The organism is Micromonospora sp. NBC_01405 (assembly GCF_045040155.1).
In the GTDB taxonomy this organism is placed as follows: Bacteria; Actinomycetota; Actinomycetes; order Mycobacteriales; family Micromonosporaceae; genus Micromonospora.
In genome coordinates this window covers 3,404,440-3,459,143 of record NZ_CP109532.1, presented here as the reverse complement: position 1 = coordinate 3,459,143, position 54,704 = coordinate 3,404,440, and the positions used below count along the sequence as shown (strand labels likewise).

Annotated in this window: 62 protein-coding genes and 3 pseudogenes (2 of these 65 only partly in view); 32 read left to right on the top strand and 33 right to left on the bottom strand. The window is 72.8% G+C overall.

Annotation, left to right across the window (positions count from 1 at the left end):
* Together OG559_RS14780 and OG559_RS14775 are read left to right on the top strand one after the other, a co-directional pair.
* A protein-coding gene (locus OG559_RS14780) for an MDR family MFS transporter (protein WP_405116036.1) crosses the window boundary here: on the top strand, nt 1-778 show its 3' portion. Its footprint begins 602 nt before the window's first position; 778 of the gene's 1,380 nt are visible here — the last part of the coding sequence; its start codon lies beyond the left edge, outside the window; it ends in the stop codon at nt 776-778.
* 81 nt (nt 779-859) lie between these two features.
* Nucleotides 860-2,170 carry an MFS transporter gene (locus OG559_RS14775; protein ID WP_405116034.1) on the top strand — a complete coding sequence of 437 codons (1,311 nt, stop codon included), beginning with the start codon at nt 860-862 and terminating at the stop codon, nt 2,168-2,170.
* Nucleotides 2,171-2,705: 535 nt separating this feature from the next.
* On the opposite strand, the gene OG559_RS14770 is transcribed toward OG559_RS14775, so the two are convergent.
* The 3 genes from OG559_RS14770 to mshA form a co-directional block, all read right to left on the bottom strand.
* Nucleotides 2,706-3,578, bottom strand: a complete 873-nt coding sequence (locus OG559_RS14770; protein WP_405116666.1) for a hypothetical protein — start codon at nt 3,576-3,578, stop codon at nt 2,706-2,708.
* A gap of 287 nt (nt 3,579-3,865) precedes the next feature.
* A complete protein-coding gene (locus OG559_RS14765; RefSeq protein ID WP_387014695.1) occupies nt 3,866-4,402 on the bottom strand; it encodes a YbjN domain-containing protein in 537 nt (178 codons plus the stop codon).
* Between the two features lie 97 nt (nt 4,403-4,499).
* Nucleotides 4,500-5,864 carry a D-inositol-3-phosphate glycosyltransferase gene (mshA, locus tag OG559_RS14760; protein ID WP_405116032.1) on the bottom strand — a complete coding sequence of 455 codons (1,365 nt, stop codon included), beginning with the start codon at nt 5,862-5,864 and terminating at the stop codon, nt 4,500-4,502.
* 192 nt (nt 5,865-6,056) lie between these two features.
* On the opposite strand from mshA, the gene OG559_RS14755 reads away from it, so the two are divergent.
* Both OG559_RS14755 and OG559_RS14750 read left to right on the top strand, forming a co-directional pair.
* Nucleotides 6,057-6,824: an SDR family oxidoreductase gene (locus OG559_RS14755; protein ID WP_405116030.1), complete on the top strand. Its 768-nt coding sequence runs from the start codon at nt 6,057-6,059 to the stop codon at nt 6,822-6,824.
* A gap of 42 nt (nt 6,825-6,866) precedes the next feature.
* Nucleotides 6,867-7,646, top strand: a complete 780-nt coding sequence (locus tag OG559_RS14750; protein WP_405116028.1) for a class I SAM-dependent methyltransferase — start codon at nt 6,867-6,869, stop codon at nt 7,644-7,646.
* Between the two features lie 137 nt (nt 7,647-7,783).
* On the opposite strand, the gene OG559_RS14745 is transcribed toward OG559_RS14750, so the two are convergent.
* Nucleotides 7,784-8,875 (bottom strand): UDP-N-acetylmuramate dehydrogenase, encoded by a 1,092-nt coding sequence (locus OG559_RS14745; RefSeq protein ID WP_405116026.1) that lies wholly within the window; start codon nt 8,873-8,875, stop codon nt 7,784-7,786.
* Between the two features lie 68 nt (nt 8,876-8,943).
* Between OG559_RS14745 and OG559_RS14740 the strand changes: the two genes are divergently transcribed.
* From OG559_RS14740 to OG559_RS14720, 5 genes are all read left to right on the top strand, one after another.
* Nucleotides 8,944-9,702, top strand: coding sequence for a maleylpyruvate isomerase family mycothiol-dependent enzyme (locus OG559_RS14740; RefSeq protein ID WP_405116024.1), 759 nt, complete (start codon nt 8,944-8,946; stop codon nt 9,700-9,702).
* 281 nt (nt 9,703-9,983) lie between these two features.
* Nucleotides 9,984-11,363: a GH1 family beta-glucosidase gene (locus OG559_RS14735; protein WP_405116022.1), complete on the top strand. Its 1,380-nt coding sequence runs from the start codon at nt 9,984-9,986 to the stop codon at nt 11,361-11,363.
* Between the two features lie 19 nt (nt 11,364-11,382).
* A complete protein-coding gene (locus OG559_RS14730) occupies nt 11,383-12,390 on the top strand; it encodes a LacI family DNA-binding transcriptional regulator (RefSeq protein ID WP_161686174.1) in 1,008 nt (335 codons plus the stop codon).
* A 58-nt stretch (nt 12,391-12,448) separates the two neighbouring features.
* Nucleotides 12,449-12,865 (top strand): RidA family protein, encoded by a 417-nt coding sequence (locus tag OG559_RS14725; protein WP_405116020.1) that lies wholly within the window; start codon nt 12,449-12,451, stop codon nt 12,863-12,865.
* Complete coding sequence (locus OG559_RS14720) at nt 12,862-13,758, top strand: GNAT family N-acetyltransferase (protein ID WP_405116018.1); 897 nt, start codon at nt 12,862-12,864, stop codon at nt 13,756-13,758. Before OG559_RS14725 ends, OG559_RS14720 begins: the two co-directional genes overlap by 4 nt.
* Before the next feature lie 52 nt (nt 13,759-13,810).
* On the opposite strand, the gene OG559_RS14715 is transcribed toward OG559_RS14720, so the two are convergent.
* The 3 genes from OG559_RS14715 to OG559_RS14705 form a co-directional block, all read right to left on the bottom strand.
* Nucleotides 13,811-14,335 (bottom strand): hypothetical protein, encoded by a 525-nt coding sequence (locus OG559_RS14715; protein WP_405116016.1) that lies wholly within the window; start codon nt 14,333-14,335, stop codon nt 13,811-13,813.
* A 103-nt stretch (nt 14,336-14,438) separates the two neighbouring features.
* Complete coding sequence (locus OG559_RS14710; protein ID WP_405116014.1) at nt 14,439-14,951, bottom strand: O-acetyl-ADP-ribose deacetylase; 513 nt, start codon at nt 14,949-14,951, stop codon at nt 14,439-14,441.
* A gap of 1 nt (nt 14,952) precedes the next feature.
* On the bottom strand, nt 14,953-15,777 hold the full coding sequence (locus tag OG559_RS14705) for an EI24 domain-containing protein (RefSeq protein WP_405116012.1): 825 nt from the start codon (nt 15,775-15,777) through the stop codon (nt 14,953-14,955).
* A gap of 34 nt (nt 15,778-15,811) precedes the next feature.
* Between OG559_RS14705 and OG559_RS14700 the strand changes: the two genes are divergently transcribed.
* Both OG559_RS14700 and OG559_RS14695 read left to right on the top strand, forming a co-directional pair.
* Nucleotides 15,812-16,810 carry a helix-turn-helix transcriptional regulator gene (locus OG559_RS14700; protein ID WP_405116010.1) on the top strand — a complete coding sequence of 333 codons (999 nt, stop codon included), beginning with the start codon at nt 15,812-15,814 and terminating at the stop codon, nt 16,808-16,810.
* A gap of 149 nt (nt 16,811-16,959) precedes the next feature.
* Complete coding sequence (locus tag OG559_RS14695; protein ID WP_405116664.1) at nt 16,960-17,652, top strand: DNA polymerase beta superfamily protein; 693 nt, start codon at nt 16,960-16,962, stop codon at nt 17,650-17,652.
* Nucleotides 17,653-17,659: 7 nt separating this feature from the next.
* Here the strand turns inward: OG559_RS14695 and OG559_RS14690 are convergent, their stop codons facing one another.
* The 4 genes from OG559_RS14690 to OG559_RS14675 all read right to left on the bottom strand — a co-directional run bounded on the left by OG559_RS14690 (nt 17,660) and on the right by OG559_RS14675 (nt 20,305).
* Complete coding sequence (locus tag OG559_RS14690) at nt 17,660-18,547, bottom strand: alpha/beta fold hydrolase (RefSeq protein WP_396670454.1); 888 nt, start codon at nt 18,545-18,547, stop codon at nt 17,660-17,662.
* On the bottom strand, nt 18,544-18,861 hold the full coding sequence (locus OG559_RS14685; RefSeq protein ID WP_396670455.1) for a DUF2516 family protein: 318 nt from the start codon (nt 18,859-18,861) through the stop codon (nt 18,544-18,546). The genes OG559_RS14690 and OG559_RS14685 overlap by 4 nt, the downstream gene beginning before the upstream one ends.
* Nucleotides 18,862-18,941: 80 nt before the next feature.
* Nucleotides 18,942-19,685 (bottom strand): hypothetical protein, encoded by a 744-nt coding sequence (locus OG559_RS14680; protein ID WP_405116008.1) that lies wholly within the window; start codon nt 19,683-19,685, stop codon nt 18,942-18,944.
* Nucleotides 19,682-20,305, bottom strand: coding sequence for a helix-turn-helix domain-containing protein (locus tag OG559_RS14675; protein WP_405116006.1), 624 nt, complete (start codon nt 20,303-20,305; stop codon nt 19,682-19,684). The genes OG559_RS14680 and OG559_RS14675 overlap by 4 nt, the downstream gene beginning before the upstream one ends.
* A gap of 112 nt (nt 20,306-20,417) precedes the next feature.
* On the opposite strand from OG559_RS14675, the gene OG559_RS14670 reads away from it, so the two are divergent.
* Nucleotides 20,418-21,215 (top strand): alpha/beta fold hydrolase, encoded by a 798-nt coding sequence (locus OG559_RS14670; RefSeq protein ID WP_405116004.1) that lies wholly within the window; start codon nt 20,418-20,420, stop codon nt 21,213-21,215.
* 52 nt (nt 21,216-21,267) lie between these two features.
* Here OG559_RS14670 and OG559_RS14665 read toward each other — a convergent pair whose 3' ends face one another.
* The 6 genes from OG559_RS14665 to mtfM form a co-directional block, all read right to left on the bottom strand.
* On the bottom strand, nt 21,268-22,227 hold the full coding sequence (locus OG559_RS14665) for an asparaginase (protein ID WP_405116002.1): 960 nt from the start codon (nt 22,225-22,227) through the stop codon (nt 21,268-21,270).
* A 199-nt stretch (nt 22,228-22,426) separates the two neighbouring features.
* Nucleotides 22,427-23,257 (bottom strand): 3-keto-5-aminohexanoate cleavage protein, encoded by an 831-nt coding sequence (locus tag OG559_RS14660; protein WP_405116000.1) that lies wholly within the window; start codon nt 23,255-23,257, stop codon nt 22,427-22,429.
* Between the two features lie 56 nt (nt 23,258-23,313).
* Entirely contained in the window at nt 23,314-24,426 is a 1,113-nt protein-coding gene (locus OG559_RS14655) for a YgfZ/GcvT domain-containing protein (protein ID WP_405115999.1), read from the bottom strand.
* Nucleotides 24,423-24,854 (bottom strand): Fur family transcriptional regulator, encoded by a 432-nt coding sequence (locus OG559_RS14650; RefSeq protein WP_405115998.1) that lies wholly within the window; start codon nt 24,852-24,854, stop codon nt 24,423-24,425. The genes OG559_RS14655 and OG559_RS14650 overlap by 4 nt, the downstream gene beginning before the upstream one ends.
* 148 nt (nt 24,855-25,002) lie before the next feature.
* Nucleotides 25,003-25,596, bottom strand: coding sequence for an FABP family protein (locus tag OG559_RS14645; RefSeq protein ID WP_396670463.1), 594 nt, complete (start codon nt 25,594-25,596; stop codon nt 25,003-25,005).
* Between the two features lie 129 nt (nt 25,597-25,725).
* On the bottom strand, nt 25,726-25,830 hold the full coding sequence (gene mtfM, locus OG559_RS14640; protein WP_036376929.1) for a small membrane protein MtfM: 105 nt from the start codon (nt 25,828-25,830) through the stop codon (nt 25,726-25,728).
* A gap of 23 nt (nt 25,831-25,853) precedes the next feature.
* Here mtfM and OG559_RS14635 point away from each other — a divergent pair, with 23 nt between their 5' ends.
* Nucleotides 25,854-26,216 (top strand): DsrE family protein, encoded by a 363-nt coding sequence (locus OG559_RS14635; RefSeq protein WP_405115997.1) that lies wholly within the window; start codon nt 25,854-25,856, stop codon nt 26,214-26,216.
* A 31-nt stretch (nt 26,217-26,247) separates the two neighbouring features.
* Here OG559_RS14635 and OG559_RS14630 read toward each other — a convergent pair whose 3' ends face one another.
* Entirely contained in the window at nt 26,248-26,637 is a 390-nt protein-coding gene (locus OG559_RS14630; protein ID WP_405117143.1) for a hypothetical protein, read from the bottom strand.
* 61 nt (nt 26,638-26,698) lie between these two features.
* A pseudogene (locus tag OG559_RS14625) lies at nt 26,699-26,869 on the bottom strand (sigma factor); the annotation flags it as partial.
* A gap of 260 nt (nt 26,870-27,129) precedes the next feature.
* Here OG559_RS14625 and OG559_RS14620 point away from each other — a divergent pair.
* The 3 genes from OG559_RS14620 to OG559_RS14610 are packed head-to-tail and all read left to right on the top strand — an operon-like array spanning nt 27,130 to nt 29,544.
* On the top strand, nt 27,130-28,254 hold the full coding sequence (locus tag OG559_RS14620) for an ABC transporter permease (RefSeq protein ID WP_405115996.1): 1,125 nt from the start codon (nt 27,130-27,132) through the stop codon (nt 28,252-28,254).
* Nucleotides 28,251-28,934 carry an ABC transporter ATP-binding protein gene (locus tag OG559_RS14615; protein WP_405115995.1) on the top strand — a complete coding sequence of 228 codons (684 nt, stop codon included), beginning with the start codon at nt 28,251-28,253 and terminating at the stop codon, nt 28,932-28,934. Before OG559_RS14620 ends, OG559_RS14615 begins: the two co-directional genes overlap by 4 nt.
* Before the next feature lie 22 nt (nt 28,935-28,956).
* Entirely contained in the window at nt 28,957-29,544 is a 588-nt protein-coding gene (locus OG559_RS14610) for a TetR/AcrR family transcriptional regulator (protein ID WP_405115994.1), read from the top strand.
* 31 nt (nt 29,545-29,575) lie between these two features.
* Here OG559_RS14610 and OG559_RS14605 read toward each other — a convergent pair whose 3' ends face one another.
* Nucleotides 29,576-30,427, bottom strand: coding sequence for a hypothetical protein (locus OG559_RS14605; RefSeq protein ID WP_405115993.1), 852 nt, complete (start codon nt 30,425-30,427; stop codon nt 29,576-29,578).
* Between the two features lie 142 nt (nt 30,428-30,569).
* On the opposite strand from OG559_RS14605, the gene OG559_RS14600 reads away from it, so the two are divergent.
* The 3 genes from OG559_RS14600 to OG559_RS14590 are packed head-to-tail and all read left to right on the top strand — an operon-like array spanning nt 30,570 to nt 31,638.
* On the top strand, nt 30,570-30,947 hold the full coding sequence (locus OG559_RS14600; protein ID WP_405115992.1) for a DUF2089 domain-containing protein: 378 nt from the start codon (nt 30,570-30,572) through the stop codon (nt 30,945-30,947).
* Nucleotides 30,947-31,204 carry a hypothetical protein gene (locus tag OG559_RS14595; protein WP_405115991.1) on the top strand — a complete coding sequence of 86 codons (258 nt, stop codon included), beginning with the start codon at nt 30,947-30,949 and terminating at the stop codon, nt 31,202-31,204. The genes OG559_RS14600 and OG559_RS14595 overlap by 1 nt, the downstream gene beginning before the upstream one ends.
* A gap of 11 nt (nt 31,205-31,215) precedes the next feature.
* Nucleotides 31,216-31,638, top strand: coding sequence for an SHOCT-like domain-containing protein (locus tag OG559_RS14590; RefSeq protein WP_405115989.1), 423 nt, complete (start codon nt 31,216-31,218; stop codon nt 31,636-31,638).
* 536 nt (nt 31,639-32,174) lie between these two features.
* Here OG559_RS14590 and OG559_RS14585 read toward each other — a convergent pair.
* Nucleotides 32,175-32,741 carry a hypothetical protein gene (locus tag OG559_RS14585; protein ID WP_405115987.1) on the bottom strand — a complete coding sequence of 189 codons (567 nt, stop codon included), beginning with the start codon at nt 32,739-32,741 and terminating at the stop codon, nt 32,175-32,177.
* 314 nt (nt 32,742-33,055) lie between these two features.
* Complete coding sequence (locus tag OG559_RS14580; protein WP_405115985.1) at nt 33,056-33,868, bottom strand: alpha/beta fold hydrolase; 813 nt, start codon at nt 33,866-33,868, stop codon at nt 33,056-33,058.
* 249 nt (nt 33,869-34,117) lie between these two features.
* Here OG559_RS14580 and OG559_RS14575 point away from each other — a divergent pair, with 249 nt between their 5' ends.
* Together OG559_RS14575 and OG559_RS14570 are read left to right on the top strand one after the other, a co-directional pair.
* On the top strand, nt 34,118-34,879 hold the full coding sequence (locus OG559_RS14575) for a DUF6928 family protein (RefSeq protein ID WP_405115983.1): 762 nt from the start codon (nt 34,118-34,120) through the stop codon (nt 34,877-34,879).
* A gap of 873 nt (nt 34,880-35,752) precedes the next feature.
* Entirely contained in the window at nt 35,753-36,178 is a 426-nt protein-coding gene (locus OG559_RS14570) for a DUF6924 domain-containing protein (protein ID WP_405115981.1), read from the top strand.
* 145 nt (nt 36,179-36,323) lie between these two features.
* Here the strand turns inward: OG559_RS14570 and OG559_RS14565 are convergent, their stop codons facing one another.
* Nucleotides 36,324-36,563 carry a winged helix-turn-helix domain-containing protein gene (locus OG559_RS14565; RefSeq protein WP_161686235.1) on the bottom strand — a complete coding sequence of 80 codons (240 nt, stop codon included), beginning with the start codon at nt 36,561-36,563 and terminating at the stop codon, nt 36,324-36,326.
* 250 nt (nt 36,564-36,813) lie between these two features.
* Between OG559_RS14565 and OG559_RS14560 the strand changes: the two genes are divergently transcribed.
* Both OG559_RS14560 and OG559_RS14555 read left to right on the top strand, forming a co-directional pair.
* A complete protein-coding gene (locus OG559_RS14560; protein WP_405115979.1) occupies nt 36,814-37,251 on the top strand; it encodes a DivIVA domain-containing protein in 438 nt (145 codons plus the stop codon).
* Nucleotides 37,248-37,496: pseudogene (locus OG559_RS14555) on the top strand (hypothetical protein); the annotation flags it as partial. The gene OG559_RS14560 and the pseudogene OG559_RS14555, both read left to right, overlap by 4 nt.
* Nucleotides 37,497-37,670: 174 nt before the next feature.
* Here OG559_RS14555 and OG559_RS14550 read toward each other — a convergent pair.
* From OG559_RS14550 to OG559_RS14530, 5 genes are all read right to left on the bottom strand, one after another.
* Complete coding sequence (locus OG559_RS14550; RefSeq protein ID WP_405115977.1) at nt 37,671-37,991, bottom strand: DUF1416 domain-containing protein; 321 nt, start codon at nt 37,989-37,991, stop codon at nt 37,671-37,673.
* Nucleotides 37,992-37,994: 3 nt separating this feature from the next.
* A complete protein-coding gene (locus tag OG559_RS14545; RefSeq protein ID WP_405115975.1) occupies nt 37,995-38,843 on the bottom strand; it encodes a sulfurtransferase in 849 nt (282 codons plus the stop codon).
* 206 nt (nt 38,844-39,049) lie between these two features.
* Nucleotides 39,050-39,121: an Ms5788A family Cys-rich leader peptide gene (locus OG559_RS14540; protein WP_405116662.1), complete on the bottom strand. Its 72-nt coding sequence runs from the start codon at nt 39,119-39,121 to the stop codon at nt 39,050-39,052.
* Nucleotides 39,122-39,232: 111 nt separating this feature from the next.
* Nucleotides 39,233-40,021 carry a DUF2993 domain-containing protein gene (locus OG559_RS14535; RefSeq protein WP_405115973.1) on the bottom strand — a complete coding sequence of 263 codons (789 nt, stop codon included), beginning with the start codon at nt 40,019-40,021 and terminating at the stop codon, nt 39,233-39,235.
* 165 nt (nt 40,022-40,186) lie between these two features.
* The gene (locus tag OG559_RS14530; RefSeq protein WP_405115971.1) at nt 40,187-41,245 is read right to left on the bottom strand and encodes a hypothetical protein; all 1,059 of its coding nucleotides are present in this window, start codon (nt 41,243-41,245) and stop codon (nt 40,187-40,189) included.
* A gap of 298 nt (nt 41,246-41,543) precedes the next feature.
* Here OG559_RS14530 and OG559_RS14525 point away from each other — a divergent pair, with 298 nt between their 5' ends.
* From OG559_RS14525 to pstB, 7 genes are all read left to right on the top strand, one after another.
* Nucleotides 41,544-42,212, top strand: a complete 669-nt coding sequence (locus OG559_RS14525) for a winged-helix domain-containing protein (protein ID WP_405116659.1) — start codon at nt 41,544-41,546, stop codon at nt 42,210-42,212.
* Nucleotides 42,213-42,432: 220 nt separating this feature from the next.
* A complete protein-coding gene (locus OG559_RS14520; RefSeq protein ID WP_405115970.1) occupies nt 42,433-43,323 on the top strand; it encodes a polysaccharide deacetylase family protein in 891 nt (296 codons plus the stop codon).
* A 136-nt stretch (nt 43,324-43,459) separates the two neighbouring features.
* Nucleotides 43,460-44,386: a mycothiol synthase gene (gene mshD / locus OG559_RS14515; protein WP_405115968.1), complete on the top strand. Its 927-nt coding sequence runs from the start codon at nt 43,460-43,462 to the stop codon at nt 44,384-44,386.
* Between the two features lie 293 nt (nt 44,387-44,679).
* Nucleotides 44,680-45,786, top strand: a complete 1,107-nt coding sequence (gene pstS, locus OG559_RS14510; protein ID WP_405115966.1) for a phosphate ABC transporter substrate-binding protein PstS — start codon at nt 44,680-44,682, stop codon at nt 45,784-45,786.
* Between the two features lie 46 nt (nt 45,787-45,832).
* A complete protein-coding gene (pstC, locus tag OG559_RS14505; protein ID WP_405115964.1) occupies nt 45,833-46,924 on the top strand; it encodes a phosphate ABC transporter permease subunit PstC in 1,092 nt (363 codons plus the stop codon).
* Nucleotides 46,921-48,009, top strand: a complete 1,089-nt coding sequence (gene pstA, locus OG559_RS14500; RefSeq protein ID WP_405115962.1) for a phosphate ABC transporter permease PstA — start codon at nt 46,921-46,923, stop codon at nt 48,007-48,009. The genes pstC and pstA overlap by 4 nt, the downstream gene beginning before the upstream one ends.
* Before the next feature lie 20 nt (nt 48,010-48,029).
* Nucleotides 48,030-48,806, top strand: coding sequence for a phosphate ABC transporter ATP-binding protein PstB (gene pstB, locus OG559_RS14495; protein ID WP_387014599.1), 777 nt, complete (start codon nt 48,030-48,032; stop codon nt 48,804-48,806).
* A 134-nt stretch (nt 48,807-48,940) separates the two neighbouring features.
* On the opposite strand, the gene OG559_RS14490 is transcribed toward pstB, so the two are convergent.
* Nucleotides 48,941-49,774 (bottom strand): NUDIX hydrolase, encoded by an 834-nt coding sequence (locus tag OG559_RS14490; protein WP_405115960.1) that lies wholly within the window; start codon nt 49,772-49,774, stop codon nt 48,941-48,943.
* 81 nt (nt 49,775-49,855) lie between these two features.
* Between OG559_RS14490 and OG559_RS14485 the strand changes: the two genes are divergently transcribed.
* Nucleotides 49,856-50,824, top strand: a complete 969-nt coding sequence (locus OG559_RS14485; RefSeq protein WP_405115958.1) for a Gfo/Idh/MocA family protein — start codon at nt 49,856-49,858, stop codon at nt 50,822-50,824.
* 45 nt (nt 50,825-50,869) lie between these two features.
* Here OG559_RS14485 and OG559_RS14480 read toward each other — a convergent pair whose 3' ends face one another.
* From OG559_RS14480 to OG559_RS14465, 4 genes are all read right to left on the bottom strand, one after another.
* Nucleotides 50,870-51,877, bottom strand: coding sequence for an anion permease (locus tag OG559_RS14480; RefSeq protein WP_405115956.1), 1,008 nt, complete (start codon nt 51,875-51,877; stop codon nt 50,870-50,872).
* A 4-nt stretch (nt 51,878-51,881) separates the two neighbouring features.
* Nucleotides 51,882-52,508 carry a DUF47 domain-containing protein gene (locus OG559_RS14475; RefSeq protein WP_161686268.1) on the bottom strand — a complete coding sequence of 209 codons (627 nt, stop codon included), beginning with the start codon at nt 52,506-52,508 and terminating at the stop codon, nt 51,882-51,884.
* 154 nt (nt 52,509-52,662) lie between these two features.
* A complete protein-coding gene (locus OG559_RS14470; RefSeq protein ID WP_405115954.1) occupies nt 52,663-53,619 on the bottom strand; it encodes a PPK2 family polyphosphate kinase in 957 nt (318 codons plus the stop codon).
* 139 nt (nt 53,620-53,758) lie between these two features.
* Entirely contained in the window at nt 53,759-54,265 is a 507-nt protein-coding gene (locus OG559_RS14465; protein WP_405115952.1) for a DUF402 domain-containing protein, read from the bottom strand.
* A gap of 110 nt (nt 54,266-54,375) precedes the next feature.
* Here OG559_RS14465 and OG559_RS14460 point away from each other — a divergent pair.
* A pseudogene (locus OG559_RS14460) lies at nt 54,376-54,704 on the top strand (ATP-dependent DNA helicase); its annotated part runs 1,861 nt beyond the window's last position; the annotation flags it as partial.

Sequence of the window (54,704 nt, the reverse complement as noted above, 5' to 3'; positions counted from 1 at the left end):
CACGCTCGCCGCCGAGGCGGCCCGTCCCCGGGGCGCGCTGCGCACCATCCTCACCGACCGGGTGTACCTGGGCTTCGTCGCGCTCAACCTGCTCGGCGCGCTGGTCTTCCTCCAGCACATCTCGATGCTGCCGATCGCCATGGGCGACGACGGCCTGAGCCCGTCCACCTACGGCACCGTGATCGCGCTCAACGGGGTGCTGATCGTGGCCGGGCAGCTCTTCGTCCCCCGGCTGATCCGGGGGCGCAGCCGCTCACACGTGCTCGCCCTGGCCGCCGTGGTGATGGGGGTCGGCTTCGGGCTCACCGCCTTCGCGGACGTCGCCTGGTTCTACGCGCTGACCGTGCTGGTCTGGACCGTCGGCGAGATGCTCAACTCGCCGTCCAACTCCACCCTGATCGCCGAGCTCTCCCCCGCCGACCTGCGCGGCCGGTACCAGGGGGTGTTCTCGCTGTCCTGGCAGCTCGCCGGGGCCGCCGCCCCGCTGCTCGGCGGCCTGGTCCGGCAGCAGGCCGGCAACGGCGCGCTCTGGCTGGGCTGCGCGGCGCTCGGCGCGGTGATGGCGGTCGGCCACCTGGTCTCCGGCCCGGCCCGGGAGCGGCGGGCCGTCGCGCTGCGCCCGCCGGCCGCGCCGGTCGAGCCGGTCACCGTCATCCGGCCCCCGGCGCCACAGGCGGCCGAGGCCGCAGCCACCGCGCCCGCCGAGCCGGTCGGGTCCGCCACCGACGGGTACGCCCCGGAGCCCGACCGGAACCACCGGGCCGCCCCGACCCGGTGACCAGGAACACGCTGGCGCGCCCGGCCCTGGCTTTCCTACCGTCGACGCCGGCATGGTCAACAAGCTTTACCGGGAGGTCGGATGCATCCCCTGCGGCGCTGGTGGCATGACTCCGCAGGCGGTCTCCCCGCCACGTTCTGGTACCTCTGGGCAGGTCTGCTGATCAACCGGGCCGGCGCGTTCGCCATGCTCTTCCTGCCGCTGTACCTGGCCGAGGCGCGCGGGGCGAGCGCCGCGCTGGCCGGCGCGGTGGTCGGGGCCTACGGGGCCGGCGGCGCGGTTGGCGTGCTGCTCGGCGGGGTGCTGGCCGACCGGTGGGGGCGGCGGGCCACCCTGCTCGCCGCGCACCTGGCCACCGCCGGGCTGATGGTCGGGCTGGCCTTCAGCCGGCACCTGGCTGCCATCGCCGCGCTGGCCGCCCTGGTCGGGGTGGTGCACTCCATGCCCAGCCCGGCCTTCGTCGCCGCGATCGTCGACGTGGTGCCGGAGCACCGCCGTTCCCGCGCGTTCAACCTCCAGTTCTGGGCGTTCAACCTGGGCATGGCCGTGGCCTCGCTGCTGGCCGGCCTGCTCGCCGAGGCAAGCTTCCTGGCGCTGTTCCTGGTCGACGCGGGAGCCACCCTGACCGCCGCCGTCGTGATCTGGTGGAAGGTCCCCGAGACCCTCGCCCGCACCCGGGCCGCCCGGTCCCCGGACGGCCACCGGACCGCCCGGACGGGAGGCGCCCGGAGGCCGCGCCAGCCCGGGCTGCACACCGCGCTCACCGACCGGACGTTCCTGGTCTTCGTCGGGCTCACCTTCGTGCTGGCCGTGCTCACCATGCAGACCTCGACGATCATGCCCCTGGCGATGCGCGCGGACGGGCTGGGGCCGTCGGCGTACGGGACGGTGGTGGCGCTCGGCGGTGCCCTGATCGTGCTCGGCCAACTCTTCGTGCCCCGGCTGGTCGACCGGTACCGAAAGGGCGTCGTGCTCGCCGCGTCGACCACGCTGCTCGCCCTCGGCTTCGGCGCCCTGGCCTTCGCCGGGACGCTGCCCGCGTACCTGGCCGCCGCGGTGGTCTGGACGGCCGGCTCGATGCTCGCCGCCCCACCGAACGCACAGATCAACGCCGACCTCGCCCCGCCCGAGCTGCGCGCCCGCTACCAGTCGGTGTTCTACCTGGCCTTCCCGGCGGCGTCGTTCGTCGCGCCGGCCCTGGGCGGGCTCAGCCTCCAGCACCTCGGCGACCTGCACTGGCTGATCGTCGGCGCGCTGGGCCTGCTGGCCGCCGGGGGCCACCTCCTGGCCGGCCCGCCTCGGGAACGCCACGTGGCCGTCCTGCGGAACGGGGAAGGGCAGCCCCTGGCCAGGGCCGCCGCTGGAGCCGGCAGCCCCCCGGCCACCAACTAACCCAGACAAACGAAGACCGCCGCGTGCGTCGTGCGCCGTTTCATGATCGTCTGTCGTTGCGCGACAGCGGGCCCGGCGTGTCGTGTCGGTATCCAGCAGACGATCATGCGGGCCATGCGGGTCCGGCGCGCGGGCCGAGAAGGGGCGGCGGCCGGGTTCAGGAACGCGCAAAGCGTCCACCTCGACCTTGGGCCGTGGTGGACGCTCGCAACGTGCCCGGCGGCGGCGGGCGACCCTCACCCCCGTAAGCGTCGCCCGCTCGCGCCGCCGGATCCCCCGGATGGCACCGTCCCCCAACGGTGTGACCCATCCGTTCCCCTGCGCCTCGCCCGTGCACGGATCTGATCGATCCGCCGCTCCCCCGAACGTTTCCGAGCTTGGCGCGGTGCAATAAAGCTAGTTCGCCCAGATTGCGGATTCAACCCGGATCGGCTGTCTCGCCGGTCACAGCACCGTCGTCCGGAAACCGGGATCCGCACTTCTCGGCCTCGCCTTGGGCCAACAGCGTCTACCCGCCGGGCATTCCCGCAAACCCTCAGGCGTCAGCCCGATCGGGCGACTCCGTGCGGAAGAAGTTGCTCTGCCGTCCGTCACGCAACTGCTCCTGGTAGATGAGGTTCAGCCGGCGTACGTCGAAGGTGTCGAACCACTCGTCCCAGGTGATCTCGCGCATCCGGCTGCTCTCCCGGTAGCCCGGCATGTTGAACGTCAGCACCCCCGCCCGACCCTCCCGCTCGGTCCCGGCGATCGTGGCCGGCCGCGCGCCGCGCTCCTCCGCCCAGCGCCGGATCACATCGTGGTCGGTGGTGACCAGGCTGCGCCCCGGGCGCTCCGGCCGGTCCTGGAGCGACGTGATGGGCTGCGAGGACCGCACCGATCGGGACGTCGAACCCCCGGTCCGGACGGCCGACCGCTGCCGGTTCGGGGCACCCTGGCGAGCCGGGGCCGGCGCCTGCCGCTGGTTGGTGCCCGACCGGCCGGCGGCCGACGGGGCGGCCTGCCGCTGGTTCGCGGCGGCCTTCCGGGCCCCGGCGGGAGCCGCCCGCCGGTTACCCGCCGCCGTCGTGGTCGTCCTACGGGCCGGGGCCGCCTTCCGGGCGGGGGTGGAAGCCGCCTTGGCCCGGGCCGGAGCCGCCTTCGCCCGCGACCCCGTGGCCTTCGCCCGCGCCGGAGCCGCCTTCGCCGGAGCCGCCTTCGCCCGCGACCCCGTGGCCTTCGCCCGCGCCGGAGTGGCCTTGGCCGGGGCCGCCTTCGCCCGCGACCCCGTGGCCTTCGCCCGCGCCGGAGTGGCCTTGCGGGCACCCCCGGCCGCCTTGCGCGCGCCGGCTGCCGCCTTCGTGCCACGGGCCCGGCCCGCCGGCCCGGTGCTGCCCCGCGCCGCGCCGCCGGAGCGGACCTCGGCGCGCAGCGTCCGGGTCAGGGTCTTCACCAGTTCCGGCTTGCGCAGGGCGGAGATCCCGGAGACGCCGCGGCGACGCAACTGGCCACGGATGTCGTCGGCCCTCATCCGGGAGATCTCCGACTCGGAGATCCCCGGCGTGTTCGGGGTCTGGTTGCCCGCCTGCCGTTTCGTCCTGGTCGCAGTCCCGCCGCGACCTGAGCTGTTTCGCTGAGCCATGGGATGCACGCTCCTCGACAGTCCGTCCTCGGCGCGCGGTCGGTCCCAGTGCCGCACCGCGCGGTGCGGCATACCCCTCAGGACGGCTCCGAACCTCCCGCCTGCGCCGACGTCGCCGACGACGGCTCGAAGAGGTGCGCGAACGCGGCCAGGTTGGCGGTCGACTCGCCGCGCTTGACCCGCCACTCCCACTCCCGCCGGATGGCGGCGCCGAAGCCGATCTCCAGCATCGTGTCGAAGGACTCGTCGGCGTACGTCAGCACCGCGCCGAGCAGCCGGTCCAGCTCGGCCTCGTCGAGCCCTCCAAGGTTGACCCGGCCGGTCAGGTAGACGTCGCCGGCCGCGTCGATGGAGAAGGACACCCCGTACATCCGGGCGTTGCGTTGCAACAGCCACGCCCACAGTTCCTCGCGCCGCTCGTCCGGCTGGCGCATCACGAACGCCTCGACCCGCAGCGCGTGCTCACCGACGATGAGGTTGCAGACCGTCTTGAGCTTGTGGGTGCCGGGCAGGGTGACCGCGTACGACGCCTCGCCGGTGGACTCGGCGACCAGCTCCCGCTCCGCGCACACCGACTCGATCAGGGCGGCGACTTCGCTCTTCGCGCTGCTCATCGGCCCCACTCTACGGCCGCCCCGCCCCGCCCACCGGACGGTCGCCGCCGGCGAAGGGGCACCGGAGGTCTCGATGGACATGGCGTCCTGCCCCGTCTCACCACGAACAGCTCAGGGCGGGGTCGCCGGCGAGCTGGGCGGCCATCCGGCCGCGCCGCTCGGCGATCGTCTCGCCGTACACGTTGAGCAGGTGGGAGACCGTCCGGTCCCAGGAGAAGTTGCGGGCGTGCCGCTCGGCACCCAGGCCCAGGGTGGCCCGGCGCACCCGGTCGGGCAACAGGCGGATCAGCTCACGAGCCCAGTCGACCGGGTCGTGGCCGTCGATCAGCACCCCGCTGACCTGGTCCCGGACGGCGGTGACCAGGCCACCCACGGCGGCGGCCAGCACCGGCGTACCGCACGCCTGGGCCTCCAGGGCGACCAGCCCGAACGACTCGTTGTGCGACGGCACCGCGACCAGGTCGGCGGCCCGGTACACGGCCGGCAGGTCGTCGCCCGTGCACGGCGGCAGGAAGCGCAGCCGGTCGGCGACCCCGAGCGAGCCGGCCAGCTCGATCAGGGCGGTCGGCCGGTCCAACCCGCTGCCGCTGGGGCCGCCGACGATCACCACGGTCAGCTCGTCGGCGAGCAGCGGGTCGCGCTCACGCAGCGCGGCGGCGGCACGGATCAGCACGTCGGGGGCCTTCAGCGGCTGGATCCGACCGACGAAGGCCACCACGTACCCCTCGGCGGGCAGCCCCAGCCGGCGGCGGGCGGCGAGCATCGCGGCGTGCCGGTCCCCGGCGGCGGGGCGGAACCGGCCCAGGTCGACGCCGGGCTCGACCACGGCGACCCGGGCCGGGTCGGCGGCGTACCGGTGGAGCAGGTCGCGGGCCTCGACCTCGGTGTTGGCGACCAGCCGGTCGGCCTCGGCGACCACCTGCTCCTCGCCGATCACCCGGGCCTTCGGCTCCGGCCGGTCCCCCGCCGCAAGCTGTGCGTTCTTCACCTTGGCGAGGGTGTGCGCGGTGTGCACCAACGGCACCCCCCAGCGCTCCTTGGCCAGCCAGCCGATCTGCCCGGAGAGCCAGTAGTGGGAGTGGATGAGGTCGTAGTGGCCCGGTGGGCGGGCCGCCTCGGCCCGCAGCACCCCGGCCGTGAACGCGCAGAGCTGGCCGGGCAGTTCCTCCTTCGTCAGCCCTTCGAGGGGGCCGGCGGTGACGTGCCGGACGTGCACGCCGGGTGCCATCTCCACCACCGGCGGCAGGTCGCCGGAGGTGGCCCGGGTGAAGATCTCCACCTCGACGCCGGCCTCGGCCAACCGCCGGGCGACCTCCAGGATGTACACGTTCATCCCACCCGCGTCGCCCGTGCCGGGCTGGTGCAGGGGTGAGGTGTGCACCGACAGGGTGGCGATCCGCCGGGGCAGCGGCCACGGCCGGGCACCTCGCTGACGACCGATACCGGTGTGCAATTCCGCCACGTCCGCTCCCTCTGTCACGGTTGACGCCGTCCCGCACGACCGGCGCTTCTCGGTCAACCTGCGCGCCGGGTGTCATCTTCCCCATCGGGTATCGGAAATGCGTCCCGCCAACCCCCGAGCGTGACGGACCTCATCGGCGCCGCGCGCCCGCCCATTGGCACCGGACCGGCCCGACCGGGCGAGAATGGCCGGATGACATCTGTCGCGATCGTCACCGGGGCGTCCAGCGGGATCGGCGCGGCCACCGCCCGCCGGCTGGCCACCGAGGGATTCCACGTGCTCGCCGCCGCCCGCCGCACCGACCGACTGGCCGAGTTGGTCGCCGGAATCGAGGCGGCCGGCGGGGCGGCCACCGCAGTGGAGTGCGACGTCACCTCGCAGGAGTCGGTCGACGGCCTGGCCGAGGCCGCCGCGGCGGCTCCCGGCCCGGTCACCCTGCTGGTCAACAACGCCGGGGGCGCACGCGGGTTGGACCCGGTGGAGTCCGGCTCGGTGGACGACTGGCAGTGGATGTACGACGTGAACGTGCTCGGCACCCTGCGGGTCACCCAGGCCCTGCTGCCGGCACTGGAGGCGTCCGGCGCCGGCACCGTCGTGGTCGTCTCCTCCACCGCCGGCTTCACCGTGTACGAGGGCGGGGGCGGATACTCCGCCGCGAAGCACGCGCAGACGGCGATCGCCGGCACGCTGCGGCTGGAGCTGTGCGGCCGGCCGGTCCGGATCATCGAGATCGATCCGGGGATGGTGCGGACCGACGAGTTCGGGCTGGTCCGCTTCGGCGGCGACGCCGGGCGGGCGGCGGCGGCCTACGCGGGGGTGGCCGAGCCGCTGGTCGCCGAGGACGTCGCCGACTGCATCGCCTGGTGCGCGACCCGCCCGCAGCACGTGAACATCGACCGGCTGGTGGTCCGCCCGCTGGCCCAGGCCGCCCAGCACAAGGTGCATCGGACGAACCCGTGAGGCACCCGGAGTGATCCGGTCCCGCGGACGGGGGCGGCGCTGATGCGACCCCAGGGCGTGGTCACCCGGGGCACGACGAATCCCAACCGGCTGCGCCGGGTGGACAACTGGATCGTCGAGACGTGCGGCGGCCGGCTCCGGGCGGCGCCGGACCCGCTGGTGGTCGACCTCGGCTACGGCGCCACGCCGGTCACCGCCGTGGAGCTGCGCGCCCGGCTGGCCGCCGGGGTCCGCGCGGACGTGCGGGTGGTCGGGCTGGAGATCGATCCGGTACGCGTCGCCGCCGCCCGGCCCGCCGCCGACCCGCCGGGGCTCACCTTCGCCCGGGGCGGGTTCGAGCTGGCCGGGCTGCGGCCCGTCCTGGTCCGGGCGTTCAACGTGCTCCGCCAGTACGACGAGGGCGAGGTCGCCGACGCCTGGCGCACGGTCACCGACCGGCTGGCCCCGGGCGGGGCACTGGTCGAGGGCACCTGTGACGAACTGGGCAGGCTCGGCGGCTGGGTGCTGGTCGACGCCGCCGGCCCGCGAACGCTCACCCTGGCCGCCAAGCTCACCACGCTGGGCAGCCCCGCCGAGCTGGCCGAGCGGCTGCCGAAGGCGCTGATCCACCGCAACGTGCCGGGCGAACCCATCCACGCCCTGCTCCGCGACCTGGACGACGCCTGGCGGGCCGCCGCCCCGTACGCCCCCTTCGGCCCCCGCCAGCGCTGGCTGCACACGGTCGCGGCGACCCGCGCCTCGGGCTGGCCGATCGAGCACCGCCCCCGCCGCTGGCGCCTCGGCGAACTGACCGTCCCCTGGCCCGCCATCACCCCCCTCTGACCCACCCACCCCACCCACCCCACCCCCACACCACACCTCCGCGATCTTGCACTTGGGGCCCCTCGATCGCCCCTTTTCGCCTGACATGTCGGGGCCGGAACTGCAAGATCGCGCAGGGGTGGGGGTGGGGGTGGGGGTCAGAGGGTGCAGTTGATGAGGACCGGTTCGGGATGGAGGGTGACCGCGAAGCGGGCGTGGACGCCGTCGCGGATGTCGCGGGCCAGGGCGATCAGGGCCGCCGTGCTGGCGGTGCCGGCGCGGTTGGTGAGGGCGAGGGTGTGCTTGCCGGAGATGGCCACCCCCTCCGGGCCGGGGTGGCCCTTGGCGAACCCGGCCCGGTCGATCAGCCAGGCCGCGCTGACCTTGACCGTGTCGCCGGCCCCGGGCCAGTGCGGCGGCTCGCCGAGGTCGGCGGCGCGCTCGCGCAGCAGCTCGTAGCCCTCCCGGTCCAGCACCGGGTTGGTGAAGAACGAGCCCACCGACCAGGTGTCCGGGTCACCCGCGTCGAGCACCATGCCCTTGCCGGCCCGCAGCCGCAGCACGGTCGCCCGCGCGTCGGCCAGCGGCACCCGGTCGCCGACCTCGACGCCGAGCGCCCGCGCCAGCTCGGCGTAGCGGACCTGGCCGGACAGCGGGGACCGGGCGAGCCGGAAGTCGACCGAGAGGACCACCCAGCGCTCGCTGTACTTGAAGATGCTCGACCGGTACGCGAAGCCGCAGTCGGCCGCCTCCACCCGGCCCACGGTGCCGTCGGCGTGGTCGTACACCTGGACGCCGGTGATCGTCTCGGCCACCTCCTGGCCGTACGCGCCGACGTTCTGGATGGGGGTGGCGCCGGCGGAGCCCGGGATGCCGGACAGGCACTCCAGCCCGGACCAGCCGTTGGCCACGGTCGCGGCGACCAGGTCGTCCCACGGCTCGCCGGCCTCCACCCGTACGGTGACGGTGTCGGCGTCCTCGGCGACCACCCGCAGCCCCCGGGAGCGCACCAGCACGACGGTGCCGGGGAAGCCGGCGTCGCCGATCACCACGTTGCTGCCCCCGGCGAGGATAAGCACCTGGTCGTCCCGTAGGCGCGCCTGCTGCACCTTTTGTACGATCTCCTCGGCGCTGGCAGCGGTCTCGACCCGTCCCGCCGCGCCACCGAGGCGCAGGGTGGTGTATCTCGCCAACGACATCGGGTCGGCGGCGTGGGTTTCGGTGGCCGGCTGGGCACTAACGTCTGACACGCCTTTCACCCTAGGCTGAGGGGCAGCCGCGGCACCCACTGGTGGCCCGGTCGCCCGGAAGGATCCTGATGAGCAGACTGCACGGCACGAAGGACTTCTGGATCGGCGCGCTCCGGGCGGAGGGGCCCGCGTTCGCCGCCGCCGTCGCGGAAGCGCCTCCCGAGACACCCGTGCTGTCCTGCCCCGGCTGGACGATCAACGAACTGGCCCTGCACCTCGGCGACGTCTACCGCTGGGCGCACATCGTCGTCACCTCCGGCGGCACCGCCCGCCCGGATCGCCCCGAGCCGGGCGAGCTGCCCGCCGGGATGAACCCGTTCCAGTTCTGGCAGCACGGGTACGACCGGCTGATGGTGGCCTTCGACGGGCTGGACCCGGAGGCGCCTGCGTGGAACTGGGCGCCGCAGCCGAAGAAGGCGGGGTTCTGGCCCCGCCGGATGGCCCACGAGACCGCGGTGCACCGGTGGGACGCCCAGCTCGCCATCGCCGCCGGCGAGCCGATCGAGGCCAAGCTCGCGGCCGACGGGGTGAGCGAGGTGCTGGACACCTGGCTGCCCGCCGGCAGGCGGACGGCGACCGGCCAGTGGCACGGGGTCGTGCACCTCTCCGCGCCCGACGCCGGCCAGGACTGGTACCTGCGGCTGCGCGGCGAGGGCGTCGCGCTGCTGGACACCGACACCATCCTCGACCACGACGAGCACCACGCCCGGGCCGAGGTCACGGGGACTGCGAGCGACCTGCTGCTGGCCCTGATGGGCCGGGTCAGCTTCGACACCCTCGGCGTCGCCGGGGACCGGACGCTGCTCAACGGCCTCCGCACGGGCTGAGGCGCCGGCGGGCACCGGACTGCGCGCCCACCAGGCTGTGACGCCCGACCGAACCGCGTCGACCCGAACAGGGGCCCACCGGGTCGGTGGGCCCCTGTTCGGGTCGGTGGCAAGCGCCTTGAGAGCGCTCTCTTGACATCCGGCGGGGGAGGCACCACTCTCGGGCGAGAGCGCTCTCTCATGTCGGTCGGCCGCCCTGGAACGACTCCCTCTGGCCGTACCCTGTCCTCGAAAGACCCGAGAGAGACCATCGGCGGGACCACGGAAGGTGCGGTCAAGGCGTGAGTGAACTCCGATTCCCCGAAGGCTTCGTCTGGGGTGCGGCCACTGCGGCGTACCAGATCGAGGGCGCGGCCCGCGACGACGGCCGGGGCCCGTCCATCTGGGACACCTTCAGCCGTACGCCGGGCAAGGTCTTCGCCGGCCACACCGGCGACGTCGCCTGCGACCACTACCACCGGTACGCCGACGACGTGGCCCTCATGGCGGAGCTGGGGCTGAGGGCGTACCGGTTCTCGGTCGCCTGGCCGCGGATCCAGCCCGACGGCACCGGGCCGGTGAACCCGCGCGGCCTGGACTTCTACGACCGGCTGACCGACGCGCTGCTGGACCGGGGCATCGACCCGATCGTCACGCTCTACCACTGGGACCTGCCGCAGACCCTCCAGGACCGGGGCGGCTGGGCCAACCGGGAGACCGCCGAACACTTCGCCACGTACGCGGCGGCGGTGCACGGCCGGCTCGGCGACCGGATCCGCACCTGGACCACGCTCAACGAGCCGTGGTGCTCGGCCTACCTCGGGTACGGCAACGGGGTGCACGCCCCCGGCGTGCGGGACGCGGGGGCGGCCTTCGCCGCCGTGCACCACCTGCTGCTCGGGCACGGCCTGGCGGCCCGGGCGCTGCGCGCGGCCGGCGCGGAGGTCGTCGGGATCACGCTGAACCCGGCGGACGTGCAGCCGGCGGACCCGGACAGCGCGGCGGACGCCGCAGCGGTCCGGCTGGTCGACGGGTTGCAGAACCGGATCTTCCTGGACCCGCTGACCGGCGCCGGCTACCCGGCCGACGTGCTGGAGCACGTCTCCCGGATGGTGGAGCCGACCTTCATCCGGGACGGGGACGAGAAGCTGATCGCCGCCCCCATCGACCTGCTCGGGATCAACTACTACGCCCCGACGTACGTGGCCGGCCGGCCGGACGGCGCCGGCGGCGGGGCGTACCCGGGGACCGAGCGGGCGGTGGAGTTCCTGCCGGCGACCGGGCCGCTGACCGAGATGGGCTGGATGATCGAGCCGGCCGGACTGACCCGCCTGCTGGAGCGGCTCGCCGCCGACTACCCGGGCCTGCCGCTGATGATCACGGAGAACGGCGGGGCGTTCCCCGACCGGGGCGGCGAGGCAGGGCCGGACGGGGCCGGTCGGGTGGCCGACACCGACCGGATCGCCTACCTCGACGGGCACCTTCGGGCGGTACACGAAGCCATTGGCCGGGGAGTGGACCTGCGCGGCTATCTCGTATGGTCGTTGTTGGACAACTTCGAGTGGGCCGAGGGGTACCGCAAGCGGTTCGGGATCGTCCACGTCGACTACCTGACCCAGCGGCGCACACCGAAGGCCAGCGCCCGGTGGTACCAGGGGGTGATCTCCCGGAACGGGCTGTGACGAGGTGGTGAGCACTCCGATGACGACGGTCCAGCGGCCGACCCTGGAGGCGGTGGCCCGGCGGGCCGGCGTGTCCCGGGCGACGGTCTCACGGGTGGTGAACGGTTCCACGACCGTCGCCGAGCCGATCCAGGAGGCGGTCCGCCTGGCGGTGGCCGAGCTGGGGTACGTGCCGAACCTGGCCGCCCGCAGCCTGGTCACCCAGCGGACCGACTCGGTCGCCCTGGTGCTGCCCGAGGAGGCGACCCGGGTGTTCTCCGACGACCAGGTGTTCCCGAGCATCATCCGGGGGGTCGCCCAGGAGCTGGAGGCGGCCGACAAGCAGCTCGTGCTGATGCTGGCCGGCTCGCCGGCCGGGCACGCCCGGGTGGAGCGGTACACCACCGGGCGGCACGTCGACGGGGCGATCTTCGCCTCGCTGCACGGGGCGGACCCGCTGCCGGGGAAGCTGGCCCGGCTGGGCATCCCGGTGGTGTGCAGCGGCCGCCCGCTCGGCGACGTCGGGGTGCCGTACGTCGATGTCGACCACGTCGGCGGGGTGACCCGGGCGGTGCGGCACCTGCTCGACTCGGGGCGGCGGCGGATCGCCACCATCGCCGGCCCGCAGGACATGATCGCCGGGATGGAGCGGCTCACCGGGTACCGGGAGACGGTCGCCGAGGCCGGGTTGCCGGAGCGGGTCGCGTTCGGGGACTTCACCCGCGAGTCGGGGGCGGCGGCGATGCGCCGGCTCCTCGACGCCCACCCCGACCTGGACGCCGTATTCGCCGCGTCGGACCTGATGGCACACGCGGCCATGCGAACGCTGCGCGAGGCGGGTCGGCGGGTGCCCGAGGACGTCGCAATGATCGGCTTCGACGACATCGAGACCGCCGCGTACACCGAGCCACCGCTGACCACGGTGCGGCAGCCGCTGCTGGAACTGGGCCGGGAGGCCGCCCGCCAGCTGCTGCGGATGGCGGCCGGCGAGGAGGTCGAGGTGGCCCTCGTCCTCCCCACCGAGCTGGTCGTCCGCGCCTCCGCGTGAGCCGCGGTGCGCGGTAATGCCGTGGCGGCGGGCCGGCGGGCGCACTAGCGTCGCGCGGATGAGCGATGCCGTGGCGCTGGTGCGCGTGCCCGAACTGTCCGACGTCGCCGAGTACGCGTACGCGGCCACCGTCGACACGCCGGCCCGGCTGGTGTTCACCGCCGGGGCCTGCCCGCTCGACGCCGAGGGCCGCACGGTCGCGCCGGGCGACCCGGCGGCGCAGGCCCGCCAGGCGATGGCGAACCTGGAGGCCGCGCTCGCCGCCGCCGGGGCCCGGCTCACCGACGTCGTCAAGACCACGGTGTACGTCGCGTCGCCCCGGCAGGCCGACCTGGTGGCCGCGTGGGAGGTGGTCCGGGACGCGTTCGGCGACCACGACCCGCCGAGCACCCTGCTCGGGGTGGCCGTGCTCGGCTACACCGACCAGCTCGTCGAGGTGGAGGCCGTCGCCGCCGTCCGGGAGGAGAGCCGATGACGATCCGCGTCGCCCGGCCGGACGACGCCGCCGACGTGGTGGCCCTACGGGCGCTCGTGTTCCCGTACCTCGTGCGGAGTGTGGCCTCGACCCGGAAAATGATCACCGAGCCGTCGCCCGGCGAGGACTGGACGGCCTTCGTGGCCGAGGTCGAGGGCGCGGTGGTGGGCTGGGTGTCGGCGTACCGCGACGGTCAGACGTCCGAGGTGGGGTCCGGCGACGTGTCGCTGCTGCACGTCCACCCCGGGCATCGGGGGCGGGGCATCGGCTCCGGGCTGCTGGCCGCCGCGCTGGACCACCTGACCCCGCTCGGCATCCGCCGGGTACACGGCTGGGCGCTGGCCGATGGGCTGCCGTTCGCCCGCCGGCACGGCTTCACGGCGGGCCGGGAGATGCGCTACTCGGCGGTGGAGCTGCGCTCGGCTCCCCCGCCGCCGGCCGCGCCCCCGCACGTACGCCTGTCCCCGCTGAGCGGGCTCGACCCGTACCAGGTCTACCTGGCCAACCGGGCGGCGGCCGTCGACGAGCCGGGCGACGTGCCGAGGGACGCCATGAGCTACGAGAGCTTCCGGTACGAGGTCTGGGACAACCTCGGCCTGGACCGGGATTCGAGCACCGCAGTCGTGGCCGACGGCGTGGTCGTCGCGTTCAGCCTGGTCAAGCGGGACGGCGACCGGATGTGGTCGGACTACACCGCCACCGTGCCCGAGCACCGGGGCCGGGGACTGGCCCGGCTGGCGAAGACGACCGCCCTGCACCGGGCCGCCGCCTCGGGGGTACGCGTCGCGTACACCTCGAACGACGCGGCGAACGCCCCGATGCTGGCGATCAACGAAGCGCTCGGGTACCGGCCCGTGGCCACCCAGTGGTCCTGCCTGCGTGAGCTGCCCTGACGTCGGCGCGGGGGTCGACCTTCGGAGGGGCGGCGGCGAGGGCGTGCCCCGCTCAGGGCGACCCCGGGGGCGACGGCCGACTGGCCGCGCAGACGCGGGCGAGCACGAAGCTGTCGGCGTCCCCGGCGATCGTCGCCGTGCCGCCCACCAACGTCCAGCCGGCCGGCAGGCGGAGCCACGCCAGACTGGCGCCATGATCGTCGACGATCGCGCCGCCCTCGGCCGGGACGGCGGTAACGACCCGCCCCTGATCTCCGGTGGCGAACGCGGGCCTCACCGCGATGAACCGGGCCGCGACCGCACCGACCGGCAGGCCGAACACCCAGACGTCCTCGTCGGGGTGGGGGCCGCCGCCCAGCTCCGGCGTGCAGGCACGCTCCCGGGTGGCCGCGACGGTGGGCCCGGCGGCGGGGTCCAGCCCGATCGTGGTCCGGGGGCCGGGCGGAAGCGGCACGGGGCGCTCAGCACCGGCCGGCGCGGCCTCCCGCGACCTGGCCCGGGCCAGGTCGGCCGCGCCGAGCACCAGCAGACAGGCCGTGGTCACCCAGACGGCGGACCTGAGCCGGGCAGCTTCCACGCGATGCACTCCTGACGGCTTTGCACCTTTTGCACCTATCAAGATAGGGCCTCACGCCGCCCGTGTCCGCTTTTATGTTGTTTGTGCGGACGCGCCCCGCCGGTCAGGAGGAGGCGAGCCGCCGGGCCGCCGCGTACGTCTCGGCCCCGAAGAGAACCAGACGGACCTCGGTGACGTGCGCCGGAGATGCGGCGCGCAGCACCGCCAGGGCCTGGCGTACGGCGTCCTCCACCGGCCAGCCGTAGACGCCGGCCGAGATCAGCGGGAACGCCACCGTGGCGGCGCCCAGCCCGTCGGCCACGGCCAGGCTGTTGGTGTAGCAGTCCCGCAGCAGCGCCGACCGGTCCTCGGTGGCCGAGAAGACCGGCCCGACCGTGTGCACGACCCAGCGGGCCGGCAGCTCACCGGCGGTGGTGGCGGCCGCCTGGCCGGTCGACAGGCCCCGGCCGTACCGCGACGCGCGCAGCGCCCGGCACTCGGCCAGGATGGCCGGGCCACCCCGCCGGTGGATCGCGCCGTCCACGCCCCCGCCGCCGAGCAGCGAGGAGTTGGCCGCGTTCACGATCGCGTCGACCCGCTGGGCGGTGATGTCCCCCTCGACCAGGATGATCTCCACGTCAGCCCTCCTCGATGGACTGGCCGAGGGAACGGCGGGTGAGCAGGGCCGCGCCGGCCACCGCCGCCGGCATGATCAGCACCGCCCCGAGGGGGATCAGGAAGCAGACGAAGACGGCCACCCCGAAGCCCAGGGTGGTGGGCCGGTCGACCTTCAGCCGGGCCCGGCGGTCCGGCAGCCGCAGGCCGCGCCGGGAGAACGGCGCCCCGGTCAGCTCCAGGGCGAGAAGCCAGCCGCCCACCGCCGCCCCGATCACCGGCACGACCGTCTGGCCGACCACCGGGATGAACCCGGCCGCGAAGAGCGGGATGCCGACCAGCACGGAGATCGCAACCAGTCGCAGCGAGTCGACGAGGCTGCGGCGCAGCGACGACCAGAACGGCACCTCCACCGCGCCGGGGGTGCCGCCGTACCGCTCCTCCACCCGCTCGGAGATCTTCTCGTAGAACGGGTCGCCGATGACCAGGGTGACCGCGGTGAAGGTGAGCACCCCGAGCAGCCCGCCGACCCCGAGGAAGGCCAGCCCGGCGATCACCCGGACCAGGCCGCGGGCGGTGGCGGACCAGTCGTCGGCGAACGGGGTGACCAGCGCGGCCAGGTCGTCCACGAAGTACACCAGGGTGGCGAACGCTCCCACGAACAGCGCCCCGGAGAGCAGCGCCGGGACGATGCCGAGCAGCATCAGGCCGGGGCTGCGGACGTACAGGCCGAGGCCGCGCAGGAGCAGGCCGACCCCGGAGAAGAACCGACCGACGGCGCCGGTCACCGGCGCGGTGATGTTGCTGGGTACGTTCACGACCGCTGAGCCTAACGGCGACCGGCACATCCGGCCCGTCGTCCCCGCCCGACACAATGGGTGGGTGCGGGCCTCTCGGTTGATCTCGTTGGTGCTGCTGCTCCAGTCCCGGGAGACGATGACGGCCGCCGAGCTGTCCCGGGAGCTGGAGGTTTCCGAGCGGACCGTGTACCGGGACGTGCTGGCGCTCTCCGCCGCCGGGGTGCCGGTCTACGCCGACCGGGGCCGCTCCGGCGGGTACCGGCTGATCGGCGGGTACCGGACCCGGCTGACCGGGCTGACCCGGGACGAGGCGGAGGCGCTCTTCCTCACCGGACTGCCCGGCCCGGCCGGGGACCTGGGGCTGGCCGACGCGGTCGCCTCCGCCGAGCTGAAGGTGCTGGCCGCGCTGCCGCCCGCGCTGCGCGACGCGCCGGCCCGCGTCGGGCAGCGGTTCCACCTCGACGTGCCGGGCTGGTTCCGGGACGCGACGCCGCCGCCGTGGCTGGCCGAGCTGGCCCGGGCGGTGTGGCGGGACCGGGTCGTCGAGCTGCGCTACCGGCGCGGCGAGCGGGAGGTCGTCCGGCGGGTGGAGCCGTACGGGCTGGTGCTCAAGAGCGGCGTCTGGTATCTGGTCGCCCGGGTCGGCGACGCCACCCGGACGTACCGGACGTACCGGGTGGACCGGGTGGTCGACGTGCTGACGGCCGAGGAGACGTTCGACCGGGACGAGGGCTTCGACCTGGGCGGCCACTGGCACGACCAGGCCGAGGCGTTCCTGCGGAGCATGCAGCGGGCCGAGGTCGGCGTCCGGCTCAGCCCCGCCGGCCTGCGCGCGCTCCGCCGGGCCCCGGAGGCCCCCTTCGGGTACGCCGAGGCGACCCGCGCCGCCGGCGAGCCCGACGGGCGGGGCTGGGTGGTCACCCGGCTGCCCGTCGAGTCCGTCGAGGTGGCGTACGAGTTGCTGCTGCGGCTCGGGCCGGAGGTGGAGGTGCTCGACCCGCCCGAGCTGCGGGAGCGGGTGGCCGACGCCGCCGCCCGGCTCGCCGCGCTGTACGGCGGGCCGGGCGACGGGGCGCAGTGACGGGGGCGACCGGCGGCCCTACTGCTCCCCGGCGACGAGCGCGATCTTCCCTGACAGGGGTTTCGTCGTCATTCGGTCGACCCTGAGAGCAATACCTGACAGCCGAAGTCCGGTTTCGCGAACGGGTGTCCTGCGTCATGCTCGGCAGCATGCACCTGCTGCTCTCCGGCATCGTCGGCTCGGTCGCGTACGGGCTGGCCGGGCCCGGGTCCGACGTCGACCGGATCGGGGTGTACGCCGCGCCGACGGTCGCCTTCCACGGGCTGCGCCCGCCCCGCGAGTCGGTGGTCACCACCGACCCGGACGTCACCCTGCACGAGGCCGGCAAGTACGCCCGGCTCGCGCTCAGCGGCAACCCGACCGCCACCGAGCTGATGTGGCTGCCCGACGACTGCTACGAGACCCGCACGGAGCTGGGCGACCGGCTGGTCGCCATCCGCTCGGCGTTCCTGAGCGCGCCCCGGGTCCGCGACGCCTACCTCGGGTACGCCACCCAGCAGTTCCGCAAGCTGGCCTCGCGGGGCGACGGGACGTTCTCGGCCGACACCCGGCGGCGGACGGCCAAGCACGCCCGGCACCTGGCCCGGCTGGTGCACCAGGGCCAACTGCTGTACGCCACCGGCGTCCTGGAGATCCGGCTGGCCGACCCGGAGCGGTTCCGGGCGTTCGGCGAGCGGGTGGCCGGCGGCGAGCTGGACGAGGCGCGGGCCCTGATCGCCGACGCGGAACGGGACTTCGACGCCGTGCGTACCCCGCTGCCGGACCGGCCCGACGAGGCCACGGTCGAGCGGTGGCTGCTCGACGTGCGGGCCGCCCACCTGCCGCCGGAGCTGACCGGCTGACAGCAGGTCATCCGTTGAGGAACGTGGAGATCCGTTCCCGCAGGTCGGCGCGTTCCGACCAGAGCACGCCCGGGCGGTCGTACACGTGCAGGGTGGCCCGGGGCAGGGCGGCGGCGAGCTGCTCGGCGACCTCGACCGGATGCAGGTCGTCGCCCGTGCAGGCGAGCACCAGTGCGGGGGCGTCCACCGCCGCCAGCGCCGCCCGGTCGTCGAGCGGAACCTGGTCGGGCAGCCCGGCCAGGCCCGCCGCGAGGCCGTCGCGCAGGAGCTGGTCCAACCGCTGCCGCAGGTACGCCCACCCGGCCGGGGTGTTGCGCACGGCGGGCGGCAGTTCGACCGCGACGACGTCGGCGACGGCCGAGGCGTCGCCGCTCTCGACCGCGGCGACCAGGTCGGTGATCCGGTCCCGGGCGACCTGGCCCCGCGGCCGGTCGAGCGCGGCCGGGAGGAAGAAGACCAGCCGCTCGAAGCGCTCCGGGCTCTCGGCCAGCAGCCGGCAGAGCGCGCCCGCGCCGAGGCTGGCCCCGAACGCCCGGGTGGCCCCACCGAGGTCGGCGACGGCCCGCAGGTCACGGGCGAGGTCCAGGTAACTCCACGGGCCGGGCGGCGCGTCGGAGCGGCCGTGCCCCCGGAACTGGAAGAAGACCTTACGGCCGGTGACCCCGCTGCCGAACGGACGGGTGGTGGCGATGCCGTTGCCCAGCCCGTGCGCGAATACGGTGGCCGGGACGCCGACGCCGGTGACGAGCTGTTCGAGCCGGACCCCGTGCGGGGTGGTGACCAGCTCGGTCTCCGGCTCGGGCAGGGCGGGCCGGCCGGTGCGCGGGGCACCGGGACCCGGGCCCCAGGTCCGTGGCCCACCGTCCGGCGGCGGGGGCCAGCGGAACCCTCTCACCAGGACGATCCCCGGCCGCCGTGCAGGTCGCGCAGCCCGGCCCGAACGTCGAGCAGGTAGATCAGGGCGGCGGCGATGCCGATCAGGCCGAAGATGTTGAGCACGTTGTTGGTCAGCAGGGTGAGCACCAGGCAGACCGCGAGGATGGCGATCCACCCGCCCTTGGGCAGGGTGCCGATCGCGGCGAAGCCCTCGCCGCGCTGGGTGATCGCGTGCACCAGTGCCACCCCCTCGATGACAAGGGCGAACACCAGCAACAGCATGGTGATCCAGTACTGGACCTCGAAGGCGAAGATCGGCGCGGCGTTGGCCATGCCGGCAAGCTTATGCCGACGACCCCGGATCCGTCCGTCAGGACGCATCCGGGGTCGTGCCGCACGGGTCGGCGGGTTGGCTACTCGGCGGCCGGGCGGGTGCGCCGGGCGGTCTTCGGCAGCGTGGCCGACGGGGTGTCGGTGGTGGCCTTCGGAGCCGCCTTGCCGGTCGCCTTGGCCGCGGTCGCCTTGGTGGCCCGGGTCCGCGGGGTCTTCGCGGCGGCCGGCTTGGCCTCCACGACCTCGGCCACGTCGGCCGGGGTCGGTACGTCGGTCTTCGCCGCCGCCGGGGCCTCGGTCACCGCCGGGGTCACGGTCAGCTCCGGGGTCACGGTCAGCTCCGCCTCGGTCGCCTCGATGTCGGCGTTGACCGCGTCGGCGGCGTCCAGCACCCCGGCGCCGACCACCCGCTCGCCTCGGGCGACCAGCTCGCCGTACGCGGCCAGGGCCCGCACCTGGGCGGCCTGCGCGCCGGCGACGACGACGGCGGCGTTGCGGGCGGCCAGCTCGCGGATCCGGTCGAGGTCGGCGGCCTCGCGCAGCCGGTTGACGTCGGCCGCCTCGCGCAGGCGGTTCAGTTCGGCCTGGACGCCCTTCCCGCTCAGCTCGGTGGCGGTCTGGTTGGCGGTGCGAAGCGTCTCGGTGGCCCTCTGGCGCAGCTCGAAGCCGGTCACGACGGCCTTGCCGCCAAGTCCGGCGACGACCTTGCCGCCCAGGTCGGTGACGACCGTCGGCAGCTTGCGCAGCTGCTCGATCGCCAGGTCACCGGCGCCGGCGGCGGCGTAGAGCGGGGCCGGGATGCGGTTGGTCTTCGGCTGGGTCATGACTTCTCCTCCTCGACCGCGGCGGCGGTCTTGTCGGCCGCCTGCGGGGCGGCCTTCGTCGCTGGGCTGTTGCTGCGCGGGGCCGGCGGCGAGCCCGCCTCGGTGACGGCGACCGACTCCAGGACCGCCTCGGTCGGGGTGCCCTCCGGCGTGGTGGGCCCGGTCGCGGCCGGGGTCACCGTGGCGGGTGCCTGTGGCGCACTGGCCGTCGCCGTGGCGGGTGCCTGCGGCGCGCTGGCCGTCGCCGGGGCGTCGGCGGCGGCCGTCGCCTCGGCGAGCCGGGCGTTCTCCCGGCGGAACGTCTCGTAGATCTGGGTGAGGGACTGCTTCTGCGCCATGGTCAGGTCGGGATCGACCGCGACGGCGGCGAGCACGCCCTGCCCCTCTTTGTCGTCGAGCAGGCCGGCGCGCAGGTACATCGCGGGGGTGGAGACCCGCAGCGCGCTGGCGAGCTGCTGGAGCACCTCCGCGCTGGGCCTGCGCAGGCCGCGCTCGATCTGGCTGAGGTACGGGTTGCTGACGCCCGCCTGCTCGGCGAGCTGCCGCAACGAGATCTTCGCGTTGCGTCGCAGGTCACGGATGAACCCGCCGACATCGGGTAGGTCCTTGGAGCTGGCCATGGCCCCACGCTAACCGGCACCGCTAGCTCCTGCAAGCAAAATGCTAGCCAGAGTTAGCGAGGTCTCAGAACCGGTTTGCGCGCCGTCTGTCCGGTCCGTACCTTTCCCCGTCGTGACGAAGATCGAGATCAACGGCGCGAACCTCGCGTACGACGACACCGGCAGTGGGACCCCCGTCGTGCTGCTGCACGCCGGCATCGCCGACCGACGGATGTGGCGGGAGCAGGTGCCCGCCCTGGCCACCCGGCACCGGGTGATCAGCGTGGACCTGCGCGGCTACGGCGACTCCGAACTGCCTCCCGACGCGTTCGCCCACCACGACGACATCGTCGGGCTGCTGGACGCGCTGGACCTGCCCCGGGCCGCGCTGGTGGGCTGCTCGTTCGGCGGGGCGGTGGCGGTCGACACCGCCCTGGCACACCCGGGGCGGATCCACGCGCTCGCGCTCCTCGGCACGGCGATCGGGGGCAACGAGTGGTCCGAGGAGACCAATGACCTCTGGGACGACCTCGTCGGCGAGACCGACCCCGAGGACTTCGCGGCCGGCGCGGCCGGCGAGGTGCGGTTCTGGGTGGTCGGCCCGGGCCGCCGCCCGGAGGACGTCGACCCGGCGCTGGTCCGGTTCGCCGAGGAGATGGACCGGCAGGCGCTCGCCGCCGAGCTGGCGTTGAGCGCCGTGGACGTGGCCGAGCTCGACCCGCCCGCGATCGAGCGGCTCGGCGAGCTGCGCGTACCGGTGCTGGTGACCGCCGGGGCGGCCGACGTGCCGGACATCCGCCGGCTCGCCGACCGGATCGCCGCCGAGGTCCCCGGCGCGGTCCGGCTGCCGGACGTTCCCGACGCCGGCCACCTGCTCCCCCTGGAGCGCCCGGACGCCGTCAACCCCGCCCTGCTCGACTTTCTCAGGTGAGAACTGACCTCCTGGTGTGAGGAAGAGCCGCCCGTCGAGGGCGCCCGCCCGATCACCAGAGCGGGCGGACCGCCCCGACCGGGAGGCCACCGCCGAGCAGCGGCAGCTCGGCGTACTCGTCGAGGACCGGTGCCCTGGCGCCCAGCCGGCGCAACGCGGAGACCAGGACCGGCATCCGGGCCCGTGCCGCCCCGTCGTCGATCTTCACGGCGACCGCGCCGACGCCGGGCAGCGCGGCGGCGATCACCCCCTCCGCGCCGATCTTGACGAGCGCGCCGGGTAGGCCGCGCATCAGCCTGCTGTCCTCCGCCCAGGTGCCACCCACGACCTCCGGGTACGCCCGCATGGCGTCCGCGACCGTCCGCGCCGCCGAGCCGGGCTCGGCGGTGACCAGCCGCAGGAACGCCCGGGCCAGCCCGGTCAGCGAGACGGCGAGCACCGGGGCCCCGCAGCCGTCCACCCCGACGGCCGCCGCCCGCTCCCCGGTGAACTCCTCGACGGTCTCCCGCAGCCGCTGCTGCAAAGGGTGCTCCGGACGCCAGTAGCCCTCCCGGGACCAGCCGGCGGCCAGGCAGGTGAGCACCATGCCGGTGTGCTTGCCGGAGCAGTTCATCCGGGCCCGGGTGGGCCCGCCGCCGGCCCCCAGCACGGCCTCCCGGGCCAGCTCACCCATCGGCAGGTCGGGTGGGCAGCCGAGGGCGGACTCGTCCAGCCCGGCGGCAGCCAGCAGCTCGCCCACCCGGGCCACGTGGAACTCCTCCCCCGCGTGGCTGGCCGACACCAGCGCCACGTCGGCCGGGTCGCTCAGCGGCAGCCCGGCGCGGAGCATGCCGATCGCCTGCATCGGCTTGCTCGCCGAGCGGGGGAAGATCGGGGAGGTGACGTCCCCGGTGCCGGCCACCGGCTCGCCGAACGCGTCGAGCACCGCCACCGAGCCGCGGTGCAGCCCCTCCACGAATCCCGAGCGGACCACCTCGGCGAGCGGCGCGCCGCCCTCGTACGTCGTTCTCACAACCTGGACGGTACCGACGGGACGGCGGCGGCCGGAACGAGGGTGAGCAGGCCGGCTGCCCGTCCGACGACAGGGGCGCGGGCCGAAGCGGGACTTACCGGTGGAAGCCGACGCCGCCCCGCCCCGCCGTGGCCTGCGGAACGGATCGCGGGCCGCCGCCGTGGTCAGGAAAGTTCGCGGGTCACCGCGGCGAGCCCGGTCAGGAGAGGCCGAGCAGCTCGCGGGCCGCCGCCGTGGTCAGCGGCGGGCGCTGGGCGAGCTGGGCGAAGCCGACCGCCCGCGCGACGAGCTGCATGTTCGACTCGACAGGCTGCCCCTTGGCGTACGTGACGGTGTCCTCCATCCCCACCCGCAGGTGCCCGCCGGCCGACAGCGAGGCCAGCATCACCGGGATGCTGCTGCGCCCGATGCCGGTGGCCGAGAACGTGGTCCCCTCCGGCAGGTCGCGCAGCGCGTGGTGGGCGGCGACCAGCGCCTGCGTGGTGCCCGGCATACCGCCCGGCACCCCCATCACGAAGTCGACGTGCACGTGCCCGCCGTGCGGCAGGCCGTACTTGCCGAGCAGGCGCTGCAGGGCGGTCAGGTGGCCGAGGTCGAAGATCTCGTACTCCGGGACGACGCCGCGCTCCTGCATCCGGGTGTGCAGGTCGACGATGAACTCCCAGCGGTTGAGGAAGACGTCGTCGCCGAAGTTGAGCGTGCCCATGGTGCAGGAGGCCATGTCCGGCCCGGCGTCCAGCACAGCCAGCCGGTCGGCCTCGGGGTCGGTCACCGCCCCGCCGGAGGAGAGCTGCACGACCAGGTCGGTGCTCTCCCGCAGCGCGGTCACCGTCTCCCGCAGCCGCCCCTGGTCGAGGCTGGGCCGCGCGTCGTCGTCGCGGATGTGGACGTGGATCACGGCGGCGCCGAGCGCCTCGCACTCCTTCGCGGTCAGCAGCAGCTCGTCGAGGGTCACCGGCAGCGCCGGGACCTCCGCCTTCGCCGACTCCGCGCCGGTGGGGGCAACCGTGATCAACGTCCCTGTCGTCATGTCGGCGATCCTAGACGGCCCGCCCGGGCAGGTCGACCGTCTGACTGAACGCCGATTCAGGAAGGGTCGATCGCGGCGGCCGTCTCGCCGACCAGGAGGCGGGCGTCGTCTCCGACGTTGCGCTTGACCACCGCCAGGGCGACCTGGCCCAGCTCGTGGTGGTGCACGGCGGTGCCGACGAAACCGACCGCCCGGCCGTCCAGGGTCACCGGGGTGCCGGCGGCCGGCAGCAGGTCGGTGGTCACCCCGTCCAGGTGCAGCAGTACGAGCCGACGCGGCGGCCGCCCCAGGTTGTGCACCCGGGCGACGGTCTCCTGGCCCCGATAGCAACCCTTGTCCAGGTGCACGGCCGGGGCGATCAGGTCCACATCGGCGGGGATGGTCCGGTGGTCGGTGTCCACCCCGACCCGGGCCCGCCGGGCGGCCACCCGGATCGCCTCGTACGCCCACAGCCCGACCACCGGCACCCCGGCACCGCGCAGCTCGGCGACCACCTGGTCCATGGCCACCCGGGGCACCAGCAGGTCCACGCCGAGCGGGCCCCGGCGGGCCCACCCACCGATCGGCAGCGGCGCGACGGCGTACCGGACGGTGGGCCGGGACGGCATCTCGTCGGAGCGGAACTTCGGACCCGGCACCCCGACGGCGTCGGGCTCGGCCAGCCCGGTCACGCCCAGCGTGCCGAGCGCGCCGGTCGCCTCCGGGCCGACCAGGGAGAGCAAGGCGTGCTCGGCGGTGGCGTCACGCGGCTCGACCTTGCTGAAGAACCGCATCCGCTCCAGGTACGTCAGCAGACCGCCCGTGGCGCCCGGCTCGGTGTCCAGCCAGGTGGTCTCGCCGTCCTCGGCGACCATCGCGTGCTGCTCGACGTGGCCGTGCGGGGAGAGCACCAGCAGCTCCGTGCCCTCGCTGGCCTTCAGCGTCGCCAGGTGCTGGGTGGTGAGGGTGTGCAGCCAGCCGATCCGCTCCTCGCCGGGCACAGCGATGATCCCCCGGTGCGACCGGTCGACCAGGCCCACGGCGGTGTCGAGGGTGCGCTGCTCCCGCATCGGGTCGCCGTAGTGGGCGGCGACCCCGCGCACCCCGGCCGCCCGGTGCGCCGGATCCGGCTGGTCCCGCGTCTGTTCGTCGATGGCCTCGGCCGCGATCGCGCCCGCGATGTCGATCATTTCTGCTCCCCGTCCTCGCAACGACCACAGACGCCGAAGAGCGCCACATGCCCGATGTCCACCCGGAACCCCCGCTCGCCGGCCAGCCGGTCGGCGAGCGGCCGGAGCAGCTCCCGGTCGATCTCGTCGATCGCGCCACACTCCCGGCAGACCAGGTGGACGTGTTGGTGTTCACCGGCCGCGTGGTAGGTGGGCGAGCCGTGCGACAGGTGGGTGTGGGTCACCAGGCCGATACGTTCCAGCAGCTCCAGCGTCCGGTAGATGGTGGTGATGTTGACGCCGGCGGCCACCTTGCGGACCGCACCGTGCACCTGCTCCGGGGTGGCGTGCCCAAGGTCCAGCACCGCCTGGAGGATCAACTGCCGCTGCGCCGTCAGCCGCAGCCCACGAGCGCGGAGCACTTCCGCAAGGGAGGATTCGGGCACCACCCGACTATAGTTCGCCGACCGGCGCCCACCACCCACCCCGCCCCCGCCCTGCTCATGTTGATCAAGAAGTGTGCGTCACGTGGGCGCTCCGAACGTGACGCACACTTCTTGATCACTCCGGCAATTTCTGGTGGGGGCGGGGTGGGGGTCAGCCGGCTGTGCGGAGGAGGCGGGCGGAGAGGTGGGGGGTCAGGGGGTGGCCGACGGCCGCCATGTCCTGGGCGTACAGCAGGGCGCCCTCGACGATGCCGAAGAGCCGGTGCCCGGCCGTGACCTCCTTGGCGGTGGAGGTGCGGACCACGGCGTCGGTGACGAACTCCAACTGGGTGCCCTTGCGCTTGCCGATGTGCAGCTCCATCACGCCCGTCGGCACGGACATCAGGGCCTCCAGCTCGTCGGTGGCCCGACCGTCGCCGTCGAGCACCGGACGCCACCAGCCCACCTCACGGCCGCCGGGGCGCACCGGCCGGCTCTCCTCGTCGAGGATCCAGGCCCGCGACTCGTAGGACAGGAAGGGCCGGCCGTCGTGGCTGATCCGGATCTCCTGGGCGTAGTCGAAGTCCTCGATCGTCGGGTATCCGCCCCGACCCCGACCCCGCCACACCCCGACGTACGGCAACAGTCCGTCCAGCGTCGGGTGCAGCTTCGGGCCCACCCGCAGGTCGTGGCTCTCCTCGTACGGGTACGGGTCGACCGGGGGCGCGTTCAACCACGGCGGCTGCAGAGCATTCTCGCCGCTCACCGGTTCAACTCCATTCGCGACTGCGGGGCTCGCAGACCCGGCTCACTCCTCGCGCTCACCGAACCATCTCCGTTCGCGACTGCGGGGCTCGCAGACCCGGCTCACTCCTCGCGCTCACCAACGTCGCGCTCACCAACGTCCTCTCGACATGCGTACGGCAAGGTAGACCAGGCCACCGGCGAGTGCGCCCAGGCCGGCGACCAGCAGGCTGACGAACCCGATCTCGGTAACCATCCGGGCCATCCTATGCTGGCGACATGGCCCGCACTCTCGTCGTCAAGGTCACCGCAGGGGCCGACGCCCCGGAGCGGTGCGCACAGGCCTTCACCGTCGCCGCCACCGCTGCGGCCTCCGGGGTGGACGTCTCACTCTGGCTGACCGGGGAGTCCACCTGGTTCGCGCTGCCCGGACGGGCGCAGGAGTTCGAGCTGCCGCACTCCGCGCCGTTGGCCGAGCTGCTGCACGTGATCATGAGCACCGGCAAGGTGACGGCCTGTACGCAGTGCGCGGCCCGCCGGGACATCGGCCCCGACGACGTGCTGCCGGGGGTGCGGATCGCCGGGGCGGCGGTCTTCGTCGAGGAGGCGATGGCCGAGGGCGCGCAGGCCCTGGTCTACTGACCCCCGCCCTGACCGCCCCCGGTGATCGAGCTCAGCTCACGATCGGGCGGGCGTCCTTCCCGACGTGTACGCCTTCGGCGAACCGCACGATCTCCTTTTCGCCCCAGTTGAGGGTCTGCCACACCTGGATCGCCAGGTACGCGCCGGTGGGCTGCTTGATGAAGACGGTGCCGGGCCGGGCGTTGCCGGCCATCGTGGCCAGCAGAGCCGGCTGGCCGTTGACGGTCACCTTCTTCGTCGTCACGTCCGGCAGCCTTCTCTGCAGCACGATGCCGATCTTGCCAACGAACGATTGGGGGTCCTGGTCGGCGATGCCCTTCGGGGCGAGCATGAAGGCGGACTCGTCGGAACCCTGGACCTCCCAGCCCTCCGGCACCTCGTCGACGGTGAACCCGGTGGGCTGCTCGCCGGTGTAGGCCACCAGCCTGACCGTGCGCGATGTCAGGCAGGGCCGCCGTGGAGCGTTCCCGCCGCCACCACGGGCGACGCCGCTCATCGGTCAGCGCGTTGACCATGATTCGGTACACATAGCCGCTCGGATTACCGGCCCGGCAGTACGCCGGCCACTTGACGTAGAGCTTCGTCATCGTCGTCTGGACCAGGTCCTCGGCCAGATGGTGGTCACCGCCGGTGATCAACCTGGCCGTCCGCACCAACTCGGCACGCCGGTCCAGCACGAACTGCCCGAACTGCTCATCTCGTTCGCTTGGCACGTTGCCTCCTTCGCCCCTACAGCCCTATGACGGGCCTTGGGGACGAAGCGTTGACGACGGCGGCGAGCACATCGCGACTGAAGGAGAAGGCGATCGCCCTCGCGCGGCGGCCACGCGTACCCCCGAATTCTTACCGACACCGAGTCGGTATCCTTTCCGACATCATGTCGGCAAAAGGGGACGCTCCCCGAGGAGGACGAATGTTCCTGGCCCTGCGCGAGCTTCGCTTCGCGCGCTGGCGGTTCACGCTGATGGGCAGCGTGGTCGCCCTCATCGCGGTGCTGATGGTGCTGCTCTCCGGGCTGTCGTCTGGCCTGGTCAACGACGGCGTATCCGGCCTGCAACGGCTGCCGGTGACCGCCTTCGCCTTCGACGGCGGCACCAAGCTCGACTCGGCCTTCTCGCGTAGCGTCGTGGACAACCAGCAGGTCGCCCGGTGGCGCCAGCAACCCGGCGTGCGGGAGGCCGCGCCCTTCGGCAACATGCTGGTCAACGCACGCAGCGACCGGGGCGTACCGGTCGACCTCGCCCTCTTCGGCGTCGAGCCGAACTCCTTCCTGGCCCCGTCGACCGGCGAGGGGACCGGGCTGGGCGCACCCGACGGGATCGTCGTCTCGCGGACCGCCCTCGACGCCGGCCTGCGGGTCGGAGACACGGTGACCGTCGACCGGATCGGCACCCCGCTCAAGATCGTCGGTGCCACCGCCGACCAGCACACCTTCGGTCACGTCGACGTGGCCTACCTGCCACTGGCGGCCTGGCAGCGCCTGCACGCCGGAGTCGGCCCCGGCCAGGAGCTTCCCGCCAAGGCCGCCGAGCAGGCCACCGCGGTCGCCATCAGGGCCGACGACACCGCCGACCTCGCCGCCGGGGACGCCGCCGCCGGCACGACGACCCTCGCGAAGCGGGAGTCGTACGGTGCGTCGCCGGGCTACAGCGCCGAGACCTCCACGCTGATGCTCATCCAGGTCTTCCTGTACGCCATCTCGGCGCTGGTCGTCGGCGCGTTCTTCACGGTCTGGACGATCAGCCGCAAACACGAACTGGCTGTGCTGCGCGCGATGGGGGCCGCCAAGCCGTACCTGCTGCGGGATGGCCTGGCGCAGGCGCTGGTCGTCCTCGTGGCCTCGATCGCCGCGGGGGTGGCGGTCGGGGTCGCCCTCGGCGGCCTGATGGGCGGCAGCGGCGTGCCGTTCGCCCTCGAAGCGCCCGCCGTGACCCTCGCGAGCCTGCTCCTGGTCCTGCTCGGTCTCCTCGGCGCCTGCGCGGCGATCGTCCGCGTTGCCTCCATCGACCCGCTCGCCGCCCTGGGAGGACAACGATGAGCAGCACCGAACGCACCGGCCTCGTCCTGTCCGGCGTGACCCTGCGCCTCGGGGACGGCGACGACACGGTCACCGCCCTGGACGGCGTCGACCTGATGGTCCGGCCGGGTGAACTGGTCGCCGTCGTCGGCCCCTCCGGCTCCGGCAAGTCCAGCCTGCTGGCGATCGCCGGGGCGCTGACCACCCCCGACGAGGGGACGGTCACCATCGACGGGCGCGACGTCACCGCGATGAACGACCGGGCGAGGGCGGCGTACCGCCGCGACCACATCGGTTTCGTGTTCCAGAGCGGCAACCTGCTGCCGGCGCTCACCGCCCTGGACCAACTCCGGCTGGTCACCAACCTCAGCAAAAAGCGGATCGACTCCCACGACCCGGCGCAACTCCTCGCCGACGTGGGGATGGCGCACCGGGCGGACCGGCGTCCCCACCAGCTCTCCGGCGGCGAGCGCCAGCGGGTGGGCATCGCCCGCGCCCTCGTGGGGCACCCGTCGCTGCTGCTGGTGGACGAGCCGACGGCCGCGCTGGACCGGGCGCGCAGCCACGAGGTGGTGCAACTGCTGGCCCAGGAGACGAAGCAGTCGGCGGTCGCCAGCGTCATGGTCACCCATGACCAGGACGTGCTGGAGCACTGCGACCGGGTGGTTGAGATGATTGACGGGCGGCTGTCCACCGGCTGACGGACGTGCAGGAGGAGGGCCCATGCCACGCATCAACGCGCCGACCGTAGCCCAGCACCGGGCCGAGCGGCGTCGGGCCCTCCTCGACGCCGCCCGGTCGCTGCTGGCCGAGGACCCCCGCCACCCGCCCACCCTCGCCGCGGTGGCGGCCCGCGCGAAGCTGGCCCGTTCGTCGGTGTACGAGTACTTCCGCTCCGGCGACGCCCTGCTGCTGGAGCTGGTGAGGGAGGTGCTGCCGAACTGGTCCCGCCAGGTGACCGACGCGATGGCCGCGGCCGGCGGCCCGGGGGAACAGGTGTTGGCGTACGTCGCCGCGAACCTCCGCCTGGTCGCCGAGGGTGAGCACGCCCTCGCCACCGCCCTGATCGAGTCGGTGCCGGGCGAGGAGACCAACGCCAGCACCCGGCAGATGCACGAGCAGATGAGCGGCCCCCTGGTGGCCGCCCTGAGCGAGCTGGGGCTGCCCGACCCGGCCAGCACGGCGGGGCTGATCAGCTCGGTGGTCTACACCGCCAGCCGCATGATCGAGGCGGGGTCGGACCCGACCGCCACCGGGGAACGGGTCCGTGAACTGCTCGGCCCGTTCCTGCTGGGCCGCGGAACCCCATAGCCGGCTACCCGTTCCGCCGGACGGGACGGGTTCAGGCGCGGCAGCCGGTGGTGGCGGTCAGGTCGGAGCCGGCCAGGGCCACGGTGACCACGCCCTGACGGTAGGCGTACACCTCGGGGGTTGCCAGGACGGCGGCGTCGGCCGCGACCGGGGCGAGCGCGCGGGCCGGCTCCGCCGGGGCGGGGTCGAGGGTGAGGCGGGCGGTGCGGGCCTGGCGGTCGGTGCCGGGGCAGGGCGCGGCGAGCTGCTGCGCGGGTGGGACGGGCGCCGGGTGGCCGAGCGCGCGCAGGGCGGCGGCCAGGGCGTCCGATTCCGGGCCGGCCTGGGCGGCGGGTGGCCGGTAGCCGTCGCCGATCGGGCGGCACCCGGTGCGGACGGTCAACCGGATCCGGCCGTCGCCGGCCGATCGCCCCGCCACCAGCACGAACTCCCCCGCGTCGGCGCGCAGCCGGGGGCCATCGTCGGTGGCCCGAACCCCGGCCTGCCAACCCGCCGGAAGCCGGTCGGCGACCCGGGTGAGCACCGCGCGCGGGTCGGCGCCGGGGTCGAGAATCTCCACCCCGCGCTCCAGCGTCGCGCCGTCGAGCAGCGGGGTCACCCGGCAGCCACGCTCGATCCGGTCCGGCTCGAGCGCGACGACCCCGTCGCCAGCCGCCGCGACCAGCTCACCGACCGCCCGGTCGACCACCGGCCCGGCCTGGGCCAGGCTGCGCTGCTCGCGGACGGTCGGCCCGTCGTCGCGGACCGACACCCAGGTCAGTACGCCGAGCAGCACCGCCCAGGCCACGGTCGCGGCCAGCAGCCAGTGGGACCGACGGCGGGCGGGCGTCGGCTCTCGGGGACCGGTCGGCGGGGCGTATCCCGCCTGGGCAGCACCACTCACCGGGCCATCGTGTCACGCGGTGTCGCCACCCCGTCCGGCGCGCCGGCTCCACCCGCCGGTGCAGCCGACCGCCGAAGCGCTCGCTTAAGAAAATTAAGATCAACATCTTGAAAGTTGAAGTTAAGCGGGGTAAAAATTAGATATGACAGAGCAGGCGATGGACTGGCAGGAACTCACGAACCTGACCCGGGGCCAGCCGTTCGTCGTCGAGCGGGTGCGCCTGGTGGGCAGCGGCGTCGCGATCGAGGGCGAGTTCGAGCTGCCGCAGCTGGCTCAGCTCAACGTCGAGGATCAGGTCTTCGTCACGGCGTTCGTGCGGTGTCACGGGTCCATCAAGGAGATGGAGCGGATCTTCGGGGTGAGCTACCCGACGATCAAGTCACGACTGAACCGGATCATGCAGATGCTCGACTTCGTCGAGACCGATCCGGCGCCGTCGCGGGCCGACGTCATCGACCGGTTGCGTCGCGGCGAGATCACCACACAGCAGGCGCTGTCCGAACTGGAGGGCCGCACGTGATGCCGCAGTTGCTGACCGTACGGGTCAAACGCCCGGGCGGTCGTCCCATCCGGATCTGGGTCCCGGTGCTTCCCGTAGTGCTCGTGTTCTCGCCGGTCGTGGTCCTGGTCGTGCTGGTGGCGGCCATGGCCTGCCTCGTGTACCGCATCAGTGTGGTGCGCGCGCTCGGCACCGGTTGGCGCGTCGTATCCGCGTTGCCCGGCACCCGGGTCGACATCGAGCAGGGCCGTTCGGCTGTGCTCGTAACCATCCGATAGGAGAGGTTCCGATGAACGAACAGCGCAGGGACATCCTCGACATGCTGGCCGCGGGCAAGATCACCGCAGAGGAGGCGGAGCAGCTCATCGCCGCGCTCGAACGGGACCAGCCGGAGGCGGCGTCGAGCCTCGACACCCGGCCGAAGGGCAGGGCGAAGTACCTGCGGGTGTTGGTGGACACCGTCGAGAACGGCGAGTCGGGACGGGTCAACGTGCGGGTGCCGCTGCAACTGCTGCGGGCCGGCGTACGGCTGGCGGCCCTGATCCCGCCGCAGGCACTGGGCCAGGCCAACGCCGAACTGAGCAAGTCGGGCGTGCCGTTCGACCTGACGCAGCTCAAGCCCGAACAGCTCGAGGCGCTCGTGGAGCACCTCGACGAGATGACCGTGGAGGTGGACCAGCCGGATGCCAAAGTGCGGGTCTTCTGCGAGTAGGCGCCGTCGGAGTTTGACGGACCCCCGAGAGGGTGCTGGAACACCCTCCCGAGGCCGCGCCCGCCACAGCAGTGCACGGTTGAACTGCCAACCTGAAGAATAGCCGCGCAGCCAGCCGGGTCGACTTCACACCGGGAGCGGCGAGGTCCGCGCGCAACCGGACCCCGGCGAGGTGGGCGCACGTCCTGGCCGGGTACCCGTGAAGGCGGGCGGGCGCCGCAACGGTCACGGCTCGGGCCGGTCACCCCTGAGGACGACCGGCCCGAGCCGATGCGCAGCGGTTGGCGTCAGGAACGGATCCCTCCTGGGGGAATCGCCCGGACTGCCTGCACCCAGGGAATCCCGGGCCCTTCGGACGATCGACGCGCCACGGCAGCGCTGGCGATCGCCGCGTCCTCGATCTCTTCCAGGATGCGCTCGATCGACTCGCCAGCGATACGGCGGTGAGCGGAGCGGCCCATCCGCTTCTGCCGATGAGCGTGCATGGTCCCGCCGGTATCTCGGATCCCCGGTGATGGCCGAAGGTGCTGTGCTCGTCAGGTGGGTTGTGTGTCCCACCAGCGCGGCAGGTCGACGTCCGGCGCTTCCGGGTTAGTGAAGTGGAACGGCACGCCGACATGTCGCGCGACAGCCTGGCCCTGCTCGATCGCCTGTTGTGCCTCCGGCCAGGGCGGTACCCGTCCGTTGAACAGGCGGACGTCGCCGCCGTGTCGTAGCACCGTCAACGGCACTTCATCGAAGTGATCGCGGTTTCGGCCCGGTCGGCTCACGATCGCCACCAAGTCGACGCACCAGCCCTGCGTGTCGCCGTCCCAAAAGGCTTCGACGGCGAGGATTGGTGCGGTGATGGCGTCGGCCTTCTCGATCAGCTGCGCGGTCGTCGGTGGCGGTGGCTCGGGCTCAACGAGACCTTGCCGGTCCAGCTCGACGCGTCGCTCGATCAGCAGATCCTGCGCCTCGTACAGGCCGGGCGGCGGTTGCAGTCCGCCTTCCTGGCGCAGGAGGACGACCGCCTGGATCAGTCGGCCCGTGCACAGCAACTCGTCTATCTGCTTCAGCAACTGCGGGTCTATCGCGTTCCACCAGGCGTTGGTCGCAAGCATCTCGCCATTATTGTCGGACGGCGTCAACGTCGACGGACAAGCCATGATCCGGCATCCGCATCTGCCGCGAGTCGCGCGCTCGATGCGACGCCGGAGCGATCATGTCAAGCATCAACCGAGGCCGTCGTGTAAACCATCAACCGACTCCGCTGCCGGTCGCGGTCAGGTCAAGAGCGCCGCTGCCGGACCGTGACACGAAAGCCGACTCCGACCCCGGGCGCCCATCAGATCGACGGGCAGAGCGCAGGCCGGCCAGCCGAACGTAGATCTCCCGCTTGTCGACGGCGTTGCGGCCACCTGGGGAGCGCCGGTTTTCAGCCGCTTGTTACCCACGTCAGCATCGCTTGCCAGTGGGCCGGAGACGGCGTGTGGGCTGCGTCCTCGCTGATGCGAATCTTGCCGTTGGGCATCCGTGCGGCGATCAGCGGTGCGTCGGGAACCGCTCGGCCGGGGTCGTGTCGACCGGCCCAGATGAGGACGCGGCAGGGCACGTCGCGCAGGCCAAACCCCCATGGGCGGATGTCGGTGGCGAGCCAGTCGCCGGCCAGCCCCACTGCGCCCTGGCGGGCACCCTCGCGGTTGGACTCCTCGTAGGGCCGCATCCAGGGGTCCTGGCCTGCGGCAAGCAGTTGCCGGTGCTGCTTGAGCGGATCCTCGGCGTACCATGCGGCGGCGCGGGTCACGTAGCGGCGCCCGAGCCCGGGAACGGTCCGCAAGACCCACGCGTGAAACCGCTGCCAGCCACGCACCGTGCGCAGTTCCCGATATGGGCCGGTGAAGCCTGCGGCGACCACCCCCGTCAGTCGATGCGGGAACCGGACCCCACAGGCCACGGCGTACGGCGCGCCCCCAGAGAACCCGATCAGGCCGAAGCGCTCGATCCGCAGAGAGCTCATCAGCGTACCGACGTCGTCAGCGACGCCGAGGAGCATTGGCTGTCGGACAGGTGTGGACCGACCGTACCCGGGCCGGTCGACGGTGATCAGGCGGACGTCCGCCAACGCCGTGTCGTCCGGGCGGCTGATCCGAGAGCCCGGCGTGCCGTGCAGGAACACCACCGGCGGCCCGGCTGGATCGCCGTACTCCGCCCAGCCCAGGACCCGGCCGTCCGGCAACGCAAGGTCCACAGCGCCTCTCCCGCTAGACAGCCAACGCAACACCCAGTACAGCTTATAGACATGCGTCGCCGTGTTGTGCAGTGTGGCAATGCCAAAGCGCACTCACATGCCGCGATCCGCGCGATCGGCGATCGCCGATCGCCGACGAGGTCTGCCTGCGGTGGCGTGAGCCCTTGAGCTGAAGGTGGTCGCTTTCATGGTCAACTGCCGGTACGGTGCCAACCGCCATCGCACGGCGGACTGCTGAAGGGGGCGGGCATGGGTGCGAAGACCTCGCTGCTTGCGTTTACTGACGGGGAGCTGCCTCTGGCATTGCGCGGCGCGACGCCCTGCGATCCGGCCGAGGCTGAGGAACTCGTGCGTTGGGCCCACCCGGAGTACGAGGTGTCGCGCGCCGGCGACGGCACGCTGTTCGACCGGCCGTACCCGCCGGACGACATCACCTACGCCGCTGTGCTGGCCGGAGCCGAGTTGCTGTGCGACCGCAGGCTGGTGCTCGACCGCCCGTCCGCGCTCCCCGAACACCTGCACGCGGCCGGCGCTGGTCGACGCATCGTGATGCACGGGATGCATTCCGTGGTGGATTGGCTGTGCTTCGCCGTCTGGGAGGACGGGGAACTGGTCCGCTCGTTGAGCCTGTCACCGCACGGAGGCATTGAGGAGAACATTGGCGAGCCGTACGACTTCGAGCTGCCATTCTGGGCCGGCGAACATCCTGTCGAGCCGGTACCTGGATTGCCCGAGCGGGGGCCGTATCCGTTTCCGTTCCATCCGCTCGAACTGGGCGAGGAGGCGCTACGTGCGCTGTTCGGCTTTGCGATCGAAGGCCAGCCTGAACCGGACGACATCGACGCGGAAACCGTCCCACTGCAGGGCTTCCGGGTGACCGACCCAACGGGGCGCGAGCAGGCCGAGCGCGAAGCCGGCTACCAGCGGGCGCGCCAACGGATGGGACCGCCCCGCCTGTTCCGGATGAGACCGGACGGAACGATGGAAGCTTTCAGCTTCGACGCTCTCTGAGTCATCGACAGACGGTCAGCCGTCGTGCCGGCACCCGCCCGCTCATGCCACAGATCGCGTTGAAGCAGTCGAGATCACCCCGAGCTGCGGTTCGCGCCGGACCAGTCGGGCAAACGTTGCATATGCATCGCCAACGGAGCCAGGAGTGAGGTGAAGGCCCGGCTCAACGAGCCGGGCCTTCACCTCGAAGGAAAAGTCCATATTGGATGGGCGGGCCATACTTGGCAGAATTCGAACGACATTCCAGCAGCTCAGGGGCCGCCTGACCGTGCCGACTCAACGGTGAGCAAGGATATGACCTGTGCCCCATGGACATCATGTCTTCCACAACCCGCCGGCAGCGACGCCGGCCGAGGTACACGCAGCGCTTGATCGCGGTGACCTATTTGAGGCGCGGAATGCCATGGTCGGCACCGCCCTGTACGGCGACGGGGACTGGAAAGAGTTGCAGGAACTGCATCTTCAGTTACTCACGCACGACGACCATCAGGTCAGCGCCCTGGCCGCCACATGTCTGGGTCATTTAGCGAGGGTCTATCGTCAGCTGGACGAAGATCGAGTAGTTGCCGCGCTGCGTCGATCCCAGTCGGCTCCGCACATTAGAGGTACTGCCTCCAACGCGCTGAGCGACATAGAAGTCTTCCTCCATCCACGGCGCGCATGTTGGCGTAGACGGGTGTGGAGAGCGATTCGACCATGGACCTGGGTTTGACAACAAAATCGCAAGCGTCTCTGCCGCGCGCAGCATCCGGATCTGCCGCGTAGCGCTCGTCATGGAAGGTAACCGATCGCCGGCGCCTGCCTCCGGACGTGCCGAGAACAATGCGTCCCCTGTCACGCGGAGGGAACGTCCGGTCTCGCTACGATGTGCCCGTGGCTGATCTGCCAGAGACGTGGTGCGTTCCGGTCATACGTGCGGACTTCCGCGACGACGGTGTGTGGGAGCAGCTCAAGGACGAGATCGTCAGCCCCACGGAAGAGGGATTCGTGGCCGGTGTCGAGTTCGTCGAAGACCGAGCGCTGATTGGCCTCAGCGAGACGGCAATCGCAGCCGGCTATCCTCGCGCCTACCCGCGTCAGCACAGGCATCCGGTCATGTTCGTCGTCGACACCGTCACCGTCTCGCTGCCGGAGCGTCCCCTGCTCGTGATCAATCTGAACGAAGGGGACGAGACAGGTCCGTTCAGGACACTGCCACGGCAGGTCCAGGCGATCGAAAGCAACCTGTCGATCGCGAACATGGACTTCTTTGAGTTCGCGCGGTCGGCAGGCCCGGACGGTGTCTTTCGAGGCTTCTAAGCGCAATGCCGACACATCGCCGCGTTCGGATGCACTTATCTGCCGCTGACCGGGCGTCACGCGGCGTCACAGCCGGTCGATCAAGGCGATGCTCGATGGCCGCCTGGGCAGGCCCATGCGGACCTGAAGAAGTGTCAGCTACCGGTCAGGGCTTACGCAGCCACGTCTCCGGATCGGTGACGAAGATGCCCTTGCCCTGGTGACGGCTGATCACCCCGAGCGCTTCCAGCCGCACGTTGACAAGGTTGATCGTTGACGCACTGACCTTGAACCGGCCGCACTGCTCACTGATCGAGGGCAGCTTGTCCCCCGGCTTGTACTTACCCGACCTGACGTCGGCAACTATCTCGTCAGAGATCCGGATGTAGTCCGGGGTCGCAGGCATGGCACTCCTCGCGTGGCACCTCCGATTCGATCACGCACTCATCACCACGTGCAACCACGCACTGCAACCAGTCGTTGACTCTTTCCAGTTCTTCAAATAAGTTGGCCGGTGAGCGCTCCTCGCGTGGCAACGAGTAGGGCTCTTCCCCCGGTCGGGACGGGTGTCGGAGATGGAAGGGATACGCCCGTCCCGGCCGCCTCCAGCGGCAGCGCCATCCCACGGCTGCCCTTGCGGAAAGGCGGTCCTCATCGTGCGCAGGTTCCTCCGGCTGTTCCGCCGGAACCGGTCGACGGCAACCGGCCGATCCGTGGCAGCCGAGCGGCCACCCGACCGGCCGCCACCGGCCCGGCACCGCGCCACCAACCGGCCCGCGACCAACCGCGCCGACAACCGACCCGCCACCCGGCCCGCCGGCCAGTCCGGGCCACCGGGGCGGCACAACGCGGGCCACCACCACCGGTCGACGGCGCACCGGCCGCTCTGCGCCAGTCAGGTGCGGCAGCAGTGGTTCAGCCGGTCCCGGCACGGGCTGAACCCGGCCGAGGTGGACAGCTTCCTGCACCGGATCGCCGACGAGTTGACCGCGCTGCACGCCGAACTGGACCGTACCCGGCAGGAGAACGTGCGGATCAAGGGTGCGCTCCGCGACTGGCAGTCCCGGTTCGGCCCCCGGGTGGTCCGCCGGTGACCGCCGCGACCGAGCGCGAGCGGTACGTCGTACACCTGACCGTCGCCGCCGACGACCTGCCGGCGGCGCGGCTGCTGGCCCGCTCGATCGGCCGGTCGCTGGCGTTCCTGCCGGAGCTGGTGCTCGGCGAGACGACGGTGTCCGAGGAGGGCGCGCCGGACACGCAGCATCAGGTCTTCTGCGACCGACGGCTCGGCGGGCGACGTCGCTGCATCCGGCGGGTCGGCCATCCGGGCGGCTGCACCTCGTGAGCACCCCGCCCGATGCCCGCCGTCGCCCGGCGGTCTCGGTTATCGCGAAACGGCTCGGGCCGGCCACCCCGTTCAGGGGCGGCCGGCCCGAGCCGATCCACGCGGTGCCGGTGTCAGGAGGGGCCCTTCCTATACGGAAAGCGTTAACAAGGTGCCCTTCCTTACACCTCAGGCGACCGTGACGGCGACCTCGTTGATCCCGCGCGCGGCCGTGACGGCGGCGTCGCCGTTGCCGTGCCGGGAGAGCGCCCGCAGCGTCCAGGTGCCGGGCGCGGCGAAGAAGCGGAACTGGCCGGCCGGGGAGGTGACCACCTCGGCGGTGAACTCACCGGTCGAGTCGAGCAGCCGGACGTACGCGCCCGCGATGACCTCGCCGGCCTCGGACCGGACGGCGCCGGTGATGACGGTTTCCTTCTCCAGGTCCAGGCTGGCCGGCAGCGGGGCAGCCTGGTCGGGCGCGGCGCACCCGGCAGCGGTGGGAGCGGTCATGGCTCAGGCCTCCCCGGGCTCGTCGCCGAGCGCGACCGGCACGCCGACCAGCGAGCCGTACTCGGTCCAGGAACCGTCGTAGTTCTTCACGTTGGGGTGGCCGAGCAGCTCCTGGAGCACGAACCAGCTGTGCGAGGAGCGCTCGCCGATCCGGCAGTAGGCGATGGTCTCCTTGCCGTCGTCCAGCCCGGCGGCGGCGTAGATCTTGCGCAGCTCGTCGTCGGACTTGAAGGTGCCGTCCTCGTTGGCTGCCTTGGACCACGGCACGCTGATCGCGGTGGGAATGTGCCCGGCGCGCTGGGCCTGCTCCTGCGGCAGGTGGGCGGGGGCGAGCAGCCGGCCGGCGAACTCGTCGGGGCTGCGCACGTCGACCAGGTTCTTGGTGCCGATCGCGTCGACGACCTCGTCGCGGAATGCGCGGATCGTGGTGTCCGGCTCCTGCGCGACGTACTCGGTCCGCGGCCGGGTCACCGCGTCGGTGACCAGCGGCCGGGCGTCCAGCTCCCACTTCTTGCGACCGCCGTCGAGCAGCTTGACGTCGCGGTGGCCGTAGAGCTTGAAGTACCAGTACGCGTACGCGGCGAACCAGTTGTTGTTGCCGCCGTACAGCACGACGACGTCGTCGTTGCCGACGCCACGCTCGGAGAGCAGCGCCTCGAACTGGCTCTTGTTGACGAAGTCCCGGCGGACCTGGTCCTGGAGGTCGGTCCTCCAGTCCAGCTTGATCGCGCCGGCGATGTGGCCGGTGTCGTAGGCCGAGGTGTCCTCGTCGACCTCGACGAAGACGACGCCCGGGGCGTCGATGTTCTTCTCGGCCCATTCGGCCGAGACGAGTGCGGTGTCGCGACTCATCAGATCACTCCCTGGTGAGGATGGATGGTGAGCCTGCGCGGGATCGAAATAGGTGACTGTCGCACCACGCGCGGGACCCAGTGGGAAGGACGGGATCACGGGTTCGTGCGACGGCGCCGCTGCCGGGCGAAGAGGGGGAAACACCGGAGGGTACGCAGACCCTGTGGCCGGTGGCCGCCGTCAGGCGGCCGAGGACAGCCCCGCCGTCAGATGACGGGGCGACACAGGCAGGTGGCCACGCGACACAGGTCGATCGCGCGCCGTTTGGTGAGGTACATCCCCATGAACAGGGAGGCTACCAGCCGTCCCGGGGAGTGCCACCGGCTCGACCAGCATCCGGGACGGCCGTCCCGGCCGGGCGACACCGTCCCGGCCGGGGGCCGGGCGGTTCAGCCGGCCGAGTTGATCGGGACGTTCTTCGCGGCGGCGGTCACCGCGAGCCCCCCGGGCAGCGGCCTGACCTCACGCACGACGAGCTGGAACGGCAGCTCGGGCAGGGGCACGTCGATCGAGATGCCCTTGGCGTAGTTGTTGAGCAGGGTGCGGGCCAGCGGGATGTTCGGCAACCCCTCGGCGTCGAGGTCGGCGAAGCTCAACGACACCTGCCCCTCCTTGCCGACGGTCACCTTGGCGGTGCCGGTGACGGTCAGCTTCTGCCCGAGAATGTCGACCGGGGCGGTGACGGCGAGCTGGCCGTCCCGCTCGCCGAGGGTCAGGCCGGGCCGGTCGAGGAGCTTGGCCAGGCTGTCGTACGTGATGGTGCCGGTGCCGTCGACGGTCTCGGCGACCACGTCGCCCTGCTGGGTGCGCAGGGTGTCCAGGGAGGCCCGCACGTTGCGGGCGTCGACGTCCAGCGTCGGCAGGCTGACCGCGTCACCCCGCACCGCGCCCTGCACGTCGCGCAGCTTGATGGTGATCCGCTCGTACCTGCCGTCGAGCACCTGGGTGAGGAAGGGGAAGCCGCCGACCTCGACCTCGGGCGCCGAGGACTGCGCGTCCTGCTTGGCGACCTCCTTGGTGATCTGGTCGGCGATGGCCCGCTCGGCGACCCCGACGGCGATCCGGTCGGCGGCCACCAGCAGCCCGGCCAGGATCACCAGCAGGACCAGGAGCGTGATGAGCACCTTGCGCCCACGTCGCCGGGGGCGCTCCTCGTACGCCGGGTAGGCCTCCGCCACGCCCGCCTCCTTCTGTCCTGGCCGGCGCCCGTGGGACGTCGACGGTCCGGTTTCTGCCGCCCTGCGACTGCTGCCGCCCTGCGGCGCACCGCACAGTACCCGGGAGGGGAAACCCTCAACCGTTGGCCGAGCCCGGCCGGCGGGCGGGTGCCGCCGGCCGGTCGCTCACAGGAACAACACGCACATCGCGTACGCCGCCGGGGCGGACAGGGCGAAGCCGCCGAGCGGGCCCTGCATGTGCCGGGCGGCCCACATCGTCGGCGGCTCGCCGGCCATCAGCCGGCCCGCCTCGGCGTACCCGACGGCGAGGTCGGCCAGCACGGCGGTGGCGGCGGCGACCAGCCCGATCACCGCACCGCTGGTCGGGGTGAAGCTGACCAGGTAGCTGCCCAGCACGGCGCTGGCCAGTGTGCCGGCCATCGCGCCGGCCACCACGCCCGCCGCGCCCCGGGGCACCTGCGGCGCGAGCCGGGGCCAGGGCAGCACCGCGTCGGTGAGCCGGGCGACGGTCAGCGCGACACCGGTGGCGGTGAGGCAGACGGTGATCGCCTGGGTGCCGGCCGGGATCCGGCTGAGCACGATGAGGGTGGCGAAGGCGACCACGCCGACCACGATCAGCAGGGTGGTGCCGAGCGAGTCGGTGACCCGGACCCGGTCGACCCGGCGGACGAGTTGCCCGAGCACGCCGAGCAGGAAGCCGCCGGCGGCCAGGTACCCGAGCGGGGCGAGGCCGGCGATGTCGGACTGCACGGCGGCGGTGTCGGCGGCGGCGGCCACCACCCCGCTGACCAGGGCGACCAGCAGGAGCGCGGGCGGGCGCATGGCCATCGTCCAGGCCAGGACGAAGATCAGCTGCACGCCGAAGATGATGAACGCGAACGGCAACCGGTGCCCGGGCCCGGCGGTCTGCGCGCCGAGCACCAGGCCGACGCCGAGCAGCGCGGCGAACCCGGCGACGGTGAGCGAGAGCGGCCGGCGCACCTCGACCGGCTCGAACTCCTCCTCGTCGACGTCGTCGTCGGCGGCCTCGTCGTCGGGTCGCCAGCCCGGGTCGCCGCTGCGGCGCAGCCTGCGGGGGCGACCCCGCCGGGCCGGGGGACCGTCGGCGTCGACGTCCGGGCCGGTGCGCGGGACCGGTGGGTGCGCACGACCGGCCGGCCCTGGTGGGACGTCGTCGTCGACCCACGGGTCCCGGCCGGCCTCGGAGGAGGTCGGGGGATACACGTCCCGATCGTGCCAGACCCGGGTGCCACCGTGGTGACCACGGTTTCGGCAACGTTAAAACCTGCGACGTGATCGCGGGCAAGACGGACAAAGGGGAAGCGGAACGGAAGCGCAGCCGGGGCGGTCGGTTACGCTCAAGCCGATACCCGCCCGTCAGCGACGCCGGGACCCACGCAAGTTCTCAGCGCCACCCCCACCAGGGAGTGTTGCTGGTCGCGCGCGGCCGCAGGGCCGCCGGGACGGAGGTGATCGTGTGGAGATCCTGCTGCTGGTGACCGCACGCGCAGGCGAACCATCGATGGTGCTGCCGGCGCTCGACCTGCTGCCACACTCTGTGCGCACCGCGCCGCGCGACGTCCGCACCCTGGTCGCCGGGCCCAGTCCGGACGCCGTGCTGGTGGACGCCCGGTCGGAGCTGAGCGAGGCCCGGGCCACCTGCCGGATGCTGCACGCCACAGGGCTCGGCGTGCCGCTGGTCGCGGTGGTCACCGAGGCCGGGTTGATCGCGCTGAACGCCGACTGGGGCGTCGACGACGTCATCCTGGCCGGCGCCGGGCCGGCTGAGGTCGAGGCCCGGCTGCGACTGGCGGTCGGTCGACTGAGCAACGCCACAGCGGGGGCCGGCGGCTCGATCCGGGCGGGCGAACTGACCATCGACCCGGACACCTACGCCGCGAAGCTCAAGGGCCGGCCGCTCGACCTGACGTACAAGGAGTTCGAGCTGCTGAAGTTCCTGGCCCAGCACCCGGGCCGGGTGTTCACCCGGGACCAGCTCCTGCGCGAGGTCTGGGGCTACGACTACTTCGGCGGCACCCGGACGGTGGACGTGCACGTGCGGCGGCTGCGGGCCAAGCTCGGCTCGGAGTACGAGTCGATGATCGGCACGGTCCGCCAGGTCGGCTACAAGTTCGTCGTACCGCCGTCGCGGTCGCTGCCCGAGCCCGAGCACGCCCCGATCCCGGTCTGAGCCACGATCCCGGCCTGAGTCACGATCAGCCGGGTCGGGGCCCTCGCGGGTCCGGCCGGGGTTGTCCCGCCGGCCGCACTGTTCCCGATTTGCCCTTTTTGCACGACTCGTCGGTCTTATTCTGACTGCCGGGTTGACGGGCGGAAGGGGCGACGGTGCGTGCGATGACCACGGGGGCGAACAGGGGCCGGTCCCGGTGCCCGAGCGGCGGTGTCGGCTGATGGCCCCCACAGCGGGCGGGCGCTTCGTCGGGCTCGCCGCGGTCGTGGTGGCCGCGCTGCTCGGCTCCGCGTACGCGCTCGGACAGAGCATGGCCCCCGAGCCGAGGCCACACCCCACGGGAGTCTCGGCGCACGCGGACGACCCGCCGCGCGCCGACCAGCCTCCGGGGAACCGCCCCCGGCCACCGGCCCCGACCTCCGGTCCTGCCGGGCCCACTGCCAGTCCCACCGTGGGCGGCCAGGACGACGCCACCGGGCAACCGCCGGAGACAGCGGGCGACGGCCTGTTCGGCGCCCGGGTCGGCACGGGCTCGGCGGTGGTGGCGCTCACCTTCGACGACGGGCCCGACCCGCGGTACACCCCGCAGGTCCTGGCCCTGTTGCGGGATTACGACGTCAAGGCCACCTTCTGCGTGGTCGGCGAGAACGCCCGGAACCACCCCGACCTGATCCAGGCGATCGTGGCCGACGGGCACACCCTCTGCAACCACTCCTGGCAGCATGACGTGCTGCTCGGCAAGCGGTCGCCGGACGTGATCCGCGCCGACCTGCTGCGCACCAACGCGGCGATCCGGGACGCCGTGCCCGGCGCCCCGATCGGCTACTTCCGTCAGCCCGGCGGCGCGTGGACCTACCAGGTGGTGTCGGTGGCCGAGGAGATCGGCATGATCCCGCTGCACTGGACCGTCGACCCGTCGGACTGGAGGGCGCCGGGGGCCGCGAAGGTCGCCGCCGTGGTCTCGGCCGAAGTGCGGCCGGGCGCGGTCGTACTGCTGCACGACGCGGGCGGCGACCGGCAGGGCACCGTGGACTCGCTGCACGGCCTCCTGCCGGACCTGACCGGCCGGTTCCGGCTGGAGGCCCTGCCCATCCCCACCGGCGCCACCTGAGCGACCACCCCGCCCCGGCAGGGGACACCCCGACCACCGGCGGAGGCGGTGGTCGTGGCGGTGGCGGGGGTCGTGATGGCGGGGGTACCGCCGGCGGAGCGGCCACGGCCCGGGCCGCACCCGTTACGGTTACGCAATGAGCAGCGCCGAGTTGACGACCGACCGGGTGACCCACAGCGCGGCGCTGACGGCGGCCGAGGCGGCCGACGTGTTGGCCCTGGCCCGGGCGGCCGGGGACGCCGACGGAGCCGACCCGTTCGACGAGCACACGCTGCTGCGGTTGCGTGACCCGCGGGCCCCGGCCGTCCACCTCGCCACCCGCGGCCCGGACGGGGCGCTGACCGGCTACGCCCACCTGGACACCACCGACCCGGCGGTCGGCGTCGGCGTGGAGTTGGCCGTCCACCCCACCCGTCGGCGGCAGGGCACCGGCCGGGTGCTGGCCCGGGCGGCGCTCGACGCGGCCACCGGGCCGGTGCGGGCCTGGGCGCACGGCGACCACCCGTCCGCCGCCGCGCTGGCCGTCGACCTCGGCCTCACCCGGGCCCGGGTGCTCTGGCAGCTACGTCGCCCGCTGGCCGAGCCGCAGGCCGAGCCGCCCCTGCCCGACGGGGTGGTCCTGCGCGCGTTCGTCCCCGGGGCGGACGACGACGCCTGGCTCGCGCTCAACGCCCGGGCCTTCGCCAGCCACCCCGAGCAGGGCCGGTGGACGGCAGCCGACCTGCGGTTACGCCTCACCGAGCCGTGGTTCGACCCGGCCGGCTTCCTGCTCGCCGTCGAGTCCGCCACGGGGCGGCTGCTCGGTTTCCACTGGACCAAGGTGCACGAGCGGCCCGGGTCGGCCCGGATCGGCGAGGTCTACGTGCTCGGGGTCGACCCGGCGGCGCACGGCGGTGGCCTGGGCCGGGCGCTGACCGCGGCGGGACTGGCGCACCTGCGGGACCGGCGAGGGCTGGACCGGGTGATGCTCTTCGTCGACGAGTCGAACACCGCGGCGGTCGCGCTGTACGAGCGGACCGGCTTCGCCCGCTGGTGCGCCCACGTCAACTACCACCTCGGCTGAGGCCACCAACTCCGCGACACGCGCGTCACGGCGATGTCACGCGGAGGCGTCGATGCGATAACGGCCGACAGGAAATATCGCATCAATAGCGATTCCAAGCCGCGCGTTCACTAATTGGACAACCCATCCTCAACCCATGGCCACCTGTCCGGCCGCACCTGTTCACCCCTCGTTCACTTCTGACGGGCAATCCGGCTACCTGGCGCTCCTAGCTTTCAGGTCAGCCGGTCACGCCGGCCATCCCCGGGCCCCCATCCGGCGCGGCCCGTCCAGATGTGAAGGGAACCCCTCAGGTGAAGCTCCAGCGGCACGGCACTATCGCCTGCCTCGCTCTTACTGCGGTGCTCGGTCTCAGTGCATGCGGCTCGGACAACAACGAGCCCGCCGGCGGCGCCTCCGCCTCCGGGTCGGCCGCCGCGGCCGACTGCGCCACCGGCACCCTGAACGCGCAGGGCTCCTCGGCACAGAAGAACGCCATGGCCGAATGGATCAAGGCTTACCAGCAGAAGTGCGCCGGCAGCACGATCAACTACGAGCCGTCCGGCTCGGGCGCCGGCATCCAGGCGCTGATCGCCGGCACCGCCGACTTCGCCGGCTCCGACTCGGCCCTCAAGCCGGAGGAGCAGCCGCAGGCCGACGCCAAGTGCTCCGGCGGCAAGGCCGTCCACCTGCCGATGGTGATCGGCCCGGTGGCCGTCGCTTACAACGTCAGCGGCGTGGACAACCTCCAGCTCAAGCCGGCCACCCTGGCGAAGATCTTCGCCGGCAAGGCGACCAGGTGGGACGACCCGGCCATCAAGGCCGACAACCCGGACGCCAAGCTGCCGTCGACCACCATCCAGACGGTGCACCGCTCGGACGAGTCCGGCACCACCGACAACTTCACCAAGTTCCTGGCCAAGACCGCCGGTGCGGACTGGACCTTCGAGAACGCCAAGGCGTGGAAGGCCCCGGGCGGCACCGGCGCCAAGGGCTCGGACGGCGTGGCCAGCTCGGTCAAGGGCGCCGACGGCTCGATCGGCTACCTGGAGTGGTCCTTCGCCGAGAACGCCGGTCTGAAGATGGCGAAGATCGGCAACGGGGCGGGCGAGTTCGCCGAGCTGACCGCCGAGAACGCGGGCAGGACCATCGCCGGGGCCAAGGTCGAGGGCCAGGGCGACGACCTCAAGATGTCGGTCGACTACAACACCAAGGAGGCCGGGGCGTACCCGATCGTCCTGGTGACGTACGAGATCGTCTGCGGCAAGGGCCTCGCGGCCGACAAGCTGCCGCTGGTCAAGGGCCTGCTGGGCCACGCGGCCAGCGCCGAGGGCCAGGCCGAGCTGACCGACCTGGGCTACGCCCCGCTGCCGGACCCGGTCCGGACCAGGGTCGAGGCCGCGGTCAAGAACCTCTCCTGACCCCACGCCACGGCACGACCTCCCTCAACTCGAAGCGAGCGAGCAGATGGGTGAAACCCCTTCCCGCTCGGCCGACGCCGGCACCGGCGGGATCCGCGTGGCCCCAGGCCAGGAGCGGCCCGCCGGCGCCTCGGCGCGTGTGGCCGAGTCACCAGTCAGCACCCGTACTCCCGCCGGGGGCGGCCTCGGCGGCGGCGGTGGCCTGCCCCGGGCGCGGGCCTTCGGCGCGGAGCGCGCGTTCCGGGGCCTGACCCTGGCCGCCGGCACCGCCGTCCTGGTGATCATCGCCGCCATCGCGGTCTTCCTGATCGCCAAGGCGGTGCCGGCCCTGCGCGCCAACACCGCGAACTTCTGGACGTACGAGGGCTGGTCGCCGAACGACACCGCCCCGAAGTTCGGCATCGGCGCGCTCGCCTTCGGCACCGTGCTCAGCTCCGCGCTGGCCCTGCTCATCGCGGTGCCGGTGGCGCTGGGCATCGCGCTCTTCCTCTCCCACTACGCCCCGCGTCGGCTCGGCACCGCCCTCGGCTTCCTGATCGACCTACTCGCCGCCGTGCCGAGCGTGGTCTTCGGGCTCTGGGGACGAGACGTCTTCGTCACCCCGGTCCGGGACTTCTCCGCCTGGCTGAACCAGTACTTCGGCTGGATCCCGATCTTCGGGGGCGACGGTCCGTTCGGTAAGTCGATCATGCTCGGCTCGCTGGTCCTGGCGATCATGGTGTTGCCGATCATCACCTCGCTCTGCCGCGAGGTGTTCCTCCAGACCCCGACCGCGAACGAGGAGGCGGCGCTCGCGCTCGGCGCGACCCGCTGGGAGATGATCCGCACCGCCGTGCTGCCGTACGGCCGCCCCGGCATCATCGCCGCGGTGATGCTCGGCCTGGGCCGGGCGCTCGGCGAGACCATCGCGCTGGCGATGACCCTCGGCATCACCTTCGGCATCTCGTTCAACCTCATCGAGAACGGCGGCAACACCATCGCCGCCAACATCGCCAACGCGTTCGGCGAGGCGAACGACACCGGGCGGGGCGCGCTGATCGCCTCCGGCCTGGTGCTGTTCACCATCACGCTGATCGTCAACATCACCGCCCGGGCGATCGTCCACCGCCGCCGGGAGTTCACGGAGTCGGCCGCATGAGCACCACCGTCGCCAGCCACCACACCAGGCCCCCGGCCCAGCCGCCCGACCTCCGGGCCAAGCGCCTGCCCCGGTACGCCGCCCCGGCGATCGCCCTGGCGGCCGTCGTGGTCGCCACCGCGATCGTGTACGGCGCCGGCATCGGCGGCCCGGTCCTCGTCGTCGTCCTCGCCGCGCTGCTCCACCTGGCCGGCCTCTTCGCGGCCAGCAACGCCGTCGAGGGGCGGCGCTCGGCCCGCAACCGCATCTGGAGCGCGCTGATCCACTCCGCGTTCGTGCTGGCCGTCCTGCCCCTCGCCTCGGTGGTCTGGACGCTGGTCAGCAAGGGCGTCGAGCGTCTCGACGGCGACTTCTTCGGCACCTCGATGAACAACATCGGGGCCCGGGACCCGAACGGTGGCGCGTACCACGCGATCGTCGGGACGCTGGAGCAGGTCGGCATCGCCGCGCTGATCACCGTCCCGCTCGGCGTCCTCTGCGCCATCTACGTGGTCGAGTACGGCCGGGGCCGGTTCGCCTTCGCGATCCGGTTCTTCGTCGACGTGATGACCGGCATCCCGTCGATCGTCTCCGGCCTGTTCGTGCTGGCGTTCTGGGTGCTGGTCGTCTCGCCGGTGTTCAACGACGGCCGGCCCGGCTTCTCCGGCTTCGCCGCCGCGCTCGCGCTGAGCGTCCTGATGCTGCCCACCGTGGTCCGCTCCACCGAGGAGATGCTCCGGCTCGTCCCCGCACCGCTGCGCGAGGGGGCGTACGCCCTCGGCGTGCCGAAGTGGAAGACCATCCTGCGGGTCGTGCTGCCGACCGCGCTGCCCGGCATCGTCACCGGCGTCATGCTCGCCGTCGCGCGAGCGGCCGGCGAGACCGCGCCGGTGCTGCTCGTCGCCGGCGGCGGCGCGGCGATCAACTTCAACCCGTTCGAGAACAACCAGTCGTCGCTGGCCCTCTTCGTCTACCAGCAGGCCGGTGACGCGTCGCGGTACGCCCCGGCGCGGGCCTGGACCGCGGCGCTGACCCTGGTCGCCCTCGTGCTGATCCTGACGGTCGCGGCGAAGCTGCTGGCCCGCCGGAACCGGCTCGGCCGATGAACCCCGGAGGTACCACCACCATGGCCAAGCGCATCGACGCCTCGAACGTCACCGCCTACTACGGCGCCTTCAAGGCGATCGAGAACATCAACCTGACCGTCGAGCCGAAGACTGTGACCGCCCTGATCGGGCCGTCCGGCTGCGGCAAGTCGACGTTCCTGCGGTCGATCAACCGGATGCACGAGGTGCTGCCGGGGGCCCGGGTCGAGGGCGACCTGACCATCGACGGGCAGAACATCTACGACCGCGACGTGGACGTCACCGCCGTGCGCCGGACGATCGGCATGGTCTTCCAGCGGCCGAACCCGTTCCCGACCATGAGCATCCACGAGAACGTGGTGGCCGGGCTGCGGCTCAACGGCGTGCGGAAGAAGTCGATCCTGGACGAGGCCGCCGAGCGGGCGCTGCGCTCGGCGAACCTGTGGGACGAGGTGAAGGACCGCCTCGGCAAGCCGGGCGCGGGCCTGTCCGGCGGCCAGCAGCAGCGGCTCTGCATCGCCCGGACGATCGCGGTCGAGCCGCAGGTGGTGCTGATGGACGAGCCCTGCTCCGCGCTGGACCCGATCTCCACGCTGGCCATCGAGGACCTGATGTTCCAGCTCAAGGACAAGTTCACCATCATCATCGTCACGCACAACATGCAGCAGGCCGCCCGCGTCTCCGACCGCACCGCGTTCTTCTCGATCGAGAAGACCGGCGACCCGGGCCGCCTCATCGAGTACGACAACACTCAGAAGATCTTCAGCAACCCGAGCCAAAAGAAGACCGAGGACTACATCACCGGCCGCTTCGGCTAACCCCACCAACCCCACCCCCGCCCCGCCCCGCCCCGCCCCGCCCCGTCGATCTTGCAGTTGCGGCCCCTGTTTCGGGTGGTGTGCCGGATTTGACCGGGCCGGAAGTGCAAGATCGGCGAGGAGGGGGTGGGCGCTCAGCCGAGGACGAAGCGGGGTTCGCCGGTTTCCGGCAGGTCCAGGCGGGGGGTGATCGGGGTGGCGGCGTCCCGGGTCGCGGACGCGCGGGCCACCCCGGCGAGATCACCGGCGGCGGCCACCTGGGCCAGGGTGACCAGGGTCGGCGGGAGCATGGTCAGCTCGCCGGCCTCCGCCCGGGCCAGGGCGTCCGCCGGGCGGACCCACATCGTGTGGTCGGCCTCCCCGGAGACGTCCCGGGTCCGTTGCCCCTGCGGCAGCAGAGCCACGAAGAAGTACGTGTCGAAGCGGCGCGGCTCGAACTCCGGGGTGATCCACCGGCTCCACGGCAGCAGCAGGTCCGACCGGAGGGTGAGCCCCCGGCCGGCCAGCAGGTCGGCGAAGCCCCGGCGGCGGGCCTCCAGGTCCTGCCGCGCGGCCTCCCAGTCGTCGCCGCTGACGTCGCCCACCACGGTCGCCGCGTCCGGGCCGGCCAGCAGCACCCCGGACTCCTCGAAGACCTCCCGGGCGGCGGCGCACACCACGGCCTGTGCGGCGTCCGGCGCGACGCCCAGCCGCCCGGCCCACGCCGCCGGCTCGGGGCCGGCCCAGTCGAGATGGGCCTGGGAGTCCGACGGGTCCACCCCGCCGCCGGGGAAGGCGTACACGCCGCCGAAGACCATCGCGGCGACGCGGCGGATGACGTACACCTCGAAGTCGGCGCCGGCCGGGCGGAGCAGCAGCACGGTGGCCGAGACCCGGGGCCGCGCCGGCGGGTTGCCCTCGGCGCGGAACCGGCGGGCGTGCTCGACCAGGGCCGGCGGGGCGGCGAAGCCGTCGCTGTCGATCGTCATGCGTCGAGCCTAGTCCCGCAGGGTGGGCCGCCCGATTCGGCGGACGTCGGGGCCCGGACCGGCCCCGACTAGCGTGGACGCATGACACGTTGGGGGATTCTGGCCACCGGCCACATCGCCGGCCGCTTCGCCGAGGACCTCCGGCTGGTGCCGGGAGCCGAGCTGGTGGCCGTCGGCTCGCGGACACCGGAGGGCGCGCGGCGGTTCGCCGACAAGCACGGCGCGGAGCGGGCGTACGGCTCCTGGGCGGATCTGGCCGCCGACGACGAGGTGGACGCGATCTACGTGGCCACGCCGCACGTCGCGCACCACGAGGCGACCATGACCTGCCTGGCCGCCGGCCGGGCGGTGCTGGTGGAGAAGCCGTTCACCCTCGACCTGGCGGACAGCACCGAACTGGTCGAGGCGGCCCGCGCCCGGGGGGTCTTCCTCATGGAGGCCATGTGGATGCGGACGAACCCGCTGATCCTGCGGGTGGTCGAGCTGATCGCCGACGGGGCGATCGGGCGGGTCACCGGCGTGCAGGCGGACTTCGGGGCGGCCGGGCCGTTCGCGCCGGAGAGCCGGATGCGGGCCCGCGCGCTCGGCGGCGGGGCACTGCTCGACCTGGGCGTCTACCCGGTCAGCCTGGCCCACCTGCTGCTCGGAGTCCCGCAGCACGTCCGGGCCTGGGCGAAGCTCGGCCCCGAGGGGGTCGACGAGAACACCGGCATGGTGTTCGGGTACGACTCGGGGGCGGTGGCGATGCTGAGCTGCGGCATGATCGGGGCCACCCCGATGGTCGCCTCGATCACCGGCACCGCCGGCCGGATCGACCTGCCCGCGCCGTTCTTCCGGCCGCCGTCGGCGACTCTGCACCGCGCCGGGGCCGACCCGGAGACGATCCCCGCCGACCTGACCGGCGGCGGCTACCAGTACGAGGCCGCCGAGGTGCAGCGCTGTCTCGCCGCGGGGCTGACCGAGAGCCCGCTGGTCCCGCACTCCACCACCCTTGAGGTGATGGCCCTGCTGGACGCCGTCCGCGAGCAGATCGGCGTGCGCTACAAGTGAGTCGGAGGGGCTCCCCGTCGACGGGGAGCCCCTCCGAACCGGCTGTCAGCCGAAGAGCGGGCGGACCAGCAGGTACGTGACGCAGGAGATCAGCGCCGCGGCCGGGAACGTGATGACCCAGGCGATCACGATGTTGCCGGCGACGTTCCAGCGCACGGCGGAGAGCCGCTTCGTGGCCCCCACGCCCATGATCGCCGAGGTGATCGTGTGGGTGGTGGAGATCGGGGCCTTGAGCACCAGGGCGTTGAAGTAGAGCACCGCGCTGGCCACCGCCTCGGCGGCGAAGCCCTCCGGCGGCCCCAGGTCAATGATCTTGCGCCCCAGCGTCCGGATGATCCGCCAGCCACCGGCGTACGTGCCGGCCGCCAGCATGGCCGCCGAGGTCCAGAACACCCAGCCCGGGATGTGGCTCTTGTCGTCCTGGAAGCCACCGGTGTAGAGGGCGAGCACCACGATGCCCATGGTCTTGGCGGCGTCCTGCATGCCGTGGCCGACCGACATGGCCGCCGCCGACGCGGTCTGCGCCCAGCGGAAGCCCCGGTTGAGCTTGCCCGGCTGCCCGTTGCGGAAGATCCACAGGATCGCCAGCATCAGCAGGTAGCCCAGGGTCAGGCCGATGATCGGCGAGAGCACCATCGGCAGCAGGACCTTCTCGCCGATCGTGATCCACTGCACCACCCCGCCGGCCGACAGCAGGGTCGCCCCGACCAGGCCGCCGAACAGCGCGTGCGAGGACGACGACGGCAGGCCGAAGTACCAGGTGATCAGGTTCCAGGCGATCGCGCCGAGCACCCCGGCGAAGAGCACCCCCAGGCTGGCCACCCCGGTGGGCAGGGTGACCAGGCCGTCGCCCACGGTCTTGGCGACGCCGGCGCCGAAGTGGGCGCCGACGAAGTTGCCGACCGCGGCCAGGGCGAGCGCCACCCGGGGGGTCAGGGCGCGCGTCGAGACGCTGGTCGCGATCGCGTTGGCGGCGTCGTGGAAGCCGTTGGTGTAGTCGAACGCCAGGGCCACCGCGATCACCGCCAGCACGGCGATGAGTTCGGGAGTCACAGGATCAGGACTCCTTGACCGCGATGGTCTCGACGGTGTTCGCCACGTGCTCGAAGGCGTCGCAGGCCGCCTCCAGCTCGTCGGCGACCTCCTTCATCTTGAGCACCGTCAGGGCGTCGTACTCGCCGGAGAAGAGGCGGACCAGCAGCATCCGGTACACCTGGTCGCCGTCGTTCTCCAGCCGGTTGCACTCGATCCAGTAGTCCTCGAGGTCCTTCATCGACTTCAGCCGGGGCATCGCCTCGGCGGTCAGCTTGGCCTGCTGGTCCAGCACGTTGACCAGGTCGTGCAGCTCACGCGGGAGCGACGGCAGCTTGGTCAGGCCGTACAGGTAGAGCAGGTTGCCCACGGCCTCCAGGTGGTCCATCACGTCGTCGAGCAGCGAGCCCAGGCGGTAGATGTCCTCGCGGTCGAACGGGGTGATGAAAGTAGAGTTGATCTTCTTGTACAGGTCGTGGGTGATCTGGTCGCTGTCGTGCTCGACCTCGGTGAGCCGCTCGCTGACCGACTGCACGTCCACGCCGGGCAGGGCCAGCTCGTTCAGCAGCGCGGTACCCCGCACCAAGTTCTGCGCGGCCCTGGTGAAGAGCTCGTAGAAGGCGCCCTCGGTGGGGCGGAAGGAAAACTTCACAGCCTGGACCTCGTCGTGTCGGTGGAAGGGCGGCGGACGCCCCGGGGGTGCCTGCAGTGGGAATGCTAGGAAACGGCAGAACCACGAATTCCTCGGCCCACCCTCGGCCAGCCGCCATTTACTGGTCGTTCACCTGTCGTTCACCTTGACCCGGTCAATCGCCGCACAACCGCCTACGCTCCGCCGCCACGTCGAAGTCCGCCGGCGGATACCCCAGATCCAGGTCACCGAACGTCTCCCCGAGCAGGTGGGCCACCGCCCAGTCGCGGTACCACTTCCGATCGGCCGGCACCACGTACCAGGGCGCGGCGTCCGTGCCGCACCGCTCCAGGGCCTCGGCGTACGCGGCCTGGTAGTCGTCCCAGCGGGCCCGGGAGTCCAGGTCGCTCGGGTTGTACTTCCAGTGTTTGGCCGGGTCGCTCAGCCGCGCCGACAGCCGTTCCCCCTGCTCGGCGTACGAGATGTGCAGCATCACCTTGACCAGGGCCACCCCGGCGTCGGTCAGCTCCCGCTCGAAGGCGTTGATCTCGTCGTACCGGGCCCGCCAGGTGGCCTCCGGCACCAGCGACTCCACCCGGGCGATCAGCACGTCCTCGTAGTGCGAGCGGTTGAAGATCCCGACGTACCCGGGCGGCGGCACGGCACGGCGGACCCGCCACAGGAAGTCGTGCCGCCGCTCGGCGGCCGTGGGCGGGCCGAACGAGCGGATGTGCAGCCCGAGCGGATTCATCGCGCCGGCCACCCGCTTGATGGTGCCGTCCTTGCCACCGCAGTCCATGGCCTGGAGCACCAGCAGCACCCGCCCGGGGCGACCCCGCCCCAGGCCCGCGTCAGCGGTCGTCGGGGCGCTCGCCGCGGCACCCGGTCCGGCCGCGCCCTTGGCTGCGGCGAACAGCATCTCCTGCTGTCGCCCCAGCCCCACGCCGGCCAACTCCACCTGCTGTCGCGCCCACGCCTTGCGGGCGCCACCGCGGCCCGCCGCCGCAGGCAACCCCGGCGTCGACCGGGGATCGACCGCCCCCAGGTCCACCGCCCCGCCGCCCACCCGCAACAGCTCCCGCACCGTGCCGCCCTCCGGCGCCACGACCTCCACTCCACCGAACACGTCCATCCCCGGATCATCGCCCAACCCACCCGCTCCCGCCCGGTGAGCGCCCGAGGGGTGGGGGTCACGTTCGGGGGTGGGTGGGGCGTCGGGAAGCCGGGGGCCTGGCCACCGCGCTGGTGACGCCCCGGCCGGAGGGGCGGGCTCAGACCACCAGGGCCAGCCACTTCCGGTACGACGCCGCAAACGGCTCGCTGCCGTCGCCGAGCGCGACCAGCAGCCGGCGGGACGCGGCCTCGGCCTCGGCGACCAGGTCGGCCGGGTAGCCGAAGCGCTCCCGGTGCTCGGCGAACTCGTCCTCGTCGCGCAGCTCGACCAGCCCGGTGCCCCGGCGGCGCACCACGTCCAGGTCCAGATCGACCAGGTGGACGGTGTCGTCGCCCTCCCACCGGGCCGGGGTGGTGATGTCGCAGTAGACCTCGCTGGTCCGGGGCGGCGGGTTGAACATCCCCGTCCACCAGCCGTGCCGCGGCACCAGCAACACGAAGGGGATCTGTTCCACCGAGGGCCGGCCGTGGTAGACCGACTCGGTGCCGGCCGGCACGCCGAGCCAGACGCCGAGGTCGTCCTCGGCCAGCCGACGGGCCGGGTAGTCGCGGTGGGCGCTGCCGTCGTACTTGCGGTAGATCACGCGGACCACGTCGCTCGGCATGAGTCGCACCCTAGTCGATACCGCCCATCGATCGCGCGGGAGAAGTAACCGGATGCGGCCCGTGGGATTCCGTAGGGTGACCCCGCCACGCGGGGCGGGGCGCGCCCTGCGTCGACGGCGGCGGGTACCGTCGCACGGTGACTCCGCCGCGCACCGCTCCCGGTTCCGCCCTCCCCCGCAGCGCATCCCGGCGGCGCGGGAAGCGGGCGAGCGCCGGGGAGCTGCTCGCGGCGGCGGTCGGCGCGGTCCCCGGCGGGGCGGCCCGCCCCGGCCAGCAGGAGATGGCCACCGCGATCGAGGAGTGCGTGACCTCCCGCGAGCACCTGCTGGTGCAGGCCGGCACCGGCACCGGAAAGTCGCTGGCCTACCTGACCCCGGCGCTGACCGTGGACGGCCCGGTGGTGGTCTCCACCGCGACCCTGGCGTTGCAGTCCCAGCT

Coding starts and splice junctions, on each gene's coding strand:
- OG559_RS14485 (WP_405115958.1), top strand. CDS start 49,856: ATGACACGTTGGGGGATTCTGGCCACCGGCCACATCGCCGGCCGCTTC.
- OG559_RS14750 (WP_405116028.1), top strand. CDS start 6,867: ATGCGACCCCAGGGCGTGGTCACCCGGGGCACGACGAATCCCAACCGG.
- OG559_RS14775 (WP_405116034.1), top strand. CDS start 860: ATGCATCCCCTGCGGCGCTGGTGGCATGACTCCGCAGGCGGTCTCCCC.
- OG559_RS14725 (WP_405116020.1), top strand. CDS start 12,449: ATGAGCGATGCCGTGGCGCTGGTGCGCGTGCCCGAACTGTCCGACGTC.
- OG559_RS14610 (WP_405115994.1), top strand. CDS start 28,957: ATGCCACGCATCAACGCGCCGACCGTAGCCCAGCACCGGGCCGAGCGG.
- OG559_RS14575 (WP_405115983.1), top strand. CDS start 34,118: ATGGGTGCGAAGACCTCGCTGCTTGCGTTTACTGACGGGGAGCTGCCT.
- OG559_RS14615 (WP_405115995.1), top strand. CDS start 28,251: ATGAGCAGCACCGAACGCACCGGCCTCGTCCTGTCCGGCGTGACCCTG.
- OG559_RS14660 (WP_405116000.1), bottom strand. CDS start 23,257: ATGACGACAGGGACGTTGATCACGGTTGCCCCCACCGGCGCGGAGTCG.
- OG559_RS14705 (WP_405116012.1), bottom strand. CDS start 15,777: ATGTGCCGGTCGCCGTTAGGCTCAGCGGTCGTGAACGTACCCAGCAAC.
- pstB (WP_387014599.1), top strand. CDS start 48,030: ATGGCCAAGCGCATCGACGCCTCGAACGTCACCGCCTACTACGGCGCC.
- OG559_RS14470 (WP_405115954.1), bottom strand. CDS start 53,619: ATGGACGTGTTCGGTGGAGTGGAGGTCGTGGCGCCGGAGGGCGGCACG.
- OG559_RS14685 (WP_396670455.1), bottom strand. CDS start 18,861: ATGGCCAACGCCGCGCCGATCTTCGCCTTCGAGGTCCAGTACTGGATC.
- OG559_RS14525 (WP_405116659.1), top strand. CDS start 41,544: ATGGTGCTGCCGGCGCTCGACCTGCTGCCACACTCTGTGCGCACCGCG.
- OG559_RS14720 (WP_405116018.1), top strand. CDS start 12,862: ATGACGATCCGCGTCGCCCGGCCGGACGACGCCGCCGACGTGGTGGCC.
- OG559_RS14675 (WP_405116006.1), bottom strand. CDS start 20,305: ATGGCCAGCTCCAAGGACCTACCCGATGTCGGCGGGTTCATCCGTGAC.
- OG559_RS14730 (WP_161686174.1), top strand. CDS start 11,383: ATGACGACGGTCCAGCGGCCGACCCTGGAGGCGGTGGCCCGGCGGGCC.
- OG559_RS14680 (WP_405116008.1), bottom strand. CDS start 19,685: ATGACCCAGCCGAAGACCAACCGCATCCCGGCCCCGCTCTACGCCGCC.
- mtfM (WP_036376929.1), bottom strand. CDS start 25,830: ATGGTTACCGAGATCGGGTTCGTCAGCCTGCTGGTCGCCGGCCTGGGC.
- OG559_RS14765 (WP_387014695.1), bottom strand. CDS start 4,402: ATGAGCAGCGCGAAGAGCGAAGTCGCCGCCCTGATCGAGTCGGTGTGC.
- mshD (WP_405115968.1), top strand. CDS start 43,460: ATGAGCAGCGCCGAGTTGACGACCGACCGGGTGACCCACAGCGCGGCG.
- OG559_RS14655 (WP_405115999.1), bottom strand. CDS start 24,426: ATGATCGACATCGCGGGCGCGATCGCGGCCGAGGCCATCGACGAACAG.
- OG559_RS14545 (WP_405115975.1), bottom strand. CDS start 38,843: ATGAGTCGCGACACCGCACTCGTCTCGGCCGAATGGGCCGAGAAGAAC.
- OG559_RS14520 (WP_405115970.1), top strand. CDS start 42,433: ATGGCCCCCACAGCGGGCGGGCGCTTCGTCGGGCTCGCCGCGGTCGTG.
- OG559_RS14465 (WP_405115952.1), bottom strand. CDS start 54,265: ATGCCGAGCGACGTGGTCCGCGTGATCTACCGCAAGTACGACGGCAGC.
- OG559_RS14565 (WP_161686235.1), bottom strand. CDS start 36,563: ATGCCTGCGACCCCGGACTACATCCGGATCTCTGACGAGATAGTTGCC.
- OG559_RS14755 (WP_405116030.1), top strand. CDS start 6,057: ATGACATCTGTCGCGATCGTCACCGGGGCGTCCAGCGGGATCGGCGCG.
- OG559_RS14620 (WP_405115996.1), top strand. CDS start 27,130: ATGTTCCTGGCCCTGCGCGAGCTTCGCTTCGCGCGCTGGCGGTTCACG.
- pstC (WP_405115964.1), top strand. CDS start 45,833: ATGGGTGAAACCCCTTCCCGCTCGGCCGACGCCGGCACCGGCGGGATC.
- OG559_RS14740 (WP_405116024.1), top strand. CDS start 8,944: ATGAGCAGACTGCACGGCACGAAGGACTTCTGGATCGGCGCGCTCCGG.
- OG559_RS14600 (WP_405115992.1), top strand. CDS start 30,570: ATGACAGAGCAGGCGATGGACTGGCAGGAACTCACGAACCTGACCCGG.
- OG559_RS14490 (WP_405115960.1), bottom strand. CDS start 49,774: ATGACGATCGACAGCGACGGCTTCGCCGCCCCGCCGGCCCTGGTCGAG.
- pstA (WP_405115962.1), top strand. CDS start 46,921: ATGAGCACCACCGTCGCCAGCCACCACACCAGGCCCCCGGCCCAGCCG.
- OG559_RS14585 (WP_405115987.1), bottom strand. CDS start 32,741: ATGCTTGCGACCAACGCCTGGTGGAACGCGATAGACCCGCAGTTGCTG.
- OG559_RS14695 (WP_405116664.1), top strand. CDS start 16,960: ATGCACCTGCTGCTCTCCGGCATCGTCGGCTCGGTCGCGTACGGGCTG.
- OG559_RS14635 (WP_405115997.1), top strand. CDS start 25,854: ATGGCCCGCACTCTCGTCGTCAAGGTCACCGCAGGGGCCGACGCCCCG.
- OG559_RS14550 (WP_405115977.1), bottom strand. CDS start 37,991: ATGACCGCTCCCACCGCTGCCGGGTGCGCCGCGCCCGACCAGGCTGCC.
- OG559_RS14590 (WP_405115989.1), top strand. CDS start 31,216: ATGAACGAACAGCGCAGGGACATCCTCGACATGCTGGCCGCGGGCAAG.
- OG559_RS14595 (WP_405115991.1), top strand. CDS start 30,947: ATGCCGCAGTTGCTGACCGTACGGGTCAAACGCCCGGGCGGTCGTCCC.